We start from the raw sequence: 54,260 nt of genomic DNA, 5'->3' as shown, positions 1-54,260 counted from the left end.
CCTTTCGGATTTACATTTTCTTTCGGGATTAATGGGGCTATTTGTTTCCAAAGTGCATCCGGTATCTCTGAATAATATTTGTCCATTTCACATTGATATTATTACCCTTTCTCTCTACAAACAATTTTGAGACCGGCTCTAAACTCAAATACAATTCGTATGTATGTTAAAAATAAGCTGGTTATCATTTCTTTTCATTAGAATTCACGAATTGATAGAAACCTTGGTTTTATTACTTGGAGTTATAGAATGGAACGTCTAAGTTCCTGTTTCTAACTATAGAATTGTCTCAAAATGTACGGTGCTTTGGATCAATATAACGATCTAAAAAAGAATAGAGTTGTTGAAAAATTCCATAATGGCGGTTAACAAAATTGTTTCAATCGACCACTTCTATAAAACAGAAATAGATGGAGAAAATTCATTTTTTAATAACTTTAATGTAACTTTCTTTTTACTTGCTGAATTGGAATGATCCAATCTAAAGTCTCGTAATACATCTGGTTAAATTTACATTCATAAATAATGTTATATTTATATAAAATTATTTATGATATTTTTTGATAACAATCTGTAATTGTGCCGAACTGAATTTTCCTGAAATTTTTATTTAGAAGCAGAGCTTTAAACAGTCTATTGCGTAGCTCTTCAGTAAATTAGGAAATTATATACAATATAAATTCTTAATATTTATGATAATCGTAATACTGCGATTTTACGAAGAAATTCGATTTGGAGATCGTTAGAATTAAATTGTATAAGAAATTGCTTTATTAAATTGAAAAAATAGGAGTTTAAAAGATGCGTAATTGGAAGAAAATGTTAATAGTAGTATTGTTAGTCTCGATTGGAGTTGGCTTCGAGTATGGAATAAATCCTACACCAGTAGATGCTTCATCAAAGAGTGATTACTCGATCGTTCAAAAACCTACAGATCCACCAAAAGATAAACCTATACAAGTAGTTACAGGTGATAATAAAAAATACTGCTACACTCCTGCCTTTAGTGGAAAGGGTTATATCCTACTTACAACGTGTGGGGAAGGAGGCTTTAATGCAAGATACGATGTGTTTCAAAGGATTTCTTATAAGATCAATGACACTTGGTTATGTATTACTGCTCCAGAAACAGTCATTCATGCGGAGGAAAACTGGGACTATATAACTCTCACTCCTTGTACAATCAATGATCCTTATCAAAGATGGATCGTAAAGGACAATGCTTTTTGGACTGCAAAGAGTAATTATCGATTGAAGCATTATAAATGGTATGGTTATATCTCTGAAATTCCAGTGATTACTACAATCATACCTTAGATTCTTCTATGAACGATTGGGTAAATACTATAGCCACTCCAGGAAATATCAGTATTCTAACATCCATAAGTTGGGAAATGAGAAATAGTTCCGGAATAAAGGAATTATACTTTGTTCGTTGGGGAGCTTCGGATAAAAATACTACACCTCTTTACTACAATCCTGAGAACGGACATATTACTCAATATGTAGGTGGGCCTCAATTTTCAAGCGGTTCCCTCTATTGTATGTATTCTCAGTTAGATAATAACCAATGGGATTGGGTTCAATGGAGGCCTTGTAATGATACAATTGATAGTAAAAGTAAAGAGAGTCCAACTTATTGGAACGTTAATTGGGAAACGAGTGAAGGAGGATTGATTAGTGATTATCAAGGAAATTTCCTACGAGTTACTACACGCGGATCCAATTGGGGAGTTGTTTATACAGCTAAACCCGATTTTGTGATGACAGACACTACCCATAGCCCCACTTCTTTATTTGCTGTTGATAAAAGTTTACTGGATTGGACACGTTATACGGCTTCTAATCTTGGAAAGACGGGGTTATATTGTCCAGCTTCCGGTAATCAAAAGAATACTTTATATAAAAAACCAGTAAGAACCTTACCACCCAATTTTCAATTAACTGAGGCTTGGATTAAGAGACTGTATAATATTGCCAATACAAATTTAGATCTGACTACATTCCATGGAGCGTGTGGTACTTGTATGCTTCATAGTTTACAGATGTTAGCAGAGTTACAAGAGTATTATTCTCAAGGCCCCCTTTTGAATGGAGGATATTTTTTCGATACGGCTCCTAATACAGATCCTTTTATTTCGTTTGAACGACGTTATCCGTTATTGGATAAGTTATTGACAAATGTGATTCAATTGTTGGGTCCAGACGAAGCTACACTTAGAATGCTGGCAATTGTATCTACAGTGACTATGTTGCCTCGGTACAATTGGAGCCCCTCTTCTGAATTAACTACTAGAACTGAAATACGATCCCATCTAAGATCACTTATAAATTCTACTTTTGGAAGCATTTGGTTGGTGTACATGATTCTACGCCACCCGGACGGAACTAATACGGGACATGCCGTTCCGATTCTCAATACCTCTAAAGGAATGGTGGTAATTCCAACGAACACTGGTTTGACGTTTAATCAGTTCAAGAAATTTTTAGAACCTACTTTGAGTCCGGATCAAGTAATAAGAAACCTGGAAGAACGATCAGAATCGACTCTGACAGAACTGGTTACAACGATGCAGTTAGGACAGGTTTATCAGAATCCGTTAGACACCATGATCTCTAACAGAGATTGCACTGGAGAAGGGGAAGACAGAAGAGGTACAGGACAATACCCAATCAGCGCATCCGTAAATCAATGTACTACTACAGGAGGTAGATGCACATTGTAAGTCGGTGTAGAAGGGAAACGGCAAAGTTTTCACGTTTTCTTTTTGAAAGCAGTTGTAAATTTGTATTTTAAAAAATTATGATATACTTGATTTATATTTATAGAAAATTTTATTTTAACGTGAAAGGGATCGATGAAGTAACTCAGCGTCTCACTTCTACGGTCGTTCGAAGTAACTCAGCGTCTCGCTTCTACGGTCGTTCGAAGTAACTCAGCGTCTCGCTTCTACGGTCGTTCGAAGTAACTCAGCGTCTCGCTTCTACGGTCGTTCGAAGTAACTCAGCGTCTCACTCCCCATGGGTCGTTCGACAGGTCGCGTTATTAGTATTTTATAAAAATTGAATCTGATTCTGGGATTTCACAATAACTTGACCAGAGCGGAGAGCCCGGTCCGGCTGCCTTTGGCAAGCCGGATTCGCTCAGTTTTTTTACGTCAAACTCACGTTATATTACAATTCTGTTTTTTTGAAAGTATTTTTACGAAGGATGTTTTTAAGTATATTCGTAAAATTTACTATTGAATCTAGGTTCTAAAAGTTGCTAATGTCGCCGACTCGCATTTTTGGATAAATCATTGTTTAGAAACTAAATTTTCGAAATTTATTGTACCATTCTTGTAATTTTGCAAACTGTATATTAAATTTCGAATATAGGTTTGTTTCTAAAAGAGTAATCACTTGTTCCAATTGGAATTTGTAGTTCTACGAATCTCTCTTGATTATACTGAACTTTATCAAAAAAAGGGACGTCTGCTTTATGAACTTGAATATTACTCATAACTATATAATAAAGTACCTAATATTTTGTATGGAATCAGTGTTTTATGATAAAATTAACGGTACTTAATTTTATAGAGATCAGTAATGATTGGGAATTTATTTTTCATTTCGATTTCTCGATAACTCCGGAAGGACCGTTTACTTACCAAACAGGAAGATTCTTCCGAAAGAATATTCAGAGCCTCTGTTTCGTTTCTTAAATTCTGGATCGCTAAAATATCTGCATCGATCTGAAGTAGATGTTCTCGAATTTTCTGAAAATCCGAATCGGATCTTGGGATCCTTCTACTTGAATATCCGTTTTCGTCTTTAATTTCTTCTATTTTCGTAAAATAGAATGTTAGGTGTCATAACTTGCAATCTTTAGTTTGAAATTTTCCGCATTCAAAGTAGAGATTATAAAAAAACAAAAAAAGATAAATGAATCTTTTAAAAAAGGAATGTATTTCTAATTTCTGCATTCAGGAACTAGTGAGTGGTTCATAGTCGGGAAAATATACTAAAATTTTAACATGAGTTCGATATAAAAATCTGTTCCAAAGGCAACTCAATGGCACTGCTCGCTATGGATCCAGTGGAAACTCAATAATACTACTACTTTCTATCATAACCAACCCGACAATTGAAGAGGATTTTAGAATCAACGTACATTTTTCAAGTGTTCCGACAAGAATGAATCTTTTTACTTGCAAAAAGTATGTTTTTCTGATAGAGAAAAGTCCCTCAAACCTTTCCACCTCCCACCTGAATTGCGACCCATGGGAAGCAATTCATTGAGTTGCCACCCAAAACGTGGAAAAACTAAAGCAGAACGCTCTCTATGGATCGCGTTAAACTCAGCAGAACGCTCTCTATGGATCGCGTTAAACTCAGCAGAACGCTCTCTATGGATCGCGTTAAACTCAGCAGAACGCTCTCTATGGATCGCGTTCTAGGTGGGGCTCACAAGTTTTACAGAGGGTTTGTAGTAATTCCGACAGATTTATATTGAGATCTAAATGTTTGTGGGGTTGGTTAGGGCACAGAACCTGTCGTCAAGCGCCAATAGAAGCGATACGCTTTAGTTGCCGCAGCTTAATTTTCTGATAAAGTAGAGTAAGTGTTGGGCACTCTGTAAAAAAAGTTGGGCAAATTCCCGCCCGCTTTTTGCTGAGTCTAAATGCGATCTAAGAAACTAAAGTAGATGATATTTTTCTATTGGGATCTAGGAAAACTTTTGTCGAGTTCAGTATAGCGTCTGTGTTACTGAGTTAGAAAGGTGATTTGAGAAAATACTTTAGTTGAAGTAATCGATTTCGTATCGATATTTACTTTTTTAAAATTCGATTTCTAAAAAAGTTACGGACTTAAAAGCACTTATGTCTGAATTTTTTTCGAACTTTTAAAAAATAATGTAACGTTTATGAAACTTTTTTAATTGATATTAATTCTCAAATAGACTTTAAAAATAAATGGAACAGAAAAAGCCTTTCTTTTTCGTTTACTTGCAATTTTTCACATAACCAAAAATCCTGTTTCCAATACCAAAATTGTAGGGACTTCATACGAATGAATAACAGAGCACTGAAACTTTCGGTAACGCTCATCACAGTCGCGGCCGTTGCGTATCTGATTTTCTCTCCCTCCAAGTATGTTGGGTATGCGCCCGATCAGCCTATACCCTTTAATCACAAGATACATGCCGGAGATAATAAGATAGATTGTAAGTACTGTCATACCGGAGTAGAAACCTCAGCACATGCCACAGTCCCATCCACTTCCACTTGCATGAACTGCCATTCTCTCGTAGCAACCTCTAAACCATTGATCAAAAAACTCACTCAATCGTATAACGATAATAAGCCGATCGAATGGATTAAAGTTCACGATATGCCTGACCACGTTCAATTTAATCATTCTCGACATATATCGAGAGGAGTGGATTGTTCTCAGTGTCACGGAAACGTAGCAGAGATGGTGAAAGTAAAACAAGTGGCGTCCCTCAATATGGGATACTGCGTGGATTGTCATAGAGAGAACAACGCACCTACAGATTGTTCTACCTGTCACAGATAACCGGGAGTAATACTAAAATATGGATCAAAAAAATTTCCAAAAAGAAAAAAAGGCTCACTGGCTGTCTTACGATCTAAAAGATAAAGACGAAGAAGTCAAAGAGATGCAAAAATCCGAATTCTTTACTTCTCCCGATCCTTTGATCGCGAGAATCAAATCCGGAGAATTCGATCGTAAATCCTTTCTCAAACTGATGGGTGCAGGGGTTGCTATGACTTCCCTCAATTGTATCCGCAAGCCAATCGAGAAAATTGTTCCTTATGTGGATTTAAACAAAGCGGATGAAAATTCTCAATACGACTTTGTAAAACACGGACATTCTTATTATTATGCATCCGTTGTTGCTGGAACTGGAATTCTTATAAAAGCAAGAGACGGTAGACCTCTCAAGTTAGAAGGAAATCCGGATCACCCGGTTTCTCAAGGTGCACTTAGTGCTGCTGGGCAAGCTTCTATCTTTGATCTTTATGATCCAGATAGAGCTCAAAATCCTGCAACCATTGAAGGTGGAATAGAAGTTAAATCCGATTGGGCAACTGTAGACGCAAAAGTAAAATCTGTATTAGCGGCTAACAGAGGCAAGACGGTTGTTGTAACAAAACCTCTTGATTCTCCTTCTACTCAGTCTATCATCGGAGACTTTCTGAGAACCGTAGGTGGAGGAAAACACTACGAAATTTCTCTTACTTCTGCGGAAGAAGTGGTTTCTAAAGGACAAGCCGCTTCTTATGGAAAGGCAATCGTTCCCAATTATCATTTCGATCTGGCAAATGTAATTCTCTCTATTGATTGCGATTTTATGGGCAATTGGTTGTCGGGAGAAGAACACCAAAAAGATTTTTCAAAACGTAGAAATTTACGCCCGAACGGTTCTATCCATCACAGCAGTTCTGCCGACGTAAATCTTTTTGTAGCAGCTGAGTCTGTTCCTACAATGACTGGTTCCAACGCGGATCTTCGTCTCGCAATTCGTCCGGGGGATCAAACTAAACTTGCACTTGCTATTGCGGCGGCTCTTGGCGAATTAGGAGCGAACACAAAAGACGCGTTAAACGGAGCTACTCTTTCTGGTCTTGTTTCTGAATTAGGTGTCAGCGAAGAAAATATCCGTAAAACCGCAAAGGCTCTTTGGTCCAACAAAGGAAAGTCCCTCGTGGTTGCTGGAAGTCTTGCTGCTACTACAAAAGACGCGGTGGAACTTCAAATTCTTGTAAACCTTCTCAACAGCGTGTTGGAAAACGACGGTAAGACGGTAGATCATTCTAATCCAAAGAAAGAAGGACTTCAGGATTTCTCCGGAAACTTAAAGTCACTTGCTGCAGAATTAAAACAGGGTAAAGTAGGAGTTTTATTTGTAAACGACGTAAACCTGGTTTATCAAGCTGGAGAGGAATGGAAAAACATCCTTCATCAAGCGGCTCTGGTAGTTGCGTTAAATGATCGCGCAGATGAAACTACTCTTTCGTCTAACGTTCTTGCTACAACCACACATTTTCTAGAATCTTGGGGAGACGCAGAAGTTACAAAGGGAATTTTCTCAATCCAACAACCTGCGATTCGTCCTCTTTTTAACTCTCGTTCTTTCGAGGATAGTTTGATCACGTTCGCGGGAGGTTCTCTCGGAGGAGAGTCTAGTTTTTACGAATACGTAAAAAATTCTTGGATCAAAAAATTAGGTTCTAAAAGAAATTGGGAAGATCTGTTAAGAACAGGTACAACTGTAACTGCTTCTGAACGTAAAAAGGTTGCGGGTCCTTCCAGAAACTTCAACCGTTCTTCTATTCAAAAAATTGAATCCTCTTCAAAGGGTCTCAAACTTTCTTTGTTCGAAACCATTGCAATCGGAGACGGAAAGGCGGCGAATAACGCACATCTTCAGGAACTTCCTGATCCTGTTACCAAACTGACTTGGGATAACTGCATTTTACTTTCGCCTGCTTTGGCAAAAGAAAAAGGGATTTCGTCTAACGACGTTTTGGTTTTAAAAACCGCAAAACAGACGATAGAACTTCCGGCACAGATTCAACCGGGGATGCACAAAGATGCAATTGCGATTGCAGTTGGTTATGGTAGAGCTGCAGCGGGTACTATAGGAACCGGAGTCGGAAAGAATGCATACACCCTTTCCGAAAACGGAGTTTATTCCGGAATTTCTGTAACTTCTCTCGAAAAAACGGGTAAAAAATACAAACTGGCAACTACACAACACCATCATATGTTGTCTCCCGGTTTTAGTTATCCAGATCGTCCAATCGTTCAATCTACTACCATCGAAGAATATCGTAAAGATCCTGCTTCTGGTAAGGCTCCTTCCGAAATTCCTAAAATTCTAAAAGACGGTAAACTTGTAAATGCGGTCGGAGCCAATCCGACTTATCCTTACCCAGGTTACAAATGGGGAATGAGCATTGATCTTACTTCTTGCACTGGTTGCGGTTCTTGTGTGATCGCTTGCCAAGTGGAGAATAACGTTCCCGTAGTTGGACGAGACGAAGTCCGAGTCGGACGCGAAATGCACTGGCTTCGGATTGATCGTTATTACATAGGAGATCCGGATCAGCCAGAAACTTTACAAGTGGCTCATCAACCTATGCTTTGCCAACAATGTGACAATGCTCCTTGTGAAACCGTTTGTCCGGTTCTTGCTACCGTTCATAGTTCCGAAGGAATCAACGATATGGTTTATAACCGTTGTGTAGGAACTCGTTACTGTTCAAACAACTGTCCTTACAAGGTCAGACGTTTTAACTGGATGCAACACTGGTATAACGATTTTGGTTGGAAGAATAACCAAGCGAAGGAGTCCAAAGCTCCTCGTTATTTGGGGCTCAATCCGGAGGTTGCGGTTCGCGGTCGTGGGGTAATGGAAAAATGTAATTTCTGTTCTCATAGAATCGCTGCTGCTAAAATCGCTGCTAAAAACGAAGGTCGTGTCTTGAAAGACGGAGAGGTTAAAACCGCGTGTCAACAAAGTTGTGCAGCGGATGCAATCAGCTTCGGAAATACGAACGATAAAGACGCTGAAGTTTCTAAACTTTCTTCGGATCCTAGATCGTTTCGAGTGCTCGAATATCTGAACGTCGGACCTCAGGTTGCTTACCTGACCCGGGTTAGAAACTCAATTTAATGGAGTAACGTAAAAAGCTATGTCAATGTCCAACGCAGTCAAAGAAGCCCTGGATATCCAGCCTCTCGTAACCGGCGGTAAGTCGGTTCGGGACGTTACCGAGGATATCTTAAGACCTGTAGAATCGTTTCCTACCTCTCTCTGGTGGAAGGCTTTTCTTTTGGTTCTTACTATAACAGTAGTAGATTTAGGTATCATAGGATATTTAACTTGGGAAGGTTTATATATCTTAGGGATTAACAACCCAGTAGCCTGGGGATTTTTCATTGTAAACTTCGTCTTCTGGATCGGTATCGGTCACGCAGGGACTCTAATTTCTGCCGTTCTGTATCTGTTTCGTCAAGAATGGAGAACCGGGATCAACCGCGCCGCAGAAGCGATGACCATCTTTGCGGTGTTAACCGCCGCTTCCAATTTAATCATCCATATTGGAAGGCCTTGGGTAGGTTATTGGTTATTTCCTTATCCAAACGAAAGAGGACCTCTTTGGGTAAATTTTCGTTCTCCTCTAATTTGGGATACGTTTGCGGTTTCTACTTACTTAACCATTTCTCTCGTTTTCTGGTATATCGGTTTGATTCCGGATATTGCAGCGGTAAGAGATCGTTCTAAAGGAGAATTCAAACGTAAACTTTATGACGTGCTTTCACTTGGATGGGTCGGTTCTAATAGGGCTTGGTCTCATTTAGAAACCGTAGCAATGATACTTGCAGCGCTTTCCACACCTCTCGTGCTTTCGGTTCATACAATCGTATCTTTTGACTTTGCGGTTTCCATTCTCCCTGGATGGCATACAACGATCTTTCCACCATACTTCGTAGCCGGTGCAATTTTCTCCGGGTTTGCGATGGTGGTCACTTTGATGGTGATTGCGAGAGAGGTTTTCAATCTAAAAGATTATATTACCATGAAACACTTGGAAAATATGAACAAGGTGATTATGGTAACCGGTTTGATCGTAGGCCTTGCGTATTCCACAGAGTTTTTTATGGCCTGGTACTCCGGAAACGAATACGAAGGTTTTACTTTTGTAAACAGAGCTTTTGGTCCTTATGGTTGGGCTTATTTTATCATGTTCAGTTGTAACGTGTTTTCTCCACAGGTGTTCTGGTGGAAAAAACTTAGAACTAACATTCCAGTTATGTTTATCATTTCTATCATTGTAAACATAGGTATGTGGTTTGAAAGATACGTGATCGTGATGACTACACACGCAGACTTTCTTCCTTCCAGCTGGGATATGTATATCCCGAGCGTTTACGACTTCATGATGCTCATTGGAACGTTCGGAATTTTCTTCACGTTGTTCCTTTTGTTTTGTAGAATCATGCCTGTTATCGCGGTAGCGGAAGTTAAAACCGTAATGCCTCACAAAGATGGAGGACATCACTGATGTATAAACCACATAAAGAACAATTTCATAAGTTCGAAGAGACAAGTTCAGGAGTATTCGGACTTTTTGATACTCCGGCGGAAATCATTTCGGCTGCGGCAAAAACAAAAGAGAAAAATTATACGAACTTTGATTGTTTTACTCCGTATCCGGTTCACGGATTGGATGACGCGATGGGGCTTCCACGTTCCGGACTTCCTTGGGTAACTTTTTTTATGGGACTTTTTGGATGCACCGTAGGATTTTCAATGCAGTATCTGACTCATAAGTTTGATTGGCCTATCAATGTCTCCGGAAAGAATTTAAACGCTTGGTTTGCATATATACCGATCACTTTCGAGTTTACAGTATTTATGGCAGGAGTAGGAACCGCTGCCGCGATGTTTTTCCTGGCCAAATTACCAAAATTGAACCGTAAAGTTTTACATCCAGATATAACCACGGATAAATTTGCACTTTGGATTCCTTCCTCTTCTAAAGGTTATAAAGAAGACGAAGTGTTGAATTTCATCAAGGGACTCGGCGCAAAATACGTCGAGGTTGTAAAATAGGAGCAGGGACAAGAATGAAATATTACACATCTCTAATTTTCCTTTTGGCCGCTGTTCTTTTTTGGAATTGCGAGTCCAAAACACCTCCTTTGGAATACTTTCCTGACATGGCTGATTCTCCCGCCAGAGAAGCGCAAGAAGCAGATCCGATTGCACACAACGGAGCAGCTTCTAGAATTCCTCCAAAAGGAGCAGTGCCAGTAGGATATTATCCATACGAATATTTAGGATTGGATGTATCACAATTACCTAATAAAGGACTTTTGAATCCTTTTAAAGACGATTTAGCAAACCTTCAAAGAGGAGAAGCTCAATACCAAACCTATTGTTCTCCTTGCCACGGTGTAAGAGGGGCGGGAAATGGAACCATCGTAGGTCCTGCACCAAGAATTGGATTTCCGGTACCTGCAGTGATTTCTCCTAAGATCCAAGGATATTCCGACGGACAAATTTATCACGTAGTCACAGCCGGATGGGGAAGAATGAAAAGTTACGCTTCTCAGGTTTCTCCTGAAGACCGTTGGAAGATTGTTCTCTACGTGAGAAAACTCCAGGAATACGAAAACAGAACTAAAAAAGACGTGGTTAGGAATTAAAAATCATGGAAGTCAAAGTCGAACAAAATCTGATTAACTTCAAACTCGACTCTAAAACTCGAAGTGCCCTTTTTGGGATGATCGGGATTGGAGTTTTGAGCCTACTCATTGGGTATTTTACCTTATCTCACACTCCGCCTAGACATGAAGGTGGGCATTCCAATCCGGCTTGGTCCGCATTTTTAATCGGAACTTTCTTTATTACTGGAATTTCACTTGCGGGAGTTTTTTTTACCGCGCTCAGTCATATTACTGGGGCACATTGGGCCGTTACAGTTCGTAGAATCGCAGAAGGATACGGATTGTTTTTGCCAGTGGTTGGTGTGTTATTATTGATTACTACTGTTGGAATTCATGATCTTTATGAATGGAGTCATTCAGAAGTAGTTGCACACGATCATTTGCTTCAACATAAAAAACCTCTTTTGAATATTCCGTTTTTTGTAGCTAGAATGATTCTTTTCGGAGCGGCCTGGTCTACGTTTGGTTGGTTCTTTTATAGACGTTCTACAAAACAAGACGGGGACAAAGACGTTTCACACACACAGTTTAACGCTCGTTTGGCGGGAGGATTTATTCTATTCTTCGCGCTTTCTTTTTCTCTCGCTTCTTTTGATTTGATCATGTCTTTAACTCCTCACTGGTTTTCTACAATGTTTGGAGTGTATTGTTTTGCAGGAGCGTATCAAACCGGACTTTCTACACTTGTGATTATGATCTACTTTCTAAAAAAGAAAGGTTATCTTGGAAATCTGGTAAATGAAAATCATATTCATGATATAGGAAAGTTTATGCTCGGGTTTTGTACTTTCTGGGCTTATGTTGGATTTTCTCAGTTTATGTTGATCTGGTATGCGAACATTCCGGAAGAAACTTTCTTTTACGAACAAAGATTAACCGGTGGTTGGGAAGTGATTTCTTATTCTCTTCCGTTTATTAAATTTGTATTTCCATTTTTATTACTTCTCAATCGACCCAATAAGAGAGATATAAACGTTCTCGTAAAAATCGCACTCTGGATTGTATTTACACAGGTGATTGAAATTTATTGGTTAGTGTTTCCGGCAAACTTTGAAAATTTTCATCTTTCCGGATTGGTTTTAACTTTTGGTACCGTAATCGGATTTGTCGGATTGTTTGGGTTTGTGGTTTTAAAAAGATATGAATCCGCTCCTTTGATCCCTGTCGGAGATCCCAGACTAGATCAGGCACTGCACCATCACCAATAAGAGGAAGAAGAATGAAAAGAAATATTACACTCGTCGTTCTGTCAATTGGAGTCGCTCTTCTTTTAGGAGCGTGTTCTAAATTAGCCCAGGTGACCAATCATAAAAATTGTGATCCATCTCTATTAAATCCTTCTCTAAATCCGATGGTTCCCATCTTTTCGGAAGCGGATTCTACTTCTGTAGTAAAAGAACGGATTGCACCCGGTTCTGTAGTTAGAGTTTACGACTATAGAAATCACCAGGCAAATCCGAAACCTTTTGTACGTGTAAAAACTGAAAAAGTAGAGGGGTGGATGAATCCTCGTTGTTTAGTAGTAGGACAGGATCCAGAAAAGTCCGTTTTTACTTGGGGTTATCGTAAGGACTATGTCTATTTTTACAGTCCGGATGATCACGAACACTATCCAAACGGATATGAGTTCTCGGATTATGCTTCTCTTCCAAAGGAAAAGGTTCCGCTTGCAGAGCTGGCGCCTGAGTTAAAAAAGTAAATTTAACTTTTAAATTCTGGTAACGTTTTGAAAATCCATGTCTCTTTCAAAAGAGGCATGGATTTTTTTTATATTCAAATATTTTAAAGTTCAAATGAAACGATTTGTTTTACTTTTTATTTTTTTGTTTTTAGCAAATACTGTTTCTGCACATCCTCCTTGCGGCGATTTTTTAAAACTACATAATAAAAAGCCAAAGTATCTGGAGTTTATCCAATGCAAAAAAACTCAGAATGCTCAAATTTCGACGCTCCAAGCTGCGTATCGTGTAAAAGGAAAATACGCCTCCGAAGTGGAAAAATATTTAATCAATATGTTTGGAATGCAACTTCTTAAATTCGTTTGCTGTATCTGGGAAAGTGTCCCGAATCAGAAAGGAGAACGTTACGGGCATTATAAAAATGATTCGGAATCGTATTATACGGTTAGTATGGGTACTGAAGACACTTTGCACAGTGAACGCGAGGATTGGTACAAAATCGATTGGTTTTATGTTACAGTTGAGTTACTTCTGGAGTCTCCATAAAAATTATACTTTGCGTAAGTTATCAGATTAAAAATTCATTTTATAGAAATTTCTGCAAGTATCTTTAATTGTCGAATGGATTTCGACATGAATACAAGCTTAAGCGGAGTGATCAGTTGGACTTTGATCTGTTTTCCCGGAATTCCGAAGATGTTTTTTATCATTGATGATTATATACAAAAGAATTATGAGAAAAATTTCTTATGTTTAATTTAACGTGAGTTCGGTCATAATTTATTTTTCTGAAAAAAAAGTCGAAATCTGAACTTTATAATCGATTCCTATTGATCTCTAAAAAATTGAATACTCGTAAATGTCGTAAATCAGTATCGGTTAATGTGTTTCCGGTATAATCCAATGCGAAAGGGATTGGTGAATGAACTCAGCACAACGCTCTTTATGAATCGCGTTGTGGAGTCAAGTTATTGAAATTAAAAAAATTGAATGTATAATTGTGATGCACAATAACTTGACCAGAGCTAAGAGCCCGGTCCGGCTTGACTGCGGTAAAGCCGGATTCGCCCAAACTTTTATTACGCTAAATTTTACAGGATTGAAGTGTAGAGTGTTGAGCGCTTTATTCTATAGTTCCAAGTAAGATCTAAAGTCAAAAAATCGTACTCAAATTGAACTTTAAAAATGGGTTGCTTTTTTAGGTTATAGAGATTCTATGGCACTAAAAATGTGAGTATTACTCACCTTGGGTTATAAAATGATTATTTTATTTATATTCGAGTTATTATAGTCTTTGGGATAATTTTAAAAATGATTTATAAATTCGATTTTTTATAAAAACAAAATAGTTGCTTCATTAGAAATTTCTATAAAATGGATTTTTAATTTTGTGACGGTTTTACAAAGCAGATCTTGTTCAAAAAACTTTAGGACGATGATTCTTTTTAGATTTTGCAAAATTATTTTTAGAGAATATTTTGAATCCTTAAAATATTGCTGATTCTTATCAAATTGAGTGTTCTATACTTTTATTATAAAGTTATGTTTCATTGCAAAATACCGGGTGTTTTATTTTATAGTTTTGAGTGAGATTTATCATAAAAAATGAATATTCTTTCTTTTGAAATCAAGTTGTGGTATTAAACTAAATATATAAATTCCACTTCTTTTCGCAGTTTTTTTTGAAATTTTTGGAAAAAATAGTGTCTGTCTTTGGTCAAAAATCCTGTATCTAATAAAAAACAAAAGCGTAGATGTTTACAATAATTTGTACAAGGAAAATTTGCAGTATATGGGCAAAGACAAAACAGGAGTTAGTTTGAATCCAGTAAATCGTAATGTTATAATTTCTATTTTTGTTCTTTTGTATTCTACTTGTTGGGTACAGTCTTTATTTTCTAAAACTCCAGCACGTTTAAAAATATCTGTAAATTCTAAAACAGATCAGCCTCTACAAGCTTTAGTGCGTGGAAACAATTTTGAAAAAAACATTAATTTTTTCGAAATTAAGGAAACTATAATAGATTTGCCGGATCAAGGAAATTATGAAGTGATTCTGATCTGGAAAATGGACTATCCGAGAAAAAATCGGTTAACGTTATTCAAAAAGATTTTAGCGTCGAATTCGGTTCTAATTCTAATATTCCTGCAGATTCTATCAATGTAACTGCAAAAAGACCGGAAGCTCCTCCTAATTATACTCTTACTCAAGAAGATGCGGTTCGGATGCCTGGAGGTTTTGGAGATGCTCTTAAGGCGGTTCAATCCATGCCGGGAATTTCTCCGATGTATCAGATGTATACGGGTGCGAGTTTTCAGTCTGCAATTCAAACTTTTAGTCAGGTTACAAATCCGGACAAACCCGATAAACCAAATGGCGAAAAAGGTTTTTTAGTGATGCGTGGGGCTGGGGCCCGTGCAAATCAGTTTTATTTTAACGGTTTACCTATGAGTTATCCGTTTCACGCGGACGGACTTACTTCTGTTATCAACAATAACGCGATTCGTTCCTTAGAGTTGTATTCTGGTTCTTATTCTGCGAGATACGGGTTTGCTACGGGAGGAATTATCAATATAGAAGGATTTCAAAAAAGAGATTCGAACTTATCGGTTGCTCATTTGAATGCTTTTTTAACAGATGTATACACATATCGTAATATTACAAAAAACTTTAACGTTTCTGTGTCCGGTAAAAAATATTATCCAAATATCGTTTTTGGAAGAGTTCCCAATTTAATTCCTACGGAAACCTTTTTGTCGGATTATAACGATTATCAGGCAAGAATCGGCTGGGATATTAACGAAAATCATTCCGTTTCGTTTCAGACTTTTGGCGCAAAAGATAAACGTTATCCGTTTAAGGAACTCAGTCAATACAATCCTAAGGAAACTGCTCAATCGTTTGCCAACCCCCCTTCCGCTGCGGATGCCGCTAGATTGGATCGCATTTTTAGAACCGACGGAATACAGCATATTTGGAAACCTAAAAGTTCCATTACAAATACGTTTAACGTTTCTAGAAACTATTTTAACGAAGTTACTGAAAACGGTTTGGATATGTTGGTTCTCGACATCGCTAAAGTAGGTTATCCACCTTCTTTATATAAAAGGGTCCAAACAATTCAAAACGAATACTTTAATGATCTAAGACAGATAGAAAATGTTTCCGAAATTGAATTGTTAAAACGAAATTGGAAGATTGTTTTTGGCGGTCAGTATAGAGAAGTAGATACTGGTTACAAGGGAAAGGTTTCTCAGATAGATCTGGATCCTACGTATAGTTTTCTCCATCAACAGTTACTCAACTCTTCGGATGTAAAATCCGTTTTAGAAGGAGATTCTGTGAGGACTAGACAGATCGGTACTTTCTTTGAAAATAGATTTAAATTTTATGATTTCAATTTAAACCTAGGAGTAAGAAGGGAATACTACGATAAATCTAGAGAATGGAGAACGGCTCCTCGAGTTGCTATTAGTAAGGAAATTGCTTATACACAATCTAGAATTTTTGCGGGATACGGCAGACATTTTCAAGCTCCCGCGGACGTGAGTCGATATTCTGCCAGAACTGGAAATCCTAATTTAAAAATGGAAGAATCTGATCACTCTGAAATTGGATGGGATCAGAAAATAGGCAATCTTTGGAATATTAAAATAGAAGGATATCAGAATACGTTTTCTAATCTTTCTATTGCGGATCCTTATGCAATGGATCCTTTTTCTAGGAACAGGGATTTGATGCGAGAAAGTTTGGATCCTAACGCCGACTTATCTTTAATTAGACGTTCTAATTTAAACTATTCTAATTCGATGACTGGTTATTCTAGAGGAGTGGAAGTTTTTATTAAAAAGGAACCTTCGACTGAGTCTGGTTTATATGGATGGCTTTCTTATACAAAATCAATTACGAAGAGAAATCGTAACTTGCCGGAACTGAGCCGACAGGAATATTCTGCCTGGCTTTCGGAAAGTTCGGCAAAAGAATTACTGACAATTGCATAATATATCACCAAAAAGAAGTACCCAAATAATCTAATAAAAAAAGACTGTAGAAATGGGTAATATAGCGGGAGTGAAACGAGATTTCAAAGGATTAGAGAAACGTCGTTTAAAAGGCCTGAAGCTGCGAGGGGAAGGGATTAAAAGATCTGAAGTGGCGCGTCGTCTGGGAGTGACTCGGCATGCAGTAAGGCAGTGGGAGAAACAAGTAGAGGAAGGAGGCGAAGAATCTGTTCTTTGGAACGGTCGAGCCGGTAGACTTCCTCGCTTGACGGAATCGCAAGTAGAAGAACTCACGAGCATGTTAATCGAAGGTCCAATGAAACACGGCTTCGATACTCCGATTTGGACTTGTCGTCGTGTAGCAAAGTTAATAGAAAAGAAGTTCTGTATCCACTATCATCCGGATCATGTATGGAAAATATTACGTAGAATTGGTTTTAGTGTACAAAAGCCGATTCGACGAGCTAAAGAACGAGATGAAAAAGCGATCTCGAATTGGAAGAAGCGTCGTTGGCTGAAAGTTAAAAAAAAGCCCAAAAAGAGCGAAGAAAGATAGTTTTTATCGATGAAAGCGGTTTAACGCAAATACCTACCGTGTTTCGCACATGGGCCCCCGTAGGACAAACGCCTGTTCTTACACATGTAGGGTCTTGGAAAAAGATTTCCGTAATCGGAGCAATTACACAAAGGAATTTATATTTTCAAATATTAAAGGGAGCGGCTAAACAAGAAGATATTATTTGTTTTCTTAAGTCCCTACTTCGCAATATCCCCGGGAAATTGATCATCATCTGGGATCGAATCAATATTCACCGTTCCTTGGCAGTCAATGAGTTCATTAACTCTTTGAATGGTAGAATAACAATTGAATTTCTACCTCCTTATGCTCCAGAACTAAATCCTGTCGAATATGTTTGGGGGAAATGGAAACGATATCTTCTTCCTAACTTTTGTCCGGAATCCTTTGAAACTTTGAAAAAAGAAGCTAAACGTTCATTAAGAAAATTGAAACGTAGAATTAATCCTGTTAAATCATTCTGGAATCAAGCTCGGTTGTCTATTTAAATTGGTGATATATTATGCAAATGTCAGTAATTCATCAGGAAAACACGGATTATTATTACGCAAACTTTTATAGAGACGGTAGTTATGACGTTCTATTCAAAAATTCGAAAGAAGAATTATACGACTTTGATAGAACTCATATGTTCAACATGGTGATCGGTTGGAAATTTGGAGAGAAGGCGCAAATCGGTTTAAGAGGTACATATTTAACGAATTATGCATATACTCCTGTGGCCGGGTCTAAAACCACTTCTATTCAAGAGAGTCTTTCGGAGGCTTTTCCTTCTCTACCTCCTGTTCCTGCGTCTTCTTCTTCCAGTTCCTCCGCTTTCCCTATCTATAAACCGGTTTATTCGGACATGCTTCGTTCTGCTAGGCTTCCTCACTATCATCAGTTCGATTTAAGATTTGATCGTTTTATTCCTACGAGCTGGGGAAGGATCACCGCTTACTTTGAACTTGTGAACATTACCGGAAGTAGGATTGCAGTTAGCGCGGATACTTTTGTTCCTATTTTTCCCTTTGTGCCTGGGGCCAATCCGGAAACTCAATATATTTATTTAAACGGTTTGCAGTCTTTAAGAACTGAGAAGAATAAAATTCCCTATCTGAATTTTGGTATTGAATTTAGATTTTAAATTTAAGGTTTGAAGTTTTCTGTGAAATTTAGATTTGCATCGGTTCCCATCATTTTGTTTTTTGCGTTAAAATTGAGTTTTATAAAATGGAGATTTTGCATCAAACTTTGATTAGTTGATTGAAAAATTTTGATCTTTTTTGAATGGAATGAATCGGAATATTTTTTATTTCAAACTAATGCGGGAACTCACACAAGTCTCGGATCTTACAATTAAACTTTGAAATTGTGGGAACTCACACAAGTCTCGGATCTTACAGTTAAACTTTGAAATTGTGGGAACTCACACAAGTCTCGGATCTTACAATTAAACTTTGAAATTGTGGGAACTCACACAAGTCTCGGATCTTACAATTAAACTTTGAAATTGTGGGAACTCACACAAGTCTCGGATCTTACGGTTAAACTTTGAAATTGTGGGAACTCGCACAAGTCTCGGATCTTACGATTGAACTTTGAAATTGTGGGAACTCACACGTTATTTCCAATCGCAGAACTCAAATTGATTGAAAAAAGATTTATGGCTTTAATAGAAAGTTTTTAAAATAAACTAAAAATTCCCTAAAAAAATAACGTTCTTTATCATCTAAAAGAAAAAGGATGGAAAATGATTCTACTTTAGAGGATAATCGTTAACCTATGAGCCAAAAGAAAAGTCACCTACCTGAGACTAGAAATCCGGTTGAATTGATGGAATTTCTCTCAAAAGAAATGGAAAATCCTTCTTTTGACGAATGGCTTTCTGAACTTGCAGATAAGGCGATCGAAAACGACAAATTCGTTTGGGGCTTTTTATATCAAGTGATGCGTGACGTGGATTCGGGTAGGCTTTCATGGGGTTACCACAAACGATTGCTTTCCGGCGTTGTCCAAATTCTTTCCAGGGTGGGGGACAGTCGTGCCTATCGTGTAATCATCAATTATGTCAAATCCCTGGATCGTCAAATTCCGATCGGAGCGTTAGAATTGATTAGTGATTTGTTGCCTTCGTTTTCGGAAGTGGATCTGGATGAGATTTTAAAAATTGCGAATCATCAAGATTCACTTAAATCCGCTTTTGGAATTTTAGCAATTTTGCAATTAATTGTTCAGGGAAAACTTCCAACGGAAAAGGTAGAAGAGACAAAATTGTTTCTTAAAAATTATAAAAATTATGTTTATTATTTGGATTCGGCGATAGAACAATCTTTGGATTATCTGGAAGCACAAGAGGAACCGAATCTACTTACTTTCTTCAACGAAATTGCGGTATAAGTTTCGGTTTTACGACTAAATTCTAAAACTTGTGGGAACTAAAGCATCTCACTTCCCCTTTATAACCCAATTTCACAGTTACTTGAATCTTGAAGATAAATTTGTCGGAAATAAGACAATCTTTCGCGAAAAGTCGGCCTCACTTTTGATTTTTTGGGTGGGAATTTAGTTATGTTGCTTCCTCCGGGGCCGCAAAGAGAGATGGAAATACTTACGTATTTTATTATATTAGAAAATTATACTTTTTGCAAATACAAAAATTCAATTTTTTCGAAACACTTGGAAAATTTTTTTTTGATTTAAAACACTTCTCAATTTGTGGTTGGCTATAACTGTCATTTGATGGATCACAGCAGAATAATCGTTTTCGGGTTAGCTCTACAGATTATGAACTGCTTTCCAGTTTTGAAATGTGTCAGAAGTTTCAAAAAAAATCTGTTCTATTTAACGTGAGTTCGACGTAAGAAAACCGGGGCGAATCCGGCTTGCAACAGGCAGCCGGTCGGGCTCTCAGCTCTGGTCAATAAATTGCATACAGGAAACATAATACAACAATCGTCTTTAGATTCAATTTATTGACCCCGCATCGATCCCTTTCGCGTTAGGCCGAACTCACGTTATTTAACGTGAGCAGGCGTAAGGAATTTATTTTTCTTAAAAAAGTTAAAATCTGAACTTTCTGATCAATTCTTAAAATGTGAGAACTCACACAAAAAATAAATGTTTAAAAATTTGTAATATGGCTTAATTTGTGGAAGCTCCCACAAATCGCGATTTTATGAATAACAATTCTAAAATTGTAGAAACTCATATTTTTGGAAAATTCTTTCTCATTTTCTTACGTCGAACTCACGTTATTTACAAATCAGACCAGTTCGTGCGAGCAGATGTTCGGTTTTTACTTTTGCCCTTTTTCAAAATATTGTTTCCAAGTTTTTACATAAAACTTTTTTTGATCCAGTATTTGCAGATTTTTAAATAACTAACTTTTGTTTATTCTATTTTTATAATACTCTCTAAATTTTTAAAAATAATTTAACGAGAGTTCGTAGAGGAAAGAGTTTTACTGTAAAATTTAGATTTGTGAGAGTTATTCACATTTTATTTTTTATGGAAAAATCAGATTTCATAAAACAAATAAGGTTCCAAATTTAGATCGAAAACTTTAAAAAAACTTGGCTTTGGGAACATTCATTTTGCTACACTTGAAAAGTCAGTAAAGAATACTTTTGTTGGCAGTAAGATGCAAAACGAATTTTTAAATAAAAAATTGGTTTAAAGATACTGAAGAAGCTTAACACATTGTCTAAGATTCGAGATCTTTCTACAATTCAATAATAAAGTGCATTACTGAGAATTGTAGAATAAGTTGTCTCTCGGGTGCATAAAAATAATATCAAAGTTAACAATTGATTTTACCAAAGATTTGAACGTTATTCAAAAAATAATATCAAGCTGGATTTGTTGACTTTTTGAAAAAGATCTTATATTTTAAGTTTTGGAACAAGTTCAGCATATTGTCCGAGTAATAACTTCTAAATGGCGATTCGTCAACAAATCTATTACGCAGTTCTCTTGGAAGATACACTTCGAAAAAATATTTAAGATGTTCCTCCTGAGCTAAAGACTTCTATAAAATTTGAATATAAAGATTTTATTTCATAAAATCGCTGTTTGCCGAGTATCATTCCATAAAAAATTTATTTTATGGAGATTCGAGTTGTTAAAAAAATTCTATAATTCAGATTAACGAAACTATTTCAATCGACCGTTTCTATGAAACAGAAACTAATGGAGAATTAATTTTTCAACAATTCTATAATATTCAGATTTATATAATAGATTCCCTCAAATCTTTATCGCAAAAATTCGTTTGAGTGCAAAATATTGAGTATTTTGTTAAATAGCTACTAGTAAAATGATTCTATAAAACAAACTTATAATTCTTTGCGAAAATTTTTTGATTGTATTTAGAGCGATTCTATGATAAAGAAAGTCTCTGATTACTCGAACGCAGATTCAGAATTGCTTTTAACCAATTTTATTGAGAATTGTATAAAAATTTGTCGGGAATTTCGCTTCTAAACGGTGATTCCACGTGTAAAACTATTTGCAGCTTTCAGTAACAATCATTTTACAGTTAAGGCTATTTTATCTAAAAACTTAAGGAGAAATAAAAATGGCGCTTCAAATTTATCCACAATTGGACCCTAAATTAGATTTGATTCTTGAAAGGATTGTAGACGTTCCGCGCGAGCTGGTTTGGAAGGTTTGGACAACTCCAGAACATCTGAAACCTTGGTTTTGCCCATCTCCATGGAAGACGATTGATTGTGAAATCGATCTGCGACCTGGTGGAATTTTTAGAACTACGATGCAATCTCCAGAAGGTGAGAATTTTCCTAACCTAGGTTGTTATTTAGAAATTATTCCAAACGAAAGACTTGTTTGGACGGATGCACTTCAACCAGGATTTAGACCTTCCCCCGATCCAAATCATCCTTTCGGATTTTTTACGGCAATTGTTACGATGGAAACTCATGGAACCGGAACAAAATACAGAGCGACTGCGATTCATGGAAATGAAACCAATCGTAAAAAACACGAGGATATGGGTTTTCAAGAAGGTTGGGGAACTGCTTTAGATCAACTCGTGGTTTATGTCAAAAAAAATCTTCTTTGATAAGAATCTAAAATGGATCGAATATAGAATCAATTTCTAATGTGAATTTTCAAATTGATCCAACTTGATTTACAAAAAGAGAAGAAGCTATAAAAATTTATGATACTTAATTTTATAGTTCTGAGTAATAGAGCTAAACGTTTTTTTGAATAATTGTCATTAGAACAAATTAAAAATGAATTTTTTTGTGGTAGAGCCTGGGATAAAAATTCAGATTTTTGTGATCGATACAAATCTCTGAACGAGATTTAAATTGATCATTTACTAATCTTACGATTTTTATGTGTGGGAATTCATATAAAATCTTGTAGTTACTTACTAAAATGTTAGGAACTACTATTTGAACGGTGAAATACAGTTTAAATTTTTCGAAGAGGCTGAATCCGTGGGAACCGCCACAAATCTATATTTTACAGTGAAATTTTGAAAAATGTGGGAACTCTTACGGATTTCAATTATCAAGAATAAATATTTAAAAATTCGTAATATGACTGAATCCGTGGGAACTACCACAAGTTAAGATTTTATGGTAGAATTTTTAAAAGTTCAAAAATTCTCTTGGGTTGATCCGTAAAAATGTAGGAACTCTTAATTGAACGCGAAAGAAGGGATCGATGCGGGGAACTAAAGCAGAACGCTTTTTCAAACCCAGCGTCTCGTGCTTCTATGGTCGTTCAACAAATCACGTTCTATTGAGACTAAAGAAGATTATTGTATTCTATTTCTTGCATGCAATTTATTTACCAGAGTGGAGAGCCCAGCCCAGCTCACTTTAAATTTAAAATCTGTCTCAAAATTTAAAGATGATTGATGGAGGACTTATTGAAAAGTTCGCAAATATTAAAATGCAAAGTTTTCTGTGAGAATTACAGTATTTTATTATAAGCCATTTTAAAAATACTTTATTTTTGCTTAAAATGCAATCCGATTATTCTAAGATATTTTTGAGATAGCGTGTAGAACATTACTAAAGGATCGTCGTCTATGTTCTTTCTACACGTTGAGATAAACTTTTCTTAGTTAATTAAAGTTGTTGAAAAATTTTATAGTTCAGATTAATAAAACTATTTAGAGCGTTTCTATAAAACAGAAACAGATGGGGAATTCATTTTTCAACACTCAAGATCATTGACTAGTTGTTCCACCGCTTGGAATTACGTTAGGAGCATTACAGGATATATTTCCTGTAATTGTCACTGCAGAACCGGGAGTGGATGCTGTGGAAACGCAAGACTTGTTGTCCTGAGTAAAACATTGTTGTGTGGTTGTAACTGAAGTACAATTTACGTTATCCGAAGTATAACACTGATTTAGGATTCCTGTGCTGGAAGAACTATCTAGTAATTTACCCGAAAGAGAAATATCTATATCCATATATTGTAAGGTTTGTTGTTGAGCTGAGCCGTTCCCACTTGGATAAACTGGAATTCCAGAAGTACCCCATTCCACCTTACCTACGTTACCCGTAACCATTTTACCAAAAGCTCCTCCTGAATAACTAAAACCCTGCTGGGGATCAACGGATCCTTGATACTGAGAAGAATCGAATTGAAATCTAAGCACCATAGATTCGGCGGTGGTTTTCATAATCAATTGACTCGTGACCGTATAACGACCATTAGACGAACCGGAAGACCCTGTAGTTGTGGTTCCCGTAGTTCCAGTGGTCCCTGTAGTAGCCCCAGTGGAGGTGGTTCCGGGAACCGCGACTCCACAAGAAGAAATTTTATCGGGATCTACTTCTCCATTGATATAGATTATATTTCCGGTGGCTGCGACGAGTACTTGTAGATCTACCTTGTTTTGATCTTTATGTTCACAATTGAGAAAAATCGCCGCAAAAAAAATAGATGATAAAAAACCGATATAAAAACGTTTCATAAAATTCCTTTAAGTAATATTGAGGGAAAAGCGAATCTTGGTCAAGAATGAAATGCGCCCATCGTTTTCTTATAATTTTGACCCAGTATTTAAAAGATCGTTCCTCTGGGCCAAAATTCTGAGACAAAATTCGTATTCAACGTAAAAATAAAACGTTCCGGCAATAGATAAAAATTGGAAAGAGTGACTGTAATCAAAGAAACGATACTTGTAATGCTGGAACTCCAATCGTAAAATCTAGGTAAAATACTAAAACCGAGTTTAAAAACGCCAAAACTATCCTGATACACCACAACGACATCAAAGTTAAATTCAAGTCATTGTGTCAGATATTGTTATCAGAATTTCTGTATAAATAACGTGAATTAACGCGAAAGGAATCAATGCGAGGGATTCAGCAGAACGCTCTCTCAACTCAGCGTCTCGCTTCTGGAAACTCAATGCATCGGCTCCCTATGAGTCGCTCTGCAGGTTGCTCGACAGATCGCGTTAAACTAAAGCAGAACGCTCTCTATGGATCGCGTTAAACTCAGCAGAACGCTCTCTATGGATCGCGTTAAACTAAAGCAGAACGCTCTCTATGGATCGCGTTAAACTCAGTAGAACGCTCTCTATGGATCGCGTTAAACTAAAGCAGAACGCTCTCTATGGATCGCGTTAAACTAAAGCAGAACGCTCTCTATGGATCGCGTTAAACTCAGCAGAACGCTCTCTATGGATCGCGTTCTATATTGAAACTAAAGAAGATTGTTGTATCCTATTTCTTGCATACAATTTGTTGATCAAAGAGGAGAAGTCGGTCCAGTTACCTGAGGCAAACCGGATTTGCTCAGATTTTTTACATTAAACTCACGTTAAATAGGATTCTAAAATCCTAATGAAGTTTGATCAATGTCTAATGTGAAATTCGGTGTAAAAAAATGAATCATGGCGAATTTACGTTAAACTAAAATTGAAGATTTCTTTTTTTAGTTATCAATTGAATTATCTGAAAGAACATACACAGAATGAATTTACGAAAAATTTGAAGTAGTCAGAGAAATGGTAAAAGTTTAAGTGCAAATTTGTATCAGGTTTTTTCTGAAGTTTTAGAATAAAATTCTATTAATCCGATTCTGTATAAAATTCTGACCATTTCAGTCTTATTTTTAGACAACCATGTCTTAAAACTCTTACGATCCTGTAAATTTCTCGTCTACAAAAGAGATAAAGATAAAATCCGTCACAAAAAACTCAGGTATTTTACTGTATAAACTCAATGAAACAATTTTTACAAATCATTCTAATAAATAGAGTTGTTGAAAAATGAATTCTCCATCAGTTTTCGTTTTATGGGAACGGTCAATTGAAGTAGTTTTATGGATCTGAATTATTGAATTTTTCAATAGCTTTAATTAGAATTTAAGCTTTGAGACATGCTATAAATTTTAAGTAGATAAAAAACGTTTAATTTGGATTTAAAAATGAAAAAGGTTCGATTTACGACTTAAATTAAAATTAAAACGGATATAGGGTTTTCGCTTAGAATTTTGATTCTGTCTTACAAAATCCAATTTCTGTTTGTAATTTGATTTACAACTTTCGGAATTATCTTTTAAGATTTTTTTCCGGTTTTCTTCATGGTTTGTTGTAACTTTCTTTGTGATTATGATTTTGTTGAGGCGGGATAGGGATGCACGTCATCATTCAGCAGCTTGAATCTATTTTTCAATCGATCCCGCTTCCAATACTCGAAATTTGGGGATTTCTGGGATGGATCATAGGGTTCTTTTTTATGATCTCTGCATTTACCGGTTTTCGTCTGAAAATTACGAACGGCATCGGTTTTAAAAGAGAGGTACAATTTTGGGATACTCAGGCACTTTTGAGTATTCCATTTACTTTCGTATTCATTTTTATAACGGGTTATTTAGGTTCTTTTATTGTTTTAGTTCCTGGGGCTCAGACGTTCGAATCTCTCAAAGATCTTTCCGTTTTTCTTTGTATTCTATTGTTTGGTTATCCGGCACTGATTGCGGTTCCGCTTGCATATGCACTTTCCGATTTGATTGAAGGAGTTCCTCCCGATTTTTTACTCGATTGGCTCTTGGGTTATTTTATCAATCCTTCTTGTTTTTGGATTGCGTATAGACTGATCGGTAAAGACCCAAATTTTACAAAGGCCAAAGTCTGGCTTAAATATTTTCTTTTTGTGATCGTCTTTATGATGATAGAACCACAGCTTTGGGGTTATCTTTGTTCTAAACAATTTTCACCTTCAATTTCTTATAGAAACATTACGCCCGCTTTGTTTTTTACGATTTCGATCACCTGGGTAATTGCTCCGTTTGCGATGTTAGCGGCGCTTCCGTTGGCTCGTAAATACGGAATGTTTTGGGCTGAAATACCGGGACATGTTCGTGAATCTTATTTTGATCTTAAAAAATTTCAGTGGGAAAAAAAGAATAATAACCAAAATCAAAATTCGATTCAGGGATTGCCAATTCGAATGTTTTTGGTGGCTCCGTTTATACTTCTTGTTTTAGTGATGGTAGGAGTGACAGCGTATTTAAATTTGAAAAGTTCCGAAATGGCTGCGGATAAACTCGCCGGAAGATTACATCAGGAAATATCAGAAAATATTAATCTTCGTTTAGATCAATATCTCGAAAAAACACAAAAGGAAAACGAAATCGTACGTATGGGTGGGATCCGTTCTCTTCTCAAATCTACGAATGTTGCCGCACATGGACGTGCGATCATAGTCGATCGTATGGGAAACGTGATCGGTTCTTCTAAAGCGGAGAAAAAAAATGATTTTAACGAAGATCCTGTAATTCAAAACGCAATTCGAACTCTTCAAAGTAAATTAGGAAATTTGAATTTACTATACGAGCCGACGCAGTTTCATTTTGACGTAGTTACCGCAAAACCTTTGTCTTTGGAAACTTGGCTGACTCAGGCGACTCCGTATCAAGACAATAGCGGAAATACAAATTGGATACTAATTACTTCAATTCCATCTGCGTATTATTTGGAAGGTGTGAAGATCGGAAGCAGTCAGTCTGCGAAGGTCTTTGCGGTCGCCTTGGCTTCTTCTCTTTTGATCGCAGCGCTACTTGCCGGAATTGTTACGGCTCCTATCCGTAGAATTTCGAATGCGAGTATTGAGATGGCAAAAGGAGATTTTGATCAAAGAGTTCCTCCAAGTAAATTGGAGGAATTGGGATCACTTTCTATTGCTTTCAATCACATGGCGAAACAACTTCAAGAATCCTTTCAAAGAACCAAAGCCAGCGAAGAACAATTTAGAGATCTTGTAGATACTACTCCTGGAATTGTTTGGGAAATGGACACGTCCACGTTTAAATTTACTTTCGTAAGTCAGCAGGTAGTGGATATGCTCGGTTATTCGGTAGAGGAGTGGAACGAGCCCGGGTTTTGGGCGGGGCATCTACATCCCGAAGATAAAGTTTGGGCGGTGGATTTTCGAATTAATCGTACTAAAAAGATGGAAGCCTACGACTGTGAATACCGATTTATGAGAAACGACGGAAGTGTTGTGTGGCTTCGAGATATAGTTAAGGTAATTGTAAACGATAATAAATCGCAATGGTTGCGCGGCGTGATGGTGGACATTACGGAAAGAAAACAGATCGAAGAAAAACTTTTAGAAAGAAATAGGTTTATAGAATCGATTTTAGATATTACTCCCGATATATTATATATTTATGATATTGAAGAAAAAAGATACGTTTATATCAATGACGGGATAGAAATTGTTTTGGGATATTCTGTGGTAGAAATTAAAAGTATGGGAGAACGGATGATTTCAAATCTGATGCATCCAGACGATTTTCAAAAATACGACGCCGAAATATTTCCTCAATATAAAAAGGCGAACGATAAAGATATTATAGAAAACTCATATAGAATGAAACATCACGACGGTGGAAAGTGGAGATGGCTCATTTCCAGAGAAAGAGTTTATAAGAGAAACTTAAGCGGAGAACCCAAACAAATTTTCGGAATTATCTACGATATAACTAAAAGTAAGGAAGCGGAAGAAACGATTCTGGATTTAAACGCAAATCTGGAAAGGAAAATTGATCTTAGAACCGAAGAACTAAGCAAATCAAATTCCGATTTAAGAGACGCGGTAAACAATCTTAAAAAGATCATGAAGGAATTGCGTGGGGCGCAGGATCAACTTTTACTTTCCGAAAAATTGGCTGCACTTGGTCAACTCGCGGCGGGGATGACACACGAATTGAATACTCCTTTGGGGGCGATCGCTTCTTCTAATCGGGCGGTTTTAGAAATTCTGCAAAGAGAATTAAAAGGACTTCCGGATCTTCTTTCTAGTTTTAACGAAAAAGAATCTGAAAATTTTAATGTCCTTTTGGAAGAAAGTTTAAAAGACGCGTTTGAATCCGAAATTATTCCAGATAGAAGTCTGAAAAAAGATCTGCTTCAAATGTTTAAGAATGCAGGAATGGACGACTACGGAGACGTTACGAATATGGTTTTGGATATAGGAGCCTATCGACTTGGTGAAAGACTCGTGGATCTTTTAGGATCGGAAACAAGAATGAGTCTTTTGAATACAGTAGGTTCGCTTTCTACGATCGTTCGATTGAACAAGGTCATTTCGATTGCAAGTGGAAAGGCTTCTCACGTAGTAGAGGCTTTGAAAAATTATTTGAATCCGGGAGGAAGTGATCAAGAAGAGGATGTGGTTCCTGTGGATATTCGGTCTGAGATAGATACCATTCTCACTTTGTATCACACTAAAATTAAGTACGGAGTTGAAATCGTTAAAGATTATAAAACGAATGGACTTTGTTTAGGGAATGGGAATAAACTGAACCAAGTTTGGATCAATCTTTTAAATAATGGTTTGCAATCCATGAATTATCAAGGGAAGATTGAAATCGGTCTGGAAGAAAAAAATTCCTGGATCATTACTTCCTTTACCGATTCTGGAACCGGGATTCCGGATTCTGTGAAAGATAAAATTTTTGAACCTTTCTTCACTACAAAAAAACAGGGAGAAGGAATCGGCTTAGGATTAGATATCTGTAAAAAGATTATAGAAAAGATGGGTGGTAGGATAGAGTTTGAGAGTGTCCCGGGTAGAACAAAGTTCAGCGTGTGGTTGAAATCTGCAAGTACGGAGAATATCTTTTGAAAGATGATACAGTGAAGAACAATACGATCCTTTGTGTAGACGACGAACCTATCATCTTGATCGCGTTAAAGCAAGAATTAAAGAAACAGTTCGGAAATGAGTTTCAATATGAAACCGCAATCAATGCAAACGAAGCCTTGGAAGTTGTAGATGAGTTGGCCCAAAATGGAATCAACGTGATTTTGATTCTGTCCGATTGGCGTATGCCCGGAATCAAAGGAGACGAATTTTTAATTCATATTCATCAAAAATATCCAGAAATTCGTTCTATATTGATTACGGGTCACGTAGACGATGCCGCGGTAGAACGAGTAAAAAAGGAAGCTGGTACTTACGCGGTATTACCAAAACCCTGGGATCCAAAACAGCTTGCAGATGCGGTAAAAGTTTGTTGTGATCAGATTTAAAGTTAGTCGAAACCTTAAAAAATAAGACTACAACTTAGAAATAGATTTTTATGATTGATCTAAAGAAATTGATAAATGAGACAAATTAAAATACTCGTTTGTATATTTTATTATTTTTCTTTTTTGTCTAAATCAGAATATTTAAAATTCCAATTGCAGGCTTGGGTCTTTGTATATAAAAAAAATACCTTTTTTTAGGGAAGGTTGAATGAAAGTTCATCGATACGATTCTATTCCGGAAGTAAAGAACATAGGAGACGGAATCTTTAAAACTGAAATTCCCCAACCTTTTTATGCTCCCAACAATATCTATATCCTTCCGGATGGAGAACCTACCATTATCGATTCCGGTTATATAGAAAACCTCGGACTTTTACAAAGGGCCTTGAAAAAAATCGGACTTTCTTTGAGTAAGATCAAACATATCATTTATACCCATAATCATTTAGATCATATGAGCGCCGCCTTGACTTTGCGTTATTATACGGACGCAAAATTGTACGCGATGGCCGGAATGGCTTCTGAGATCGGAAATTACGTGGAGTTCGTTCAGGTTTTTCAAAGAGCGATGAGAAGACTCGTATATAAGGGACATCACGATAATAGTACGAGACTCACCGAACTTAAAAGAGTGGATACTGGTATATTCGAATTTCATGATGCGTTGGACAACTCGGAAAGAGTGAATCCGTATTTAGATTTTGACGTTGAACTCGTGGAAGGTGATGTAATTCAGGCGGGAGGAAGAGAAATCGGAATCTTATATACCCCTGGTCATAATCGTTGGCATTTGACTCCCTATATTTTAGGAGAGAAAATTTATTTTACCGGAGATTTAGTGCTTCAAAATATCTCTTCCATTTATGCGGAGATAGACGGAAACTTATACGATTATCATAAATCTTTAGATCGTCTTTCTAAATTGCCAATTCGAAGACTTCTTCCCGCACACGGATCGGAGCCGGATGATCCTCAGAGGGCGATCAAACTATTATCTAAAACCTTAAACTTATTGGAAAGAGGAGTAGTTCGTAGATTAAAAGAAAATGATCAAGATCTTTCCACATTGGTTTTGGAAGCGATGGGGGAGAAGGTGGCAAATAGCAGTTATTACAATACGGCGCTTGCAATTCTACATTCCTTGATCCGAAAGTTAATTGATCAGGGCCAAGTGCAAATTTTAGAAGTGGATCCACCTTATGAAAAATACAGATGGATTGGTGGTGAATAAAAACACAGTTGTTTTAATAGATTTTGAATATTCTGTTTATCGAATATATGCGACAAGCGTGATTTTTTCGTTTTTTGCAATACTCGTGTTGTAATAACCAGTTAATAGGTAAATTGGTAGGTTCTGTTAGGTGGTTGTATATTTTCGGTAGGGAACTTTTTGAAAGTTGGAGGTTTATCAGCCATTCTCTGTTTTGAAGATCTTTTTAAAGATGGAATTCAGCTAACTTAACGTGAGTTCGACTTAAGAAAATTAAGTTTTGTTCCGAATAACTTTTACGAAATCAGATCGCATTGCAAAAAAATTTTCAAACTGTAAAAAGAGGCGTAATTCTTGGACTCCCCCCGCGGATTTATATTTTACAGTTAAATTTAGAAAGCTACGTTGTTAACGCCAAACTCGCGTTAGTTTACAGAGAAAAGTATCATAAAATTTCCGAACTTTGAAAATTTCAGTTTTGATATTCTGAAATTAGTGAGTAGGACCGCCCTTTCTAAATGTAAGTCCCTTTAAGTATTTGGAAGGATTAACAGGACGTCCGTTTTTGATGACTTCAAAATGCAAATGAGGTCCAAAAGAATAACCAGTAGAACCTGATCTTGCGATTTTCTTTCCTGCTAAAACGTAGTCTCCTCTTTGAACAAACAGTTTAGAGTTATGTGCGTAGAGAGTTTTAAAATCGTCCGTATGTTCGATTACTACCACGTTACCGTAGCCACCCATCCATCCGGCATAAATAACTTTACCATTTCTAGCTGCTGCGATCGGTTCGTAAAATGCTTTTAAGTCAAGACCTTCATGGAATTTTTTTCTAGGAAAGGTCCTAAAACCGAAATTAGAAGTTACAATTCTAGAAGCAACCGGGATCACCCATTTAGGAGTAGGATCTGGAATCACCGCGCCGGGTAAAAACACCTTCTGTCCCGGCCTAAGAATATCTAGATCGTCTAATTTGTTTTCCAATAGAATCTCGTCTAGATTGACCTTGTAAAGACTGGCAACTTTGGCGACAGTATCACCGGTTTTCATTTTGTAAAGAAGACCTTGTTTATTTGGAATACTCAATACTTGTCCGGGATAAAGAGTATCTTCAATTTTAATATTGGAAGAACCGGCAATAGATTCCATAGAGACCTTAAAACGAGTTGCTATTTCGGCTAACGTTTCATTTCGTTTTACACGATACGAAGTAACTTTGAATTGTTTTTTCTTTTCAGAAGGGTTTTTTAATTCTTTCGCCATCAAAATCGTAAGTTTCGCTTTTTCGGATTCTTCTAAAAACTTTTCATCTCCGGATTTTGCTTTTAAGTCTTCGGAATCGTTTTCCGTAATCTCGTGTCCAGAAGAATCTATCATCGCGTTGCTCGGATTCATTCCGAATCCTAAGATCGCGAAAAAAATAACTACGGATGCAAAGATAGGAATGAGCCTAAATTTTCTTCTGCGGAAATCCAGATTTCCGTGATAGAGATTTCCTCTGAAATAAAAAGAATAATGAAAATGAAACGCGCCCAGATAGATCAGAGTAAAACTTTCTGTCCGAAGTATTTCTTTTCCGGCGGTCAGTTGTCTGGGCTTTTTGAAGATCATATAGAAAGAATATCGGCCGCTATTTGTCCTTTCCTAATAGAAGGAAAAGTGCTTATTCGTCCTTTCCGCTGTCTAGGGTTCTGGTTCCACCGAAAGATTCTTCTACGATTTTTTTTACGTCTTTCTTTTGTCCGCCAGTGATCGTTATGTTTCCTTTGGCAACCACTCCTTTGGCAAGATGAAGGGCAGGTGCGATGATGTCTCCTAAAAGTCTTCCGGTTTCTTCTAAGCGAACTTCATTTTCGGCTTTGATGTTTCCGATCATGGTTCCAGAAACGGTCACTTCTCTGGCCGAGATATTGGTTCTTACTTTACCGGTTTCTCCGATATAAAGAGTATCGTCCGTTTTGATCTCTCCTTCGAATTTACCGTCGATCCGAAGAGAACCCGCGATATAAAATTTCCCTTCGAATATGGACCCTGGACCGATTACGCTGTTATTATTTTCCCTGCCGATGGCCATCTAAAACTCCTGCTAACAATCGAAACTGTCCCTTGGTTTGGGACATGTCGTAAATCTATTTGTGTACTCAATCCCAAAACGACAAGTATTTTTGTTCTGAATTAGCGAATCAAATCATCATCTCCCTGGAAAATATTCGTTTTCTGCTTCTTTTTTGTCTGTGTATGATGAGTAGTTGGTTCCGGTTCCGGAATAAAACCAGCTCCACGATGATCGTCGCAAACTTCTTTGGGTACAGTTTCTTTGGTAAAGTATTCTTCTTCGGTTTGATGACAATGAGAACCTGGAAGTTTTCCAGAAATGGAACAGATTTGTTTGCGAACTACCCCCGTTTCTCCAAAGTGAAACGGCTTCGATTTTTCTCTGGAAAGTGCGTTTGACATAAACCTTCCCCAGATGGGAGCCGCGACTACCCCGCCCGACATTCCTTTTCCCATGGAGAGGGTTCCGGTATCGTAACCGAGCCAAACCACGCTGACTAATTCGGAAGAATAACCTGCAAACCATGCGTCTCTAAAGTTATTTGTGGTTCCGGTTTTACCGGCTGCGGGACGGCTGAGTCCGTACGAGGTAGCGCCAGTTCCAGTTCCCTTTTTGATTACGTCTTCCATCATGGAAGTAAGAATAAAACAAACTCCTGGGGAAAGAATTTGTTTCTTTTCTTGTTTATTTGCTTCTTCTCTAAAATCCTTGATCACTTTGCCCGATCCGTCCTCTACATAAAGAACGCTGAGAGGAAATACTTGTTTGCCTCCGGATGCGATTACTGCATAGGAACGTGCTAATTCGTAAGGTGATACTTCAAAAGTTCCTAAAGAGATGGAATAATTTCTTGGGATGGGTCTGTTTTCTATCTGAAGAATTTTTTCTAAGTAGGGCATTAGGTTACTGATTCCGGTATGTTCCAATACTCGAACGGCTACGCTATTTCTAGAAAGTTCTAGAGCTTCTCGCAATTTTATAAATCCTGAATATTCTCCCGTATAATTGGACGGATTCCATTCATCACCGTCTTCTAATACGTATTGTAAAGGGGAGTCGGAGAAAAGGGACGCCGCGGTTACGTTTTTTTTAGGATCCGGATGTTCGTTAAAATATTCCATGGCGGCGGCGTATATAATCGGTTTAAACGCGGAGCCAGGTTGACGATAGGCTTGAAAAGCTCGGATCTGCTGATTGTCGGAACGAAATCCAGAACCTCCTACCACTGCGGTTATATATCCGGTATCTGGTCTCATTGAAATCAAAGCACCTTCTACTGGTAAAAGAAAGTCCTCCGTTTGTTGGCTTTTATAATTCCAATCGATTATCTCTCCCAAACTTTCGGTTCCGCTCAATAGATTGAGAGCGCTGAGTTCGTCTCTTAAGTCTTCTTGCCAAGCGCGGTTGAAGGTTCTTGCCGATCTGGAAATTTTAAATTTAAAATCCGGGATGTCGTTTAACATCGATAATAGATCGTAGATTTCTCCGTAGGCGTCGTCGAACGCGTCTATTTTAGTAAAAGTTCTTTGATTGGATAATGCGGTTTGGGCTTTGAGACCTGCATACAACGCTTTTTCCGCTTGTGTTTGGTGTTGTATGTTTAAGGTGGAATAGATCTTGAGACCGCCGCTATAAAGTGTGGATTTTGGAATATAACGAGCTAGATTTTTACGAACGTATTCCGTAAAGTATGGAAAACGGTTGAGTCTGTCTCCGAATGCGGAATCGTTGGGAGAACGATTTAGAGTAATATAATATTCTGAAAAACTTTCGTATTCTTTTTCTGCGGTTTTGACGTCTAAAATTCCGTTTTCTACAAATTTCTTAAATACAACTCTGACCTTGGCGCTGGAAGAATTTGGATTTACCAAAGGAGAAAATTCGGTGGGTCTTGTGGTAAGGCTTGCGAGTAGTGCGGATTCTCCCCAGGTTAAGTCTTTTACGTCTTTTCTAAAATAAAATCTAGCAGCAGCTCCTACTCCGATCGTTCCATGTCCGAGTGGAATTTCGTTGAGATAAATTTCCATTAGAGTATCTTTATCGAAAACTATTTCTAAAAGTAGTGCGAGCCAGGCTTCTCTTGCTTTTCGAAGGAAGGAACGTTCCGTATTTAAGAACTTAAGTCTTGCCACCTGTTGTGTGATTGTTGATGCCCCTTCTTTAATCCTTCCCGCGAGAAGATTGACCATAAATGCTCTAAAGATTCCGCGTAGATCCAGTCCCCAATGAGAATAAAAATTATTGTCTTCGGTGGAGACAAAACTTCGGATGAGTTTGTTCGGTTTACCGTCCGGTTCCGGTGGAAGTTCTTTGATGTTCAAAACGACCCTTGAAAAACGATAAAATTCTGCGATCGGTTCGTATTCGTTCTTTTCGCCTAATCCGTATAATACGGATGGTTTTTCGTATTGGTTCGATTCTGGAACTTTCCATAAATCTTTGATGGAGAATACGAACAGAAATCCGTTCAAAAACAATAGGATCAAACAGAGTTTGCCCAGTTGTTTGAGTGGGTTTTCGGAATTTAAAATCCTAGATAAGAATTTATCCCGGAAATGAATTACAAAAAAACGAAAAAGATAACTGACTGGTTCTTGTTTCATGTTCGATTAAACTTCTTCCAACGGTGAAAATTCTTTCATACTGTCTACTCCTTGAAATCGGAGTCCAGTATCCAAGTTATATCCTTGGTATTCTTTTAGAAATGCGGATCGGCTCATTTTGTTTTCCAGATAATTCCAGGCGTGGGTCAGTGCTTCTTTACCGTTTTGTGCGGAACTGTTGATCAGTTCTACAAAGGAATCTTCTCTTACGATCGACGGATCTGCGGGATAGTTCCATTTCTTTTTTTCTTCGTTCATAATTCGTTTGTCTATATGTTCTTTAAGTGGAAGCATGAGCACTGAAGATCTAACCTTGTGAAAAGTGATCTGATCTAAAAACTTCAGAGTTCCTCGAACCCATCTACTTCTGGAATCCATAATTTTATGAAATTCTAAATAACCTAAAAAGGATTCGTTTAACAAATCTCCTGGAATGATCTTATCTTCCGAGCCTATATAATGTTTTTTGAATTCTTCGGAGAAAGTGGATTTAAGCCCGCGTAGCCAAAAATGCCAGAGCATCGGATCCATTTTCCAGATTTTTTTTTCGGATTTAAAAATGGCGTCTACGTGATGTACAAAGTCGTATTCTTTTGGAGTCATTCCCCATCTATAGTCTAACAACCAAGAATCCAGTGCATTTTCCACTCTCATGTGATTGTATTGTGCAAGGCTGCTGATTTTTTTGTCCTTATTGTAAAAGTCTCCAGAAATATAAAAGATATATGGATGAGTGACTATATCCACGACGCAGTGACAGATATAACCCAAAGTAAAAGCGATATAACGATCTCTGTGAATTCCTTCTTCGGTTTGTAAAATCAGATCCAAAAAACTCAGCACTAGTTCTGCGACTGAATTGTGATGGCTCATGTCTCCCCATTTGGTAGCTTTCTTTGTTTTGTGAGGAGAAAATATATGATAAAAATAAAATATATCTGGGGCGATGGCTCCTATGTTTGCGAACTTTCGATTGGACTCTGCTCGCATTAGAACTGCAATTTTTCTTTGGTCTGCGGTTCCGTGATCCAAATGTTTACAAATCTGAGAAAGTACTTCTAGATGAGTGATTTTACCAGCCATGACGGAAAATGCCTTTTAAAAAACGGAACCCTTTTGGAGCGTGTTCTAAAACCATTTAGAATTGTACGTTTCACTATGCAATCAATAGAAAAATTAAAATTTTTAACAGAATCCCAAGTGAGATCCATCGCTGGGCAATTTGGAACTCCAGTTTTTGTTTATTCCAGAGAACGAATCGAAAAAAGTTGTGAGGTCGCTCTTACGTTTCCAAACGCTTATGGTTTGACCGTTCGATACGCTATGAAAGCCAATCCCAATCGTACTGTTTTGGAAATTATGAAACGAAAGGGAATTCAAATTGACGCAAGTTCAGAATACGAAGTTTTGAGAGCGATCCACTATGGTTTTAAACCGGATCGGATCATGTTGACTTCTCAGGAACTCGCCAAGGGTCTTAAAGAATTGGTAGAAAGAGGAGTGGTTTTTAACGCTTGTTCTCTTCGTCAGCTCGAAACCTTTGGAAATTTATTTCCAGGGAAAGAAGTCAGTGTTCGGTTTAATCCGGGACTTGGTTCCGGTCAGACTAAAAAAACGGATGTGGGTGGAAACACTTCTTCCTTTGGAATTTGGTACGAGGATCTAAATCGGGTAAAAGAGATCGCGTCTAAGTTTGATCTGAAAATTTTTAAAGTTCATACTCATATCGGATCCGGAAGTGATCCAGAAGTTTGGAAAACGGTCGCTCAAGTTTCGCTCGATATTGCCGCTCAGTTTTCGGAATGTAAGATCTTAAATTTAGGCGGAGGATTTAAGGTAGGTAGAATGGAAGATGAAAAAACTACTGATTTTCAAAAGATCGGTCCGCCTGTGGTTGAACTCTTTCAGGAATTTGCAAAAAAATACGGAACTGAACTTCATTTAGAAATCGAACCGGGTTCGTTTTTAATGGTAAATAACGGTTCTATACTTACTACTGTCGACGATGTGGTTTCTACCGGTCGTTATACTTTTGTTAAATTGGACGCAGGTATGGATGTAAATACCAGACCTTCTTTGTATGCCGCAAAACATCCGTTAGTCGTTGTTCCCAAAGATGGAACTCATTCCGGTAAAACGGCGGATTATGTATTTGTAGGACATTGCTGTGAGAGTGGGGATTTATTTACTCAAGCAGAAGGTGGCGGACCAATTACAAGAATAACAGGAGAAGCTAAATTAGGAGATTATGTTGTTATGGAAGGCGCTGGAGCGTATTGTTCTTCTATGTCTACAAAAAATTATAACTCCTTTCCTGAAACGGCTGAGATTTTAGTGGATTTGGATGGAGGTTTTCAGTTGATTCGAAAACGTCAGAATTGGGAACAGATTTTTCAGAATGAAGTCGTTGTTTCTCTCTGAAAAAATTTACGTTTTAATTTTAGCCGGTGGGACCGGTTCTAGAATGGGTTCTAAAATTCCAAAACAGTTTTTGGAATTAAACGGTGAACCTATTCTTCTCCATTCTTTAAAAAAATTTCAAACTTGGGGAAAACAAAAGCAGATCGTATTAGTTTCTCATCCTGAATCGATCCATAACATCGAATCAATCTGCTCTCCTTATTTAGGGAACGAAGACAGGATTGTTGAGGGAGGTGAAACTAGACATGCCTCCATGTTATGCGGTTTATCCGTTTTAGATTTTAAAGAAGAAGATATTATTTTGGTTCATGACGCGGCCAGACCTTTTATTTTTGGGGAAGAATTGGATTCTCTTTGCGAAAAAGTGCGTTCCGAAGGGATTGCTACTTTGGCTTCTCGCACTTCCGAAACTGTATTAGAAGAATTGAATGGAAAAACCGTATCCTTTTTGGATCGGGAACACGTTTGGTTTATGAAAACCCCTCAGGGAATTCGTGGTGATATTTTGAAAGAGCTTCTAAAGTTTTCTGTGGATTTGATTCCCACCGATCTTTGTTCTTGGGCTTTAACTTTTGGGAAAACTTCTTCTATTGTGGAATCTAATCCTTTGAATCTTAAAATTACCCGTAAGGAAGATTTAGTTCTTGCGGAAATTTTTTTCTCTTTTTTTCAAAAAATTTCATCGGATATATAAACTAACACTTTCAATTTTTATTAAGTATTTGTTTTTGAACTTGGGTAGTATTAATTTATTATTTTATAATAAACTACTGAATTTTCCACAAAAGTTGTTGTGCCTATACGTTTGCGAACTTTTCAATAGCTCTTTGTTATCAATATCTCTACAATTTTTAGTTTGGAGCGAGGCTCTCAATAGTTTGTTTTTGCTTCTAAAACTTGAAATGAAGTGAATTCTGCATAAAATGGAATTGGTGATTTTTTCTAAATGTGTTAGTTCCCACATTTTTCAAGTATGGGTGTAGTTCCGACCTAAGATTTTACTGTAAAATTGTGGATTTGAGGTAGTTCCCACAAATTAAGTCACATTACGAATTTTTAAACATTTGTTTTGTGTTAGTTCCCACATTTTCAAGTATGGGTGTAGTTCCGACCTAAGATTTTACTTTGAAACTTGTGGGTTTGTGTTAGTTCCCACAAACAAGCGTTAGGCTATGCGAGTAAATAAAACCGATTTTTTTGAGTCACTCAGTTGCATAAAAAATGATGTTATCGGTTATTTTAAAAAAATAGAATATAGAACTTTTCTCAAAAAAACCATAAATTCCCGATTATAACTCATCATATTTATTCTCTAAATTAAAATTCAATAAAACCATTTTTAAAATGGGACCCAAAGGAAAATACGTCAAATTCGGTTCTTTTCCGACGTAGACTTATTTATCTAACTACATTAAAATCACCACATCGAATTTTTGGAAAATTCATATTTTGATGAATCTATTCCGAAATAAAAATTTTTATATAATTATGTTTGAATCTAATTGGCCCTTCTGGGAGGGATTAAATTTGGAGAGTATAATAGGATTATGAATTTTGAATATATTGAATCAATTATGGATAAAATGATTTCTGTGGTTGCGGGTGTGGGGCAAGCTATTCCATTTGTTCTTGCGGATCAAATAGTTTTGTCGCTCTCTTATCCTTATGGAACGTATAAGGTCGCTCAATTGGTTCAAGATCCTATGTCAAATGCTTCTCGAAAAATTGAGAAATTAGATTCTTCCAGTTTTAAAGAAATCGTTCGTATTAACCAGAGCGTATCTATCAACGTTACATTTATACACGATAGTTCCATTGTGGTTTGCTGGGAACTTTCAGAAAAGTCGATGGACTGGTTTGATTCAAAAGAAGGAACGATTGAATGTAATAAGTTTGGGATGACCCCGGTTTTGACTTTGCCTAACATACAGGACAAAACCGTTTTAACAGAAGGTGGAAGTTATCTATATAAGGTTAGCTTTGACGTCTTATTTAAATTAAGAAAAACTAATGAACAACAAGGCGAATCAACCGCGAGCGCACCAACGGTTGAATATCAGGAGGGAGCATGAGCGCACAAACAGTCTCTAAAATAGAGCCGATCAGTATCAATCTATTTCTTAGAAATACTCCGGTTTCTCAAATGGGATTCGGACTACCTTTAATTTTAGGAGTTAAAGAACCGACCTATTCTCTACAAATTTCAGAAAATTCCAGCGGGCTTATTTGGAAATCTGCACATACTGGAATCGTATTTATACAAGTTAAATACGTGGTTTCGGGGAACAATACCAGTCTTAGCGTAGTTCGTGCCGGAACTGGTACAGAAAACGATCCTTATATAATTTCGGTTAACGTTTCTACTGATGCAAACGGGGTGGCTACTTCTACGGCACATCAGATCAAATTAGCGGCTGAGTCAATTTCAAATATTGCGGGAGCGACTAAGATTGTAGATGTGATCGAAGTGGCAAACTCTGGGAGCGGAGTTGTTTCTGCGTTTACACAAACCGCTTTGAGTTATGAAAGATATATGGAAATTTCTTCCTCAGATGATCTTTTAGAATTAGGTTTCACCTCTTCCGATAAGGAATACATTCAAGCCGCACAGATGTTCAGACAAACTCCTCGGCCAAAACGGGTTGCAGTATTTCTGCTTACTTCTTGGTCGTCTGCTTTGATCGAAATTTCCACTCTTAGGAATTCTGGTAAAGACTCTTGGTTCAAAACTATAGCAACCACTCACGATAAAGAAACCATACACGCGTTAGGTGATTATCTCGCTTCTATCGAGAAGATGTTTTTTGCCTGTACTGACGATCTAAACGTTTTGACTGGAAGAAATTCTATCTGGGAGTATATTACCCTTCATAAAACTCCAGATTCTTTTCCAGAAGCCGCCTGGGTGGGAAATTCTGTTCCTCGCAGAGTTGGTTCGTATAACTACGCTTATTTGCCTCTAGATGGAGTGGAGAATTCTGGTTATACGAATTCACAAGTGAGTTCTGTATTTTCAGAAAACGGAAATCTGATCGTAGATTTCGGAGGAAAACAAGTTCCTTATCCAGGAATTTCTACCGGGAACGTCTACGCGGACGTGGTCGAAAATCGATCTTGGCTTAAAGCCCGTCTGAAAGAAAACATCTCAAGTCTTTTTTTGAACTCGGACGTTGTACCTTATACAATTCAAGGAATTCAGATGATCGAAGCGAAGATGAGAGAGGTTTTTGTTCAAGCTGGGGTTCAAGGTATCATTGCGCCGGTCGAAACGGATGCAGATAAAACACGATCCGATCTTGGCGATTATCAGTATAAAATCAATCTACCAGATACGATAGACGAAATTCCGACAAACGATCGGAACAACCGAGTTCTTCCTAACGTCACTTTTTCGTGTCGTTTAAGAGGAGCGATCAACGAAGTCGACATAGACGGAGAATTAACTTAAGGAGTAATCAGGAATGAACGGTATTTGGGATCCAAAGAAATTAAACGTTAACTGCAACGGAAGAGATGTGTCGGGTATGAGTCAAGCGGACGGTTTTTTTAAAATCGAACCGGTAACTAAAGAATACATACTTTCTCAAGTAGGTATCAAAGGCGATTGGAACATTTCGGAAATATATGATGGAAGAGTAAAGTTGTCTATCGTCCTGATGGGAGATTCTCCTGAAAACGAATTCTTTTTTACAATGGGCGAAGGACGTCTTCCTTGCGTATTTACGATTAAGGATAAAAGCGATGGCGGAATGCTCGGTTTTTCCGCGCAGGGAAGAGTTTGGGAAAGACCAAACATAGAAAAAGGTAAGGAATATAAAGACAAAACCTGGGTATTTCTTCTTCCCGATTATAAAGGAGTTTTGACGGCATGAGCGCAGAAAGTATAGGAAATATTTCAAATATTCAAAAAATAGAATATTCTAAGTTAAAGAATAATTCGGAGGGCGGAATACCATCTGAGCCTATCTTAGAAATCATAGACGACGACGCTAAGGTTGCTCAGATCCTTTTTGTGGATGGTAAAAGATATAAACTTCAACATCCAGGCAATAGAAAGGCGCTTCGTTGGAGACAAGAATCTATTTCTCTTACTGAAGGATTAAATCAGGACAAACTTTTAGATAAGTTCTTTAAGTTTTGTGTAAAACCTCTCGAGCATACCTTTGAACCTACGTTAGATGTAGTTGAACCAAATCATGTGGAGGTGTGGCTGTATATAGCTAACCGATTTCTTAAGTGGGAGTTGGAATAAAAGGTTTGCAGATTTTGGAGAAAATCCTTCTGCCGAAGAATGGATGAAGTGGATTGATGAAGAAGTGGATCGAGAGCTTTTCTTTTGGAAACCTTTTATCTTAGGTGCGGCGCATTTTACGACTAAAGAACTCGAAAATGCGTCCACCGTTCTTTATATGAAAATGATGGAAGTGATAGATAGAAGAAGAAAAAAAGAAGCCGAAGAAAAAGCGGAAGAACTTAAATTTTTAGCCAAATTAATTCAAGGTTCTAGTTTTTAATAATTTCATAATATTTTAAATAATTTATATAAAAATAAAATAAGATTGGATGATAAACAATATGGCAGAGCGAGAAGTGAATGTTGTAATTAAAATAAATGTGGATTCGAAAGATGCTTTTTCTGAAATTGAAAAGGATCTGAAAAAACTAAAATCAAGGATCATTGATTTTTCAGACACCACAAGTCTTGCTTCTCAAAGAGGGATTAAGTCTTGGAAGGATTTGGCTGATTCTGTTCGGAATTTTGTAAAAGGTGAGTCCGGTTTATCTGTTTTTGCCAGTCGTTTAAAAACGACTGAATCTAATCTTACTAGTTTATATTCTAAATTAAAAGGAAATACAAAACTAGAAGATGAATTTTTTAGCATTGCAAAGTCTGCGGGTTTTAGTGAAAGGCAAATTGCAAAACTGGATTTTCAGCTCAATGCCAGCGCTAAAACTGCGGCTTTGCTTTCTTCTGCGTTTAAAGGTTTTGCTCAGATAGGTTCTTATATTTTTAATTCTATCATTGCCCCTTCTTTTGAAGCAGGAATTGCATTAGAAAAACAGATTGTAGTTTTGAAAAATCTTTCTGGGAACGAATTTCCAAAACTACAAGACGCAATCAATAATACCATACGAACTTCTAGAGGACTGGCCACACAAAAAGAACTTACCGAAGCTGCAAACGAGGCGATCAGAGCCGGGGCTTCGGTTGAATTTATTTCTAAAAATCTCTCTGGACTCCAAAAAGTGTCCAGACTTACGAATCAAGATTTAACTTCTTCTATGAAAGAGGCCTATAAAGCAATTGAAGACGGTTCCGAAGATTTTTTAAAAAGTAACGGGGCTCTGTTTTCCAGTTATTCTGCCGAGTTTAAACAGATAAACGAATCCGGTATGTCTGCCGTTGATAAACGGTTAGCAAGGGAAAACTTAATCTCTAAGGCTTTAAATGAAAATAGTATATTGCAAAATACTTATGGATCTCATGTTAAAGACGCTTCCGTAATTTTAGAAAGATTTGATAAAACTATAGAAAGATTAAAGGAAAGTTTCGGACTTTTAATTGCACAAGCTCTAACTCCTTCTTTGAATGTGATCGGAGACTTGATCGATTATTTTACGATTGGCGGGGAAAGTTCAGAATACATGGAAGACGTATTGATCATTTTTGGAAGCATTTTTGTGGGGGTGTTAGGAGCGATTGCTGCTCAGATGATCGTTACTTCCGGAATTACTTTTGGAGCTATGATTCCTTCTTTATTGAGTATGGCGGCGGCTGGTTTTATCGCGATTGCTCCTTGGATTGTGTGGATCGCCATCGGAGTTGCGTTAGGCGCTATGATTGCGATCATCATTTTGATCATTAAGGATTTATACAAATGGTTTACCGAAAGTGAATCCGCGATCGGTAAATTTTTAGGACCTTTTGCGAATATTAAGAAAATGTTTAGGGATTTAATAGATTGGTTCAAAGCTCTTCCAGGAAAGATTTTAAGTTCTCTCGAAGAACTAGGATCGAAGATTCAAAAGAAATTAGGTGGAATTTTTCCGCTACAGTTATTGAAAGTTCTTGGGATTACTTCTAATCAGTCCAACGACGTAAAAAAGGTGGACGATGCACTCATTACTAAACAAGGCCAGATCGTACAATTTCATCCAGATGACAATTTGGTAGCCGTAAAAGATTTAGGAGTATTGGGCGGATCTAAGTCAAAAAGTGGAGGTAATCCAATTAACATAAACATCGCCAATTTAGTGTTAGGTTCTGCTTCTACAAAAGAAGACGCGAATGTATTCGCATCTTATTTAGAAAAGGAATTGGAAAAGATTGCGACTAAAATCGGGCTCGGGGCGGGTATTTCACCGGAGGTTGTTTTATGAAAATTTTAACTGGTAGGGATAGGATCGCACTTACAGACGGAGACGAAGAGGTGGAGTTGAATGTCTCTTTAGGTATTCAGCACTCTTATCCGGTGGAGATTACTCGTCATACGGTAGAAAAGGAAAAAGGAATGACTTCGATCACAGATCACGTGATTCCCGGCCAAAGATGTATTTCGCTTAACGTTTTAATTTCTTCTTCGACGGACGCGTTGGCCTTAAACGTAAAAAGTGTGGATGATAAATTAGAGACTTTAGTTCGTTGGCAGTCCCAAGGAACGTTAGTCACGTTGCTTGGATATTCTACCGGCGGAATTATTTCTAAAATTCTTTCTATGTTACCATCTTTGTTCCGTTTTGTGGAACCGGATGATCCTGATAAAAGATATCTAGGACGTTCTACGGATGAAATTCCAAATCTTTTGATCGGAGATATGAATATCCAAGAGGCTAAAGAGACTGGGAACGACGTATCTTTGAGTTTATCTTTGTTTCCTGTGGTGATCGCGGAGGCAAAGACGAGACAATTAAATACGGTTCAATCCGTGGGTAAAAGAACTACACAGATTCAAACAAAATCAGGAACCCCGACCAAAAAAATAAATTAACTAGGATTGATACTACATGAAGGAATTCAAATATCTACCGATTGATCATAATATATTCCCGATTCGTTATACGTTTACGATCGAAGAAATGGAATACGAATTTGAATTCTCGCACAACACAGAAGGCGATTTCATTACTGTATTGGTTAGAGATCAAGACGGGAAAGATCTTTTCGCCTCTAAACTGTTATACGGCGTTCCTTTAAATCATATTATAGTGGATGGCTTTAATAGTTCCATTCTTTTAACTCCTTTGGATTTGGATGATCTTTACAAGGATGAATTTGAAAACATTCCTGTGAATTTGGAAACTTTCGGTTCCAGAGTAAGATTGTATTTAGGAGAAAAACAATGATTGGTAATCCTAAACTTTTTGGACGTACCGTTTCTTTGGAGATTCTTCCGGCGACCGGAGTTGCAAAAGAATTTTGTTATCCTCCTTTTAACTTCGAATTTGAAACCGAATTGGACGGACTCAATCTAACTCAGGTTACGATGTATAACGTAAACGAAGAAACGTTGCGTCTTGTAAGTGCTCGAATGAAAGAAAAAAAATTCCAATATCCTTCAGCGTTATTAAATGCAGGTTACAAGGACGAAAACGGACTCGTGGTTTCCGGAGAAATCATTCATCCTAAATGGAAACAAGAAGGAACCAATAAAAAGTTAGAATTTCAGATCAGCGGAAGTGCGGGCGCTTGGACGAGAACGTATATTATGAAAACATACACAAATCTTCCTGCAAGAAACGTGATCATAGATATTCTGAATCAGGGAAATCTAAAGCCCGGAAGGATTCAATTAGGGATCAATAAAATCGTGAACTTCAGCGCCAATACGGAGTTAGGCGATTGTATTCGCCGTTTTTGTAATTTAACAAAATCTCAATATTGGTTTCAAGACGGTCAGATTCATTTTGATTCTCTCGATCCTTCTAAAAAAAACAGCGTCATTTTTTTAGATCATTCTTCCGGGTTGATCGGAGTTCCAGAAAAAGGCCAAGATACTTGGAAACTGACCAGTCTCTTCCGCCATAAGTTTAAGAAGAATATGATCGTATCCGTCAAAGGAGGAGGACTCGATTCGGAATGTAGAATCGTTGGTGGTAAACATAAGTTCTCCACTTTGAATACGGATTGTTTTTCAGAATTAGAGGTAAAGCCAGTATGACTTTAGATAAAGTGATTTTAGCCGCCATTCAAAACAATGTATCTAAGATACAAATTGGTCTTCCTGGAATTATAGAATCTTTTCAGCCTCAAGATATGACGGCTAACGTTCGTATTCCTCTAAAAAAAGAAGACGATTCCGGACGAGAACGGTCTTTTCCTGTTTTGTCTGGTATTAGAGTCGGCACGTACTGGGCCGGAGATTTTTATATCAAACCGGATTACAAACGAGGAGACAAAGTTTGGGTTTCGTTTTCTACACACGATATATCGGACGCAATTCGAGGAATCGAATCTATTGCTTCGGATTCTCTTTTTGATCTTCAAAGTGCTTGTGTGATCAGTGGTTATAAAGGGAAAACTGATATTCCCGCTACCACTTCTAATTTGTCCGGACTTGTAATCGGCCATAAAGAAGGTAAGTCTTTGATCCAACTAGACGAGGACCGAATTAAAATTCAAGGTGGTATTGCCGACTTGACCGAATCGGCTGTGTTAGGTGAAACTTTAGTAGAGTTTATCAAATCTTTGATCGACGTGTTTTTGAATAACTCTGCTACGTTTACTACTAATGCGATCCCCGGTTCGCCTGCGGGACTTGCGGCTTCGGTAGTTTCTCAACTTAACGTTCGTAAATCGGAAGTGGAGCAGTTACTTTCAGGAAAGGTAAAATTAGGATGAAAGGAATTAAGATAGAGAACAAAGACGCGGTATTTGTCAGAGGACGGTCCGTGATCATTCAAGATTTAGAATATTATTCCCAAAGAATTAGACATTCGATCCGTTTATCTCTGGGAGAGTCCGTATACGAGCCGTTAAACGGAGTGAACTGGGAGATTATATTTTCCACGAAAGTTTCTAGGGACAGGATTTTGACGGAAATTAAAAAGACGATTCAAAAAGATCCTGAAACAGTTTCGGTCGAAAAAGTGGAATTGGTAGATAGAGAAAGTTTGGGCCAGAGAGTATATATTCAATTTTCTGCAATTACAAAATATGGAATTGTTATGGGAGAATTATAATGGCAGGAGTCAGTGAACAAGGTTTTATCCGAAAAAGTAGAGAAGAGATTCTATCAGAATTGGAGGAAGGTTATAAAACTCGCTTAGGTGGAGATATAGATCTTTCTATTGTTAGTGAAGATGGAATGCGTATGAGGATTCTAGCAGATGAACTAGATAAGATTCACCAGCTCGCAGAAAAAGTATTTTATTCTAATTTTGCACATACCGCTTCCGGTGTTTCTTTGGATCGAGTTTTAAATCCTCTCGGTTCGGAACGTCAACCGGCTAAACGTTCTATAGTCGTTCTTAGATTTTCTGGAATGGATGGTGCTGTGGTTCCAGTCGGAGTCATTTGTCAAACCGGCAATGGGTTACTTTTTATCACGATCGAATCCGGAGTTTTATCTGGCGGACACGTAGACTTGAATGCACAAGCATTAGAAATTTCTTATGGAGTGAACGGAAACGTGAATGCCAATTCGATCACTACGATTAATACGGCGGTCAGTGGAATCGATTCAGTCACTAATCCGGAACCGTCTAAAGGTGGACGTGCAATAGAAACGGACTCTGAATATCTGAATCGTTTTATTCAAGAAGGAGTTAACGGAGGTTCTTCCGCTGCAAACGTTCAAGGTGTTTTGAACAACATTCCCTCCGTACTCAATGCGATCGTGTATGAGAATAACACCGATTTTACGGATATGGACGGAAGACCGCCACATTCTATGGAAGCCGTAATAGAAGGAGGTTCTTCTGAAGAAATCGGAGAAGTTTTTTTAAGAAACTGGCCGGGAGGAATTGAATCTTACGGTTTGGAACTTACTACTATTTTTGACAATAAAAGTGTTCCTAGAACGTACTATTTCAATAGACCGACCGACGTTCTTGTTTATGTAAAAATTGATATTGTAAGAGATTTAAATCTTTGGGTGCAGGGTTCCGAGTCGGTTGTAAAAACAAATTGTATCAAAGTGATAGGAGGAGTGGACACGATTACTTCTACTTCCACCTACTATAAAGGAGAAGGAACGGGTACAGACGTGTTTGCATGGAAATTGATCGCAGCTCAGAGCGCTCTTCAGGAATTCGATTCCGTAAAGGTATTAGGAATTAAATCCATGATTGTAAAGGTAGGCCAAACTTCTCCGGCCACACAAGACCTATTGCCAATCAATAGCAGACAACGTGCTAAGTTGATTACCGCCAACATTCAGGTAAATTTTATATGACTTACTTAAACGAAGTATTAGAAAAATACCCTTCTTCGATCTTTACGAGAGACCCGAACTCTACGATTGCTAAAAAGTGGGAAGTGGAACTTGAATTGTTAAACGAAGTCCGTTCTGTATTGGAATCGATTTCAGGAATTACGGATTATAGTGTTCAAAGCGGAACCGTTTTAGATTTGATCGGAAAGAATTTAAAACAGCCGCGAAACGGGATGGACGATTTTCGTTATAAGATCTTTCTTTCGATCGCGCGTCAAAAACGTAAATCGAAGGGTGATATTTTTTCGATGAACGAAATCGGATCTCAAATACTTGCTGGAATGGGAACGTTATACGAAATCAAGGAGCTTTGTTACGGAGGTGTTCCGATGCTCTTGGATGCTACGTATACTCTCAATGGGGAATATCCTCTTTCTGGAAGTACAAAAAGACCCGCTACGATTGAATTAATTTTTACAGGTTCTGTCGACGAACTTCCTGTAGTTCCGGAATTCAATCAAGCGATTGCACAAATTCGTCCCGGAGGTGTAAAGGCGATCATTCGATACCGCTTCGAAATATCTACGTTAGGCGGAAGGTTGTATGGAGAATCTATTCGTACTCCGTATTTGGATGGGGGCTGGTCTTTAAATGGGTTCACTCTTTTGTCTGGAGAGAGGGTGAAAATTCGACCCTATGAAATCGCTTTCGGAATCGGAGGATTGGAAGGAGGAATTCTTAGATCTCCTAAGATTGGAGATACTGGTTTGCAGAACGAAGTCTACCGAAAGTTAGTCGAAATCCGATTTGATTCAGACGGGAATCGTTATTTTCAAACAACAGTCAAACAGGGAGAGATGATGGGTTATGGGATTAACGAAATAGGACTTTTCGACGAGGACGGGGAGTTGTTATATCTTAAAACTTTTCCTTCTAAAGATAAGGATCATCTTATAGTTTATGATTTTGTAATAAAGGAGGAGTTTCAGTGATTCAAATACTAGCAAGGGAAACGAATGTAGAATTTGCCGGAACGGGAAAATTTAGAATCGAATTACTTCCGATTGCACTGTTTAAGACACACGAGAGTCTTTTAGAATATTGCGATCGAAAAGGATATAAAAAAAACGGGTCTGGATTGGATGCCGAGTTTACGAGAGAAGAAGATTTAAAACCGGTTCGAAATCGCTTGAAGAGGTATGTGGACCAACCTTTTAAAGTATATGAGAAGTTTATTATATTAGAACAAGAGTTAAAGGAGTGATTATGGCGATATTCAATCCAGTAAAAACAAGAACTTGGAGCAAGAATACTCCGGCGGATGGAGACCTAATTGACGACGAATTTGATCGTCAATATGAAAATTTTCAGTATTTAAAAGATCGGATCGACTCGACTGACATGAATTTGGCGAATTTTCTGATTCCGATCGGAAGTATTATAGAAGACGGTCTGAACCTGGCTCCTTCTGCTAACTTTAAAGATGCGAACGCACAGGCAATTTCTAGAAACACATTTGTTACTTTATGGAATTCTGTGCATCGAGTGATTACCGGAATTGTTTCCGCGACAGATCGTATCAGTTGTACAAATCACGGATGTGTTGAGGGGCAACTTGTAAAGTTTTCTTTTACAGGGGGAGGGGTTACAGCATTAGTTAATTATTATGTACGCAATCCAACTGCAAATGACTTTCAGATTTCTTTGACCGCCACAGGCTCAATCGTAGACCTTACGTCTTCTCAAACCGGGGATATGATTATAAATATTGAATATGGATTTGGGGACGGATCGACTACGTATAACGTTCCGGATCGTCGTGGTATTTTTGCGAGAGGTGCAGGAGTGCATGGAACAAGAGCGAAGGCAGCAGGTGGGAATTATGACGGTGGACCGGTTGGGTATGCGGGACAGGATCAATTATTTAAGCATGCGCACGAATTGTGGCTCAACAATAATAACCCCAGTATAAATGGGACAACTGCAATACAGTTTGGAGCGGGACCGAATTCGCCGACATCTTCAAATACAAACGGCGCATCGCCTGGGTATTCTATTCGTTCGGTAATCCCAGACGGTACTAACGGTACGCCCCGAATTGGTGACGAGAATGTTCCTGCCTACGTAGCAGTAAAATACAAAGTGAGGGTTCTATGAAAATTAAATTCATAAATTATAATTTTAAAATATTATTATTTAGTCTAATAAAAGCCGAAAGTAATTCTCTAAGCTATTTTAGAAATTTTGGATTTCTGTATTGGAAAATCCGAGTTTTGTTAGTGTTCTGTTTGGGAGTTTTGTATGGCCTCATTTAATCCAGCAAAAACTAGAATCTGGAGTAAGAGCACTCCTGCGGATGGAGATCTAATCGATGAAGAAGTGGATCGGCAATACGAAAACGATCAGTATTTAAAAGATCGTATTGATCTGGCAGAGAATAATTTTCTGGCGACTCAAATCCCTTTGGGTGGAATTATCGAAGATAATCTGAACATAACTTCTACCTCTAATTTTAAAGACGCAAACGGACAATCTATTTCTAGAACCAGCTTTTTGGCTCTTTGGAATTTAGTCAAAAGATCTGTTACCGGAATTGTTTCCGCGACGGATCGTATCGGTTGTACAAGTCATGGATGTGTTGAGGGTCAATTGGTAAAATTTTCTTTTACAGGGGGAGGAGTTACAGCATTAGTAAATTATTATGTACGTAATCCAACTGTAAATGACTTTCAGATTTCTTTGACATCAACTGGTTCGATCGTAGACCTTACGTCTTCTCAAACCGGGGAAATGATTACAAATATTGAATATGGATTTGGGGACGGATCGACTACGTATAACGTTCCGGATCGAAGAGGGATTTTTGCAAGAGGTGCAGGAGTGCATGGAACAAGAGCGAAAGCGGCAGGTGGGAATTATGATGGTGGTGCGGTTGGATATGCAGGACAAGATCAGATGCAAGGACACTTTCATGATTATACGGGATATCCTGGGTATGCTGGTGGATCTGGATATATCTCCGGAACTGGTAACAATTCTTGGAATGTTTCAAATATGGTTATAACAGCCAGGACGGACGGTAGCAACGGAAACCCTCGCCTTAGCAATGAAACAAACCCGGCATACGTAGCGGTAAAATACAAAGTGAGGGTAGCATAATGAATTATATATTAGAAAAATCGAATCAGAAAGTAATTTGGATCAACACGGATCCAAATCGACTGATTGGAGAAAAGGCTTGGAGAAATTTTAAAGCTAATCTACACGAGATTGTATACTCTCTCCATTATAATCCAGAAATCGGAGAAACGTTTCTTGCAGAAATTAAAGAAGGAGTAGCACAAGATTTTGTTCTCAAAAAAGTTTATAACAAAATTACCGGAGAGGAAAGAGTTCTACAGAGTTGGGAAGATAAGATAGATTTAGAGACAGAAACGGAGATAGAACCGTTAAAAGACTTTGCCGGAAACTTGGAGGAGTATCAAAAATATACGGATTCCGGTTGGATAGTAAACCAAGATCGCAAAAAAGAATTCTTGTTGGAGAAAAATAGTCAAACTTTTTATTCCAAACTTGGCTCTTATCGAAGCACGGTTATTTATTGTAATGTGCCTTGGGATTCTGGTAAAATCTATTTAGAGAATATTCAAAAAACATTAACTATTTATAACAAACAAAAAATTAATTCTATTCCGGAATGGAGAGATACAAATAACCAATTTCATTCTTTAAACGTAGAAGAACTATCTGAATTATCGGATCTAATCGAATTGGATCTTTTTAATGCAGGCAAATTGTTATACTCTAAAAAATGGGAAATGGAAGAAAAGATTCAAAATTTAAAACCCGAAGAGTTTTTAGATTTGTCTCTAGCATGGTCCTTAAGTTAAGGATCTATAGAAACCTATATTTGTTATGAACGACAAATATAGGTTTTCGAATGAAACGATTTTTTTCGATTCACATTCTTGGGTTTGATGGGTTTAGATCGTTTCAGTAATTAACGCTCTCTCGAACTAAATATAATTTTTATATAAAGTTTCCTGCATGCAATTTATTGATCAGAGCTGAGAGTCGGTCCGAAGCCGCCCTAATTTCCTTACATAGAATTCACGTTAAAAAAATATTTTTTTGTATTTGGCTGCGATCAAAAAAAGTATTGATACTGTTTGGAGCCGCTTTAGGTTAGAATATTATTTAATTTTGATGTTTAAAAAAAATGGAATCTAAAAACAATTTCCTGATTTTACTCTCTCCTTAGGCTGGACTCACGTTAATTATACAAAATTTACTCAATTGATTTTAAAAAGATCTTTTCTAAAAGAATTTTTTGAGTCCAAGGAATAAAATGATCTTCTTTCTCCAATTCTATAGTGGTAAGTATAGAAGGAGAAAATATAGATTTAAAGAATTCTAAATTATGAAAAGGAACTAGAGAATCTTCTTTTCCATGAATTAATATGATTTTACAGGGAATTAATTTCCAAAATTTTTCTAAAAATTCTAATTGGGATTTAAGAGGAAACATTTCGTCATTACTATTTTTGAAGCTTATCGGTAAAAGATTTTTAACCCAAACCCAATCAGCGATTTTATTATACCAACGAATTTCTTCTTCTTTGGAACTTAGAGGTGCGGCGAGTAAAACGAGAGTATCAATCTTGTAAGAAAAAATTATAGAGATCCTTGCAGCGATTGGGCCCCCGTAAGAATGTCCTACGAGAACGATTCTAATATTTTTATCTAATGGAATTTGATCTAAAAAATTTTGAATTGTTTTTCCTAGGATAAAAGCTTGTTTTTCCACATCCGGAATCGCTTCGTTCGGGTTTGAATTTCCGAAACCGGGTCTGTCCATGGCAAAAATACAAAATTTTTTGTTTAAGGTTTTATTTTCCAAATACCAAGAATAATTTTGCCAACCTCCGGGGGAGCCGTGTATAAATATTAAAATATTCTGATTTTTTAAATTACACCCTGATGCAACTCCGTAGATTTGTTTTCCTTCTACATTAAAATTAAATTCTTTGAAATTGATTCCAGATTTTTTGAGAAGAATTAAACTCTCTTTCGGCTTTTTTTTCAGATCTTCTGGAATACTACAAAAACACCCTAGAAAAGAAATAAGAAAAAGAATTTGGAATACATAGTGGGAATCTCTATAAGATCTAAAGACAAAATTAAATTTTTGCATTGAATTGAAGTTTGGCGATGATCGTTCCATAAAAAATATATATCATAAATTCTTAAAGTATTTCTTTAAAATGGAAGTTCTCCATTTTGAATTTGAGAATAAAATCTAAGAAAAGTTTGATTTGGTTTTAATTCGTCTTCAGGATCATGTAGATCTTCTCGAATTTTTTTTACTAGATACATATCGATCTCTCCTTTGTTTTTCGCTTTAATTTTACCTCTGTGCTCGCAGATAAAAAAATCTTTAATTTTTTCAAAAGTTTCGTGGGATATATTTACTTCTCCTGGGATTCCTGAACTTTCCATTCGACTGGCCGTGTTTACAGAGTCTCCCCAAATATCGTATGCGAATTTTTTGGTTCCAACCACACCGGCAACT

General features: G+C 37.4%; 42 protein-coding genes and 4 pseudogenes (1 of these 46 only partly in view). 37 read left to right on the top strand and 9 right to left on the bottom strand.

Annotation, left to right across the window (positions count from 1 at the left end):
• The first annotated feature begins 801 nt into the window (after positions 1 to 801).
• Positions 802 to 2,726, top strand: a pseudogene (locus LEP1GSC059_RS12455) (DUF1561 family protein).
• A gap of 662 nt (positions 2,727 to 3,388) precedes the next feature.
• Here the strand turns inward: LEP1GSC059_RS12455 and LEP1GSC059_RS22010 are convergent.
• Positions 3,389 to 3,892: pseudogene (locus LEP1GSC059_RS22010) on the bottom strand (hypothetical protein); the annotation flags it as partial.
• Positions 3,893 to 5,052: 1,160 nt separating this feature from the next.
• Here LEP1GSC059_RS22010 and LEP1GSC059_RS22005 point away from each other — a divergent pair.
• From LEP1GSC059_RS22005 to LEP1GSC059_RS12375, 14 genes and pseudogenes are all read left to right on the top strand, one after another.
• Positions 5,053 to 5,559 carry a cytochrome c3 family protein gene (locus tag LEP1GSC059_RS22005; RefSeq protein ID WP_001064927.1) on the top strand — a complete coding sequence of 169 codons (507 nt, stop codon included), beginning with the start codon at positions 5,053 to 5,055 and terminating at the stop codon, positions 5,557 to 5,559.
• A 19-nt stretch (positions 5,560 to 5,578) separates the two neighbouring features.
• Complete coding sequence (locus LEP1GSC059_RS12440; RefSeq protein WP_017215913.1) at positions 5,579 to 8,686, top strand: TAT-variant-translocated molybdopterin oxidoreductase; 3,108 nt, start codon at positions 5,579 to 5,581, stop codon at positions 8,684 to 8,686.
• A 25-nt stretch (positions 8,687 to 8,711) separates the two neighbouring features.
• Complete coding sequence (nrfD, locus tag LEP1GSC059_RS12435; protein WP_002179021.1) at positions 8,712 to 10,079, top strand: NrfD/PsrC family molybdoenzyme membrane anchor subunit; 1,368 nt, start codon at positions 8,712 to 8,714, stop codon at positions 10,077 to 10,079.
• Positions 10,079 to 10,630: a DUF3341 domain-containing protein gene (locus tag LEP1GSC059_RS12430; RefSeq protein ID WP_002179016.1), complete on the top strand. Its 552-nt coding sequence runs from the start codon at positions 10,079 to 10,081 to the stop codon at positions 10,628 to 10,630. The genes nrfD and LEP1GSC059_RS12430 overlap by 1 nt, the downstream gene beginning before the upstream one ends.
• A 14-nt stretch (positions 10,631 to 10,644) precedes the next feature.
• A complete protein-coding gene (locus LEP1GSC059_RS12425; protein ID WP_002179012.1) occupies positions 10,645 to 11,226 on the top strand; it encodes a c-type cytochrome in 582 nt (193 codons plus the stop codon).
• Positions 11,227 to 11,231: 5 nt separating this feature from the next.
• Entirely contained in the window at positions 11,232 to 12,455 is a 1,224-nt protein-coding gene (locus tag LEP1GSC059_RS12420; RefSeq protein WP_002179041.1) for a hypothetical protein, read from the top strand.
• Positions 12,456 to 12,466: 11 nt separating this feature from the next.
• The gene (lsa16, locus tag LEP1GSC059_RS12415; protein ID WP_002179043.1) at positions 12,467 to 12,946 is read left to right on the top strand and encodes an E-cadherin-binding lipoprotein adhesin Lsa16; all 480 of its coding nucleotides are present in this window, start codon (positions 12,467 to 12,469) and stop codon (positions 12,944 to 12,946) included.
• 94 nt (positions 12,947 to 13,040) lie between these two features.
• A complete protein-coding gene (locus LEP1GSC059_RS12410) occupies positions 13,041 to 13,472 on the top strand; it encodes a DUF4952 domain-containing protein (protein ID WP_036057515.1) in 432 nt (143 codons plus the stop codon).
• A gap of 1,246 nt (positions 13,473 to 14,718) precedes the next feature.
• A pseudogene (locus tag LEP1GSC059_RS12405) lies at positions 14,719 to 16,916 on the top strand (TonB-dependent receptor plug domain-containing protein); the annotation flags it as partial.
• 64 nt (positions 16,917 to 16,980) lie between these two features.
• The gene (locus LEP1GSC059_RS24255; protein ID WP_017214202.1) at positions 16,981 to 17,484 is read left to right on the top strand and encodes a winged helix-turn-helix domain-containing protein; all 504 of its coding nucleotides are present in this window, start codon (positions 16,981 to 16,983) and stop codon (positions 17,482 to 17,484) included.
• Positions 17,481 to 17,993, top strand: a complete 513-nt coding sequence (locus LEP1GSC059_RS24250) for an IS630 family transposase (RefSeq protein WP_155243402.1) — start codon at positions 17,481 to 17,483, stop codon at positions 17,991 to 17,993. Before LEP1GSC059_RS24255 ends, LEP1GSC059_RS24250 begins: the two co-directional genes overlap by 4 nt.
• Before the next feature lie 26 nt (positions 17,994 to 18,019).
• Positions 18,020 to 18,631, top strand: a pseudogene (locus LEP1GSC059_RS12390) (TonB-dependent receptor plug domain-containing protein); the annotation flags it as partial.
• A gap of 638 nt (positions 18,632 to 19,269) precedes the next feature.
• A complete protein-coding gene (locus LEP1GSC059_RS12385) occupies positions 19,270 to 19,884 on the top strand; it encodes a hypothetical protein (RefSeq protein WP_002179058.1) in 615 nt (204 codons plus the stop codon).
• Between the two features lie 2,179 nt (positions 19,885 to 22,063).
• On the top strand, positions 22,064 to 22,567 hold the full coding sequence (locus tag LEP1GSC059_RS12375; RefSeq protein WP_017215904.1) for an SRPBCC family protein: 504 nt from the start codon (positions 22,064 to 22,066) through the stop codon (positions 22,565 to 22,567).
• Positions 22,568 to 23,692: 1,125 nt separating this feature from the next.
• On the opposite strand, the gene LEP1GSC059_RS12370 is transcribed toward LEP1GSC059_RS12375, so the two are convergent.
• Together LEP1GSC059_RS12370 and LEP1GSC059_RS12365 are read right to left on the bottom strand one after the other, a co-directional pair.
• Positions 23,693 to 24,448: an LIC10920 family plasminogen-binding lipoprotein gene (locus LEP1GSC059_RS12370; protein ID WP_017215903.1), complete on the bottom strand. Its 756-nt coding sequence runs from the start codon at positions 24,446 to 24,448 to the stop codon at positions 23,693 to 23,695.
• Positions 24,449 to 24,537: 89 nt separating this feature from the next.
• On the bottom strand, positions 24,538 to 24,741 hold the full coding sequence (locus tag LEP1GSC059_RS12365) for a hypothetical protein (protein ID WP_202900247.1): 204 nt from the start codon (positions 24,739 to 24,741) through the stop codon (positions 24,538 to 24,540).
• 1,379 nt (positions 24,742 to 26,120) lie between these two features.
• Between LEP1GSC059_RS12365 and LEP1GSC059_RS12360 the strand changes: the two genes are divergently transcribed.
• The 3 genes from LEP1GSC059_RS12360 to LEP1GSC059_RS12350 all read left to right on the top strand — a co-directional run bounded on the left by LEP1GSC059_RS12360 (position 26,121) and on the right by LEP1GSC059_RS12350 (position 31,256).
• Positions 26,121 to 29,618 carry a PAS domain-containing protein gene (locus LEP1GSC059_RS12360; RefSeq protein WP_017215901.1) on the top strand — a complete coding sequence of 1,166 codons (3,498 nt, stop codon included), beginning with the start codon at positions 26,121 to 26,123 and terminating at the stop codon, positions 29,616 to 29,618.
• On the top strand, positions 29,615 to 30,025 hold the full coding sequence (locus LEP1GSC059_RS12355) for a response regulator (RefSeq protein ID WP_002179027.1): 411 nt from the start codon (positions 29,615 to 29,617) through the stop codon (positions 30,023 to 30,025). Before LEP1GSC059_RS12360 ends, LEP1GSC059_RS12355 begins: the two co-directional genes overlap by 4 nt.
• A 208-nt stretch (positions 30,026 to 30,233) precedes the next feature.
• A complete protein-coding gene (locus tag LEP1GSC059_RS12350) occupies positions 30,234 to 31,256 on the top strand; it encodes an MBL fold metallo-hydrolase (protein WP_017215900.1) in 1,023 nt (340 codons plus the stop codon).
• 471 nt (positions 31,257 to 31,727) lie between these two features.
• Here the strand turns inward: LEP1GSC059_RS12350 and LEP1GSC059_RS12345 are convergent, their stop codons facing one another.
• The 4 genes from LEP1GSC059_RS12345 to LEP1GSC059_RS12330 form a co-directional block, all read right to left on the bottom strand.
• A complete protein-coding gene (locus LEP1GSC059_RS12345) occupies positions 31,728 to 32,846 on the bottom strand; it encodes a peptidoglycan DD-metalloendopeptidase family protein (RefSeq protein ID WP_017215898.1) in 1,119 nt (372 codons plus the stop codon).
• Positions 32,847 to 32,898: 52 nt separating this feature from the next.
• Entirely contained in the window at positions 32,899 to 33,309 is a 411-nt protein-coding gene (locus LEP1GSC059_RS12340) for a bactofilin family protein (RefSeq protein WP_002179015.1), read from the bottom strand.
• Positions 33,310 to 33,410: 101 nt separating this feature from the next.
• Positions 33,411 to 35,894: a penicillin-binding protein 1A gene (locus tag LEP1GSC059_RS12335; protein WP_017215897.1), complete on the bottom strand. Its 2,484-nt coding sequence runs from the start codon at positions 35,892 to 35,894 to the stop codon at positions 33,411 to 33,413.
• A gap of 6 nt (positions 35,895 to 35,900) precedes the next feature.
• The gene (locus LEP1GSC059_RS12330; RefSeq protein ID WP_002179044.1) at positions 35,901 to 36,977 is read right to left on the bottom strand and encodes a zinc dependent phospholipase C family protein; all 1,077 of its coding nucleotides are present in this window, start codon (positions 36,975 to 36,977) and stop codon (positions 35,901 to 35,903) included.
• A gap of 75 nt (positions 36,978 to 37,052) precedes the next feature.
• Here LEP1GSC059_RS12330 and LEP1GSC059_RS12325 point away from each other — a divergent pair, with 75 nt between their 5' ends.
• From LEP1GSC059_RS12325 to LEP1GSC059_RS12235, 19 genes are all read left to right on the top strand, one after another.
• Entirely contained in the window at positions 37,053 to 38,315 is a 1,263-nt protein-coding gene (locus LEP1GSC059_RS12325; RefSeq protein ID WP_017215896.1) for a diaminopimelate decarboxylase, read from the top strand.
• Positions 38,293 to 39,009, top strand: a complete 717-nt coding sequence (locus LEP1GSC059_RS12320; protein ID WP_002179030.1) for an IspD/TarI family cytidylyltransferase — start codon at positions 38,293 to 38,295, stop codon at positions 39,007 to 39,009. Before LEP1GSC059_RS12325 ends, LEP1GSC059_RS12320 begins: the two co-directional genes overlap by 23 nt.
• Positions 39,010 to 39,862: 853 nt before the next feature.
• Positions 39,863 to 40,387, top strand: a complete 525-nt coding sequence (locus tag LEP1GSC059_RS12315) for a phage neck terminator protein (protein WP_020980859.1) — start codon at positions 39,863 to 39,865, stop codon at positions 40,385 to 40,387.
• Complete coding sequence (locus tag LEP1GSC059_RS12310) at positions 40,384 to 41,763, top strand: DUF3383 family protein (RefSeq protein ID WP_017215894.1); 1,380 nt, start codon at positions 40,384 to 40,386, stop codon at positions 41,761 to 41,763. Before LEP1GSC059_RS12315 ends, LEP1GSC059_RS12310 begins: the two co-directional genes overlap by 4 nt.
• Before the next feature lie 13 nt (positions 41,764 to 41,776).
• On the top strand, positions 41,777 to 42,187 hold the full coding sequence (locus LEP1GSC059_RS12305; RefSeq protein WP_002179040.1) for a phage structural protein: 411 nt from the start codon (positions 41,777 to 41,779) through the stop codon (positions 42,185 to 42,187).
• On the top strand, positions 42,184 to 42,567 hold the full coding sequence (locus LEP1GSC059_RS12300; RefSeq protein WP_002179019.1) for an LIC_12613 family protein: 384 nt from the start codon (positions 42,184 to 42,186) through the stop codon (positions 42,565 to 42,567). Before LEP1GSC059_RS12305 ends, LEP1GSC059_RS12300 begins: the two co-directional genes overlap by 4 nt.
• 43 nt (positions 42,568 to 42,610) lie before the next feature.
• Positions 42,611 to 42,829, top strand: a complete 219-nt coding sequence (locus tag LEP1GSC059_RS12295; protein ID WP_017215891.1) for a hypothetical protein — start codon at positions 42,611 to 42,613, stop codon at positions 42,827 to 42,829.
• Between the two features lie 61 nt (positions 42,830 to 42,890).
• Entirely contained in the window at positions 42,891 to 44,696 is a 1,806-nt protein-coding gene (locus LEP1GSC059_RS12290; protein ID WP_017215890.1) for an LIC12611 family phage tail protein, read from the top strand.
• A complete protein-coding gene (locus tag LEP1GSC059_RS12285) occupies positions 44,693 to 45,304 on the top strand; it encodes a phage baseplate protein (protein WP_002179048.1) in 612 nt (203 codons plus the stop codon). Before LEP1GSC059_RS12290 ends, LEP1GSC059_RS12285 begins: the two co-directional genes overlap by 4 nt.
• A 16-nt stretch (positions 45,305 to 45,320) precedes the next feature.
• Positions 45,321 to 45,659: a phage baseplate plug family protein gene (locus LEP1GSC059_RS12280; RefSeq protein ID WP_002179024.1), complete on the top strand. Its 339-nt coding sequence runs from the start codon at positions 45,321 to 45,323 to the stop codon at positions 45,657 to 45,659.
• A complete protein-coding gene (locus LEP1GSC059_RS12275; protein ID WP_020980791.1) occupies positions 45,656 to 46,474 on the top strand; it encodes a phage protein in 819 nt (272 codons plus the stop codon). Before LEP1GSC059_RS12280 ends, LEP1GSC059_RS12275 begins: the two co-directional genes overlap by 4 nt.
• Positions 46,471 to 47,154, top strand: coding sequence for a Gp138 family membrane-puncturing spike protein (locus LEP1GSC059_RS12270; RefSeq protein ID WP_017215889.1), 684 nt, complete (start codon positions 46,471 to 46,473; stop codon positions 47,152 to 47,154). Before LEP1GSC059_RS12275 ends, LEP1GSC059_RS12270 begins: the two co-directional genes overlap by 4 nt.
• Positions 47,151 to 47,495: a contractile injection system sheath initiator gene (locus LEP1GSC059_RS12265; protein ID WP_002179042.1), complete on the top strand. Its 345-nt coding sequence runs from the start codon at positions 47,151 to 47,153 to the stop codon at positions 47,493 to 47,495. Before LEP1GSC059_RS12270 ends, LEP1GSC059_RS12265 begins: the two co-directional genes overlap by 4 nt.
• Positions 47,495 to 48,709 (top strand): baseplate J/gp47 family protein, encoded by a 1,215-nt coding sequence (locus LEP1GSC059_RS12260; protein ID WP_017215888.1) that lies wholly within the window; start codon positions 47,495 to 47,497, stop codon positions 48,707 to 48,709. Before LEP1GSC059_RS12265 ends, LEP1GSC059_RS12260 begins: the two co-directional genes overlap by 1 nt.
• The gene (locus tag LEP1GSC059_RS12255) at positions 48,706 to 49,680 is read left to right on the top strand and encodes a phage tail protein (RefSeq protein ID WP_017215887.1); all 975 of its coding nucleotides are present in this window, start codon (positions 48,706 to 48,708) and stop codon (positions 49,678 to 49,680) included. Before LEP1GSC059_RS12260 ends, LEP1GSC059_RS12255 begins: the two co-directional genes overlap by 4 nt.
• Entirely contained in the window at positions 49,677 to 49,952 is a 276-nt protein-coding gene (locus LEP1GSC059_RS12250; protein ID WP_017215886.1) for an LA_1064 family peroxide-responsive upregulated protein, read from the top strand. The genes LEP1GSC059_RS12255 and LEP1GSC059_RS12250 overlap by 4 nt, the downstream gene beginning before the upstream one ends.
• A 2-nt stretch (positions 49,953 to 49,954) precedes the next feature.
• On the top strand, positions 49,955 to 50,845 hold the full coding sequence (locus LEP1GSC059_RS12245) for a hypothetical protein (RefSeq protein ID WP_017215885.1): 891 nt from the start codon (positions 49,955 to 49,957) through the stop codon (positions 50,843 to 50,845).
• 144 nt (positions 50,846 to 50,989) lie between these two features.
• On the top strand, positions 50,990 to 51,847 hold the full coding sequence (locus LEP1GSC059_RS12240; protein ID WP_002179013.1) for a hypothetical protein: 858 nt from the start codon (positions 50,990 to 50,992) through the stop codon (positions 51,845 to 51,847).
• Positions 51,847 to 52,578, top strand: coding sequence for a hypothetical protein (locus tag LEP1GSC059_RS12235; RefSeq protein WP_017215884.1), 732 nt, complete (start codon positions 51,847 to 51,849; stop codon positions 52,576 to 52,578). Before LEP1GSC059_RS12240 ends, LEP1GSC059_RS12235 begins: the two co-directional genes overlap by 1 nt.
• A gap of 398 nt (positions 52,579 to 52,976) precedes the next feature.
• On the opposite strand, the gene LEP1GSC059_RS12230 is transcribed toward LEP1GSC059_RS12235, so the two are convergent.
• Together LEP1GSC059_RS12230 and LEP1GSC059_RS12225 are read right to left on the bottom strand one after the other, a co-directional pair.
• Positions 52,977 to 53,882 (bottom strand): alpha/beta fold hydrolase, encoded by a 906-nt coding sequence (locus LEP1GSC059_RS12230; protein WP_017215883.1) that lies wholly within the window; start codon positions 53,880 to 53,882, stop codon positions 52,977 to 52,979.
• Positions 53,883 to 53,947: 65 nt separating this feature from the next.
• Positions 53,948 to 54,260 carry the final stretch of an adenylate/guanylate cyclase domain-containing protein gene (locus LEP1GSC059_RS12225; RefSeq protein ID WP_020980741.1) on the bottom strand. The gene runs 986 nt beyond the window's last position, so only the last 313 of its 1,299 coding nucleotides appear in the window; its start codon lies beyond the right edge, outside the window — the gene reads right to left on this strand; its stop codon occupies positions 53,948 to 53,950.

It is taken from the genome of Leptospira noguchii serovar Panama str. CZ214, from assembly GCF_000306255.2.
GTDB classification, from domain to species: Bacteria; Spirochaetota; Leptospiria; order Leptospirales; family Leptospiraceae; genus Leptospira; species Leptospira noguchii.
Note: the sequence above shows the minus strand (reverse complement) of the source record. Positions and strands in the feature narration are given on the sequence as shown.

What these genes read in the sequence shown, in the direction of transcription:
- LEP1GSC059_RS22005 (WP_001064927.1), top strand. Translation starts at nt 5,053, where the DNA reads ATGAATAACAGAGCACTGAAACTTTCGGTAACGCTCATCACAGTCGCG.
- LEP1GSC059_RS12440 (WP_017215913.1), top strand. Translation starts at nt 5,579, where the DNA reads ATGGATCAAAAAAATTTCCAAAAAGAAAAAAAGGCTCACTGGCTGTCT.
- nrfD (WP_002179021.1), top strand. Translation starts at nt 8,712, where the DNA reads ATGTCCAACGCAGTCAAAGAAGCCCTGGATATCCAGCCTCTCGTAACC.
- LEP1GSC059_RS12430 (WP_002179016.1), top strand. Translation starts at nt 10,079, where the DNA reads ATGTATAAACCACATAAAGAACAATTTCATAAGTTCGAAGAGACAAGT.
- LEP1GSC059_RS12425 (WP_002179012.1), top strand. Translation starts at nt 10,645, where the DNA reads ATGAAATATTACACATCTCTAATTTTCCTTTTGGCCGCTGTTCTTTTT.
- LEP1GSC059_RS12420 (WP_002179041.1), top strand. Translation starts at nt 11,232, where the DNA reads ATGGAAGTCAAAGTCGAACAAAATCTGATTAACTTCAAACTCGACTCT.
- lsa16 (WP_002179043.1), top strand. Translation starts at nt 12,467, where the DNA reads ATGAAAAGAAATATTACACTCGTCGTTCTGTCAATTGGAGTCGCTCTT.
- LEP1GSC059_RS12410 (WP_036057515.1), top strand. Translation starts at nt 13,041, where the DNA reads ATGAAACGATTTGTTTTACTTTTTATTTTTTTGTTTTTAGCAAATACT.
- LEP1GSC059_RS24255 (WP_017214202.1), top strand. Translation starts at nt 16,981, where the DNA reads ATGGGTAATATAGCGGGAGTGAAACGAGATTTCAAAGGATTAGAGAAA.
- LEP1GSC059_RS12385 (WP_002179058.1), top strand. Translation starts at nt 19,270, where the DNA reads ATGAGCCAAAAGAAAAGTCACCTACCTGAGACTAGAAATCCGGTTGAA.
- LEP1GSC059_RS12375 (WP_017215904.1), top strand. Translation starts at nt 22,064, where the DNA reads ATGGCGCTTCAAATTTATCCACAATTGGACCCTAAATTAGATTTGATT.
- LEP1GSC059_RS12370 (WP_017215903.1), bottom strand. Translation starts at nt 24,448, where the DNA reads ATGAAACGTTTTTATATCGGTTTTTTATCATCTATTTTTTTTGCGGCG.
- LEP1GSC059_RS12360 (WP_017215901.1), top strand. Translation starts at nt 26,121, where the DNA reads ATGCACGTCATCATTCAGCAGCTTGAATCTATTTTTCAATCGATCCCG.
- LEP1GSC059_RS12350 (WP_017215900.1), top strand. Translation starts at nt 30,234, where the DNA reads ATGAAAGTTCATCGATACGATTCTATTCCGGAAGTAAAGAACATAGGA.
- LEP1GSC059_RS12345 (WP_017215898.1), bottom strand. Translation starts at nt 32,846, where the DNA reads ATGATCTTCAAAAAGCCCAGACAACTGACCGCCGGAAAAGAAATACTT.
- LEP1GSC059_RS12340 (WP_002179015.1), bottom strand. Translation starts at nt 33,309, where the DNA reads ATGGCCATCGGCAGGGAAAATAATAACAGCGTAATCGGTCCAGGGTCC.
- LEP1GSC059_RS12335 (WP_017215897.1), bottom strand. Translation starts at nt 35,894, where the DNA reads ATGAAACAAGAACCAGTCAGTTATCTTTTTCGTTTTTTTGTAATTCAT.
- LEP1GSC059_RS12330 (WP_002179044.1), bottom strand. Translation starts at nt 36,977, where the DNA reads ATGGCTGGTAAAATCACTCATCTAGAAGTACTTTCTCAGATTTGTAAA.
- LEP1GSC059_RS12325 (WP_017215896.1), top strand. Translation starts at nt 37,053, where the DNA reads ATGCAATCAATAGAAAAATTAAAATTTTTAACAGAATCCCAAGTGAGA.
- LEP1GSC059_RS12320 (WP_002179030.1), top strand. Translation starts at nt 38,293, where the DNA reads ATGAAGTCGTTGTTTCTCTCTGAAAAAATTTACGTTTTAATTTTAGCC.
- LEP1GSC059_RS12315 (WP_020980859.1), top strand. Translation starts at nt 39,863, where the DNA reads ATGAATTTTGAATATATTGAATCAATTATGGATAAAATGATTTCTGTG.
- LEP1GSC059_RS12310 (WP_017215894.1), top strand. Translation starts at nt 40,384, where the DNA reads ATGAGCGCACAAACAGTCTCTAAAATAGAGCCGATCAGTATCAATCTA.
- LEP1GSC059_RS12305 (WP_002179040.1), top strand. Translation starts at nt 41,777, where the DNA reads ATGAACGGTATTTGGGATCCAAAGAAATTAAACGTTAACTGCAACGGA.
- LEP1GSC059_RS12300 (WP_002179019.1), top strand. Translation starts at nt 42,184, where the DNA reads ATGAGCGCAGAAAGTATAGGAAATATTTCAAATATTCAAAAAATAGAA.
- LEP1GSC059_RS12295 (WP_017215891.1), top strand. Translation starts at nt 42,611, where the DNA reads ATGAAGTGGATTGATGAAGAAGTGGATCGAGAGCTTTTCTTTTGGAAA.
- LEP1GSC059_RS12290 (WP_017215890.1), top strand. Translation starts at nt 42,891, where the DNA reads ATGGCAGAGCGAGAAGTGAATGTTGTAATTAAAATAAATGTGGATTCG.
- LEP1GSC059_RS12285 (WP_002179048.1), top strand. Translation starts at nt 44,693, where the DNA reads ATGAAAATTTTAACTGGTAGGGATAGGATCGCACTTACAGACGGAGAC.
- LEP1GSC059_RS12280 (WP_002179024.1), top strand. Translation starts at nt 45,321, where the DNA reads ATGAAGGAATTCAAATATCTACCGATTGATCATAATATATTCCCGATT.
- LEP1GSC059_RS12275 (WP_020980791.1), top strand. Translation starts at nt 45,656, where the DNA reads ATGATTGGTAATCCTAAACTTTTTGGACGTACCGTTTCTTTGGAGATT.
- LEP1GSC059_RS12270 (WP_017215889.1), top strand. Translation starts at nt 46,471, where the DNA reads ATGACTTTAGATAAAGTGATTTTAGCCGCCATTCAAAACAATGTATCT.
- LEP1GSC059_RS12265 (WP_002179042.1), top strand. Translation starts at nt 47,151, where the DNA reads ATGAAAGGAATTAAGATAGAGAACAAAGACGCGGTATTTGTCAGAGGA.
- LEP1GSC059_RS12260 (WP_017215888.1), top strand. Translation starts at nt 47,495, where the DNA reads ATGGCAGGAGTCAGTGAACAAGGTTTTATCCGAAAAAGTAGAGAAGAG.
- LEP1GSC059_RS12255 (WP_017215887.1), top strand. Translation starts at nt 48,706, where the DNA reads ATGACTTACTTAAACGAAGTATTAGAAAAATACCCTTCTTCGATCTTT.
- LEP1GSC059_RS12245 (WP_017215885.1), top strand. Translation starts at nt 49,955, where the DNA reads ATGGCGATATTCAATCCAGTAAAAACAAGAACTTGGAGCAAGAATACT.
- LEP1GSC059_RS12240 (WP_002179013.1), top strand. Translation starts at nt 50,990, where the DNA reads ATGGCCTCATTTAATCCAGCAAAAACTAGAATCTGGAGTAAGAGCACT.
- LEP1GSC059_RS12235 (WP_017215884.1), top strand. Translation starts at nt 51,847, where the DNA reads ATGAATTATATATTAGAAAAATCGAATCAGAAAGTAATTTGGATCAAC.
- LEP1GSC059_RS12230 (WP_017215883.1), bottom strand. Translation starts at nt 53,882, where the DNA reads ATGCAAAAATTTAATTTTGTCTTTAGATCTTATAGAGATTCCCACTAT.